Origin of the sequence: Kitasatospora nipponensis, from assembly GCF_039528135.1 — a bacterium.
In the GTDB taxonomy this organism is placed as follows: Bacteria; Actinomycetota; Actinomycetes; order Streptomycetales; family Streptomycetaceae; genus Kitasatospora; species Kitasatospora nipponensis.
In genome coordinates this window covers 1-49249 of record NZ_BAAALF010000047.1, presented here as the reverse complement: position 1 = coordinate 49249, position 49249 = coordinate 1, and the positions used below count along the sequence as shown (strand labels likewise).

Below are 49249 nucleotides of genomic sequence, written 5' to 3'. Positions count from 1 at the left end.
GACCGGAAGCGAGTCCCATGTACTCGTCGTTCCCGTGATGGCCGTTCATGTGTTCACGTGCTGTGTGTGAATGCAGTGGTGTGTAAGCGACACCGCGGCAGCTGCGGGGCGGACGTACGGGAATCTTCCGGGAAGCGTGGGCAGGGCCTCGATCCGGCGGCCGACGGGTGCAAGGCCGACCCGGACCCCTGAGGTGCTGTGCGCCTCATTTGCTGACTCGAGTGCGACACGCCCGAGCGCGGGGGCCGGAGGTAACCACCTGCGGACGCCACCGGAGAAGTCCACCCGGACGACTACGGCTGTATGAGCTGCAAAACGAGACAAAGGACTACTGAGTAGCCATGGCGGGACAGAAGATCCGCATCCGGCTCAAGGCCTACGACCACGAGGTGATTGACTCCTCGGCGAAGAAGATCGTCGAGACCGTCATTCGCACTGGTGCTCAGGTCGCGGGCCCGGTGCCGCTGCCCACTGAGAAGAACGTTTACTGCGTCATCCGCTCGCCGCACAAGTACAAGGACTCGCGCGAGCACTTCGAGATGCGCACCCACAAGCGTCTGATCGACATCCTCGACCCGACCCCGAAGACCGTTGACTCGCTGATGCGCCTCGACCTTCCGGCCGGCGTCGACATCGAGATCAAGCTCTGAGAGGCGCGACGAAGATGGCAAAGCAGATTAAGGGCATCCTGGGCGAGAAGCTCGGCATGACCCAGGTCTGGGACGAGAACAACCGGATCGTTCCGGTGACCGTCGTCAAGGCCGGGCCCAATGTCGTGACCCAGATCCACACCGCTGACGGCACCGGCTACGACGCCGTGCAGATCGGCTTCGGCGAGATCGACCCCCGCAAGGTGAACAAGCCCCTCGCGGGTCACTTCGCCAAGGCCGGTGTCACCCCGCGCCGCCACCTGGTCGAGCTGCGTACCTCGGACGCGTCCGAGTACACGCTGGGCCAGGAGATCACCGCCGAGCTGTTCGAGGCGGGTGTCAAGGTCGACGTGACCGGCACCTCCAAGGGCAAGGGCTTCGCCGGTGTCATGAAGCGTCACAACTTCAAGGGCCTCGGCGCCGGTCACGGCGTGCAGCGCAAGCACCGTTCGCCCGGCTCGATCGGTGGCTGCGCCACCCCGGGTCGCGTGTTCAAGGGCATGAAGATGGCCGGCCGGATGGGCCACGAGCGCGTGACCACCCAGAACCTGACCATCCACGCCGTTGACGCGGAGAAGGGGCTGCTCCTCATCAAGGGCGCAATCCCCGGTCCGAACGGCGGCCTCATCCTCGTCCGCACCGCGGCGAAGGGGCTGTGAGGATATGAGCACCATTGACATCCTGTCGCCCGCGGGCGACAAGACCGGCACCCTCGAGCTGCCGGCTGAGATCTTCGACGCCAAGGTCAGCGTTCCGCTGATGCACCAGGTCGTCGTCGCTCAGCTCGCCGGCGCTCGCCAGGGTACGCACTCGACCAAGCGTCGTGGCGAGGTCCGAGGCGGCGGCCGCAAGCCGTACCGCCAGAAGGGCACCGGCCGCGCCCGTCAGGGCTCGACCCGCGCCCCGCAGTTCGCCGGCGGTGGCGTCGTCCACGGCCCGAAGCCGCGTGACTACTCGCAGCGGACCCCCAAGAAGATGATCGCCGCCGCGCTCCGCGGTGCGCTCACCGACCGGGCCCGCCACAACCGCATCCACGTCATCACCGACGTGGTCGCGACCGAGGCGCCGTCGACCAAGGCCGCGAAGGGTCTGTTCGGCAAGATCACCGAGCGCAAGAACGTCCTCCTGGTCGTCGAGCGCGCGGACGAGCTGGGCCTGAAGTCCGCTCGCAACCTGCCGAACGTGCACATCCTGGACGCGGGTCAGCTGAACACCTACGACGTGCTCGTCTCCGACGATGTGGTCTTCACCCAGGCTGCCTTCGAGCGTTTCGTGGCGGGTCCCGCCGCGTCCGCCAAGGCTGTGGCTGCTGAGGGCGAGCTCGAAGGGAGCGCCGCCTGATGGCTGCAGAGATCACGAGCAAGACGTTCACGGACCCCCGTGACGTCCTGGTGAAGCCGGTCATCTCCGAGAAGAGCTACGCGCTCCTCGACGAGAACAAGTACACGTTCGTCGTGTCGCCGGGTGCCAACAAGACCCAGATCAAGCAGGCCGTCGAGGCGGTCTTCTCGGTCAAGGTCGAGTCCGTCAACACGCTCAACCGTCAGGGCAAGCGCAAGCGCTCCAAGACGGGCTTTGGCAAGCGCAAGGACACCAAGCGCGCCATCGTGACGCTGGCTGAGGGCAACCGCATCGACATCTTCGGTGGTCCGGTCTCCTAACGGAGATCGTGATCGTCGATAAGGACGAGGACGAGAGAGCCAAATGGGCATCCGCAAGTACAAGCCGACTACGCCGGGCCGTCGTGGCTCCAGCGTGGCCGACTTCGTAGAGATCACGCGGTCCACGCCGGAGAAGTCGCTGGTTCGCCCCCTGCACAGCAAGGGCGGCCGTAACAACGCCGGTCGTATCACCGCTCGCCACCAGGGTGGCGGACACAAGCGCGCCTACCGCGTGATCGACTTCCGTCGTCACGACAAGGACGGCGTGCCGGCCAAGGTCGCGCACATCGAGTACGACCCCAACCGCACCGCTCGCATCGCGCTGCTGCACTACGCGGACGGCGAGAAGCGCTACATCATCGCGCCGCGTGGCATCACGCAGGGTGACCGGATCGAGAACGGCCCCAAGGCCGACATCAAGCCGGGCAACAACCTGCCGCTGCAGAACATCCCGGTCGGTACCACCATCCACGCGGTGGAGCTGCGTCCCGGTGGCGGTGCCAAGATGGCCCGCTCCGCCGGCTCCGGCATCCAGCTGCTCGCCCGTGAGGGTCGCATGGCGCACCTGCGCATGCCCTCCGGTGAGATCCGCCTGGTGGACGTGCGCTGCCGCGCGACGGTCGGCGAGGTCGGCAACGCCGAGCAGTCGAACATCAACTGGGGCAAGGCCGGCCGTATGCGCTGGAAGGGCGTTCGCCCGACCGTGCGTGGTGTGGCCATGAACCCGATCGACCACCCGCACGGTGGTGGTGAGGGTAAGACCTCCGGTGGTCGCCACCCGGTCTCGCCGTGGGGCCAGAAGGAGGGTCGCACCCGTAAGGCCAAGAAGGCTTCGGACGCCCTCATCGTGCGCCGCCGCAAGACCAACAAGAAGCGCTAGGAGCAGGTCAGATGCCGCGCAGTCTCAAGAAGGGCCCCTTCATCGACGGCCACCTCATCAAGAAGGTGGACGTCCAGAACGAAGCGGGTACCCAGAACGTCATCAAGACCTGGTCCCGCCGCTCCGTGATCAGCCCGAGCATGCTCGGTCACACGATCGCGGTTCACGATGGTCGTAAGCACGTCCCGGTGTTCGTCACCGAGTCGATGGTCGGCCACAAGCTCGGCGAGTTCGCGCCGACGCGTACGTTCCGCGGTCACGTCAAGGACGACCGCAAGTCGAAGCGTCGCTAGTCGCCAAGCGGATAAGCAACGACTCATGACTTACACCAGCAAGGGGACAACCATGGAAGCCAGGGCCCAGGCGCGGTACATCCGCGTCACGCCCATGAAGGCCCGCCGCGTGGTGGACCTCATCCGTGGCCTGAACGCCACGGAGGCCCAGGCGGTCCTGCGTTTCGCTCCGCAGGCCGCGACCGTGCCGGTCGGCAAGGTGCTCAACAGCGCCATTGCCAACGCCGCGCACAACTACAACCACACCAACGTGGACGACCTCGTCATCAGCGAGGCGTACGTTGACGAGGGCCCGACCCTGAAGCGGTTCCGTCCGCGCGCCCAGGGCCGTGCCTACCGGATCCGCAAGCGGACCAGCCACATCACCGTGGTCGTCAGCAGCAAGGAAGGGACCCGGTAATGGGCCAGAAGGTTAACCCGCACGGGTTCCGCCTCGGCATCAGCACGGACTTCAAGTCCCGCTGGTACGCCGACAAGCTGTACAAGGACTACGTCAAGGAAGACGTTGCCATTCGTCGCATGATGACGAAGGGCATGGAGCGCGCCGGCATCTCGAAGGTTGAGATCGAGCGCACCCGCGACCGCGTCCGCGTCGACATCCACACCGCTCGCCCCGGCATCGTCATCGGTCGCCGTGGCACCGAGGCCGACCGCATCCGCGGCGACCTCGAGAAGCTGACCGGCAAGCAGGTCCAGCTGAACATCCTCGAGGTCAAGAACCCCGAGCTGGACGCCCAGCTCGTGGCTCAGGGCGTCGCGGAGCAGCTGTCCTCCCGCGTGTCGTTCCGCCGTGCCATGCGCAAGTCGATGCAGGGCACCATGAAGTCCGGCGCCAAGGGCATCAAGGTCCAGTGCTCCGGTCGTCTCGGCGGCGCCGAGATGAGCCGTTCGGAGTTCTACCGCGAGGGTCGTGTGCCGCTGCACACGCTGCGCGCGAACGTCGACTACGGCTTCTTCGAGGCCAAGACGACCTTCGGCCGCATCGGCGTGAAGGTCTGGATCTACAAGGGCGACGTCAAGAACATCGCCGAGGTCCGCGCTGAGAACGCCGCTGCCCGCTCGGGCAACCGTCCGGCCCGCAACGACGCCCGCCCCGCGCGTGGCGGCGAGCGCGGTGGCCGTGGCGGCGAGCGCGGTGGCGCAGCCCGTGGCGGTCGTCGTCCGGCGAGCACCGAGGGCGCTGCCCAGGTGACCGCTGAGGCGCCGGCGGCCGAGAGCACCGGAACGGAGGCCTGACCGACATGCTGATCCCCCGTCGGGTCAAGCACCGCAAGCAGCACCACCCGAAGCGCCGCGGCGCTGCCAAGGGTGGCACCGAACTCGCCTTCGGCGAGTACGGCATCCAGGCCGTCACCCCGGCCTACGTGACGAACCGGCAGATCGAGTCCGCTCGTATCGCCATCACCCGTCACATCAAGCGTGGCGGCAAGGTCTGGATCAACATCTACCCGGACCGTCCCCTCACCAAGAAGCCTGCCGAGACCCGCATGGGTTCCGGTAAGGGTTCGCCGGAGTGGTGGATCGCCAACGTTCACCCGGGGCGGATCATGTTTGAGCTGTCCTACCCCAACGAGAAGGTTGCTCGTGAGGCGCTCACCCGCGCTGCTCACAAGCTCCCGATGAAGTGCCGGATTGTCCGGCGCGAGGCAGGTGAGAGCTGATGTCGGCCGGCACCAAGGCTGCTGAGCTGCGCGAGCTGGACAACGAGGGTCTCGTTGCCAAGCTCCGCGAGGCCAAGGAGGAGCTGTTCAACCTCCGCTTCCAGGCGGCGACCGGACAGCTCGACAACCACGGACGGCTCCGGCTGGTCCGTAAGGACATCGCGCGGATCTACACCCTGATGCGCGAGCGCGAGCTGGGCATCGAGACGGTGGAGAACGCCTGATGACTGAGAACACCACCAACGAGACTGAGGCGCGCGGCTTCCGCAAGACCCGTGAGGGTCTCGTCGTCAGCGACAAGATGGACAAGACCGTCGTCGTCGCCGTCGAGGACCGCGTCAAGCACGCTCTGTACGGCAAGGTCATCCGCCGTACGAACAAGCTGAAGGCGCACGACGAGGCGAACGCCTGCGGCATCGGCGACCGGGTGCTCCTCGCGGAGACCCGTCCGCTGTCCGCGACGAAGCGCTGGCGCGTCGTCGAGATCCTCGAGAAGGCCAAGTAACGAAGTTGCTCGGGTACGGCCGTATGTGCATCGGGTCCCTCGCGGGCGCCGGTGTGAGCAGCGGCCGGCCCGTCAACTCTCGTTGACGATCAGGAGAAAGCTGTGATCCAGCAGGAGTCGCGACTGCGTGTCGCCGACAACACGGGCGCAAAGGAAATCCTTTGCATCCGCGTTCTCGGTGGTTCCGGTCGCCGCTACGCGGGTATCGGGGACGTCATTGTCGCGACCGTCAAGGACGCGATCCCCGGTGGTTCGGTGAAGAAGGGTGACGTCGTCAAGTGCGTCATCGTCCGCACCGTGAAGTCGCGCCGTCGCCCCGACGGTTCGTACATCCGGTTCGACGAGAACGCCGCGGTGGTTCTGAAGAACACCGACGGTGACCCCCGTGGAACCCGCATCTTCGGCCCGGTGGGCCGCGAGCTGCGTGACAAGAAGTTCATGAAGATCATCTCGCTTGCGCCGGAGGTGCTCTAACCCATGGCGAACAGCATGAAGATCAAGAAGGGTGACCTGGTTCAGGTCATCACCGGCAAGGACCGCGGCAAGCAGGGCAAGGTCATCCAGGCCATGCCCGCCGACAACAAGGTTCTCGTCGAGGGTGTGAACCGGGTCAAGAAGCACACCAAGCCCGGCCAGGGCACCGCCGGTGGCATCATCACCGTCGAGGCCCCGGTGCACGTCTCCAACGTGCAGCTGGTCGTCGAGAAGGACGGCAAGAAGGTCGTCACTCGCGTTGGTTACCGCTTCGATGACGAGGGCAACAAGATCCGCGTTGCCAAGCGAACCGGTGAGGACATCTGATGTCTGAGACGACCATCGAGAACGTCGAGAAGGTGGCCCCCCGCCTCAAGGAGCGTTACAACTCCGAGATCAAGGGCCAGCTCAAGGAAGAGTTCTCCTACGAGAACGTCATGCTGATCCCCGGCCTGGTCAAGGTCGTGGTCAACATGGGTGTGGGCGAGGCCGCCCGCGACTCCAAGCTGATCGACGGTGCCATCCGCGACCTCACCGCCATCACCGGCCAGAAGCCGGCGGTGACGAAGGCTCGCAAGTCCATCGCGCAGTTCAAGCTGCGTGAGGGCCAGCCGATCGGCACCCACGTCACCCTCCGTGGTGACCGCATGTGGGAGTTCCTGGACCGTCTGGTGTCGCTGGCTCTGCCGCGTATCCGTGACTTCCGTGGTCTCTCCCCCAAGCAGTTCGACGGCCGTGGCAACTACACCTTCGGTCTGACCGAGCAGGTCATGTTCCACGAGATCGACCAGGACAAGGTCGACCGTCAGCGCGGTATGGACATCACCGTCGTGACCACCGCTCAGACCGACGACGAGGGCCGGGCGCTCCTGCGCGCTCTGGGCTTCCCGTTCAAGGAGGCGTGAGCCAATGGCGAAGAAGTCCCTCATCGCGAAGTCCGAGCGCAAGCCGAAGTTCGCTGTCCGCGGTTACACCCGCTGCCAGCGCTGCGGCCGTCCGCACTCGGTGTACCGCAAGTTCGGCCTGTGCCGTGTGTGCCTCCGTGAGATGGCGCACCGCGGCGAGCTGCCGGGCGTGACCAAGAGCTCCTGGTAACCCAGGCTCCAGGCAAGCGGTAGCACAACACTGCGAAGCAGAGGTGCCCGACCCCACACCGCCCAGATTTGGGCGGCCGTACGGTGTCCCGTAAGGTAGTGGGGTCGGGCCCCCTGCCGCGGCATTCCCTATGAATGTCCGTGGCCCTCATCCGTGGGCTCGCACCCAGTCTTACTAACGCCGCAGGTCCCCTGCGTCTGTGCCCCTGCCGCACTCCTCGGAGTGCGTCGGGGGGACCTGGCGCGGAGAAACCACGGCGAGAGAGGCCTGAGGCCATCATGACCATGACCGACCCCATCGCAGACATGCTCACGCGTCTGCGTAACGCGAACTCGGCGTACCACGACACCGTGGCGATGCCGGCTAGCAAGATCAAGTCGCACGTCGCGCAGATCCTGCAGCAGGAGGGTTACATCTCCAGCTGGAAGGTCGAGGAGCCGCAGGAGAACGAGGTCGGCAAGAAGCTGACCATCGAGCTCAAGTTCGGCCCCAACCGCGAGCGCTCGATCGCTGGTATCAAGCGCATCAGCAAGCCGGGCCTGCGGGTCTACGCAAAGTCCACCAACCTGCCGAAGGTCCTCGGCGGCCTGGGCGTGGCGATCATCTCCACGTCTTCGGGTCTCCTCACGGACAAGCAGGCCGCCAAGAAGGGCGTAGGCGGAGAAGTTCTCGCCTACGTCTGGTAATTCGGGAAACGGAGGTACAGCAATGTCGCGTATTGGACGGCTGCCCATCCCGGTTCCCGCCGGCGTGGACGTCACCATCGATGGCCAGACGGTCGGTGTGAAGGGCCCCAAGGGTTCCCTGACGCACACCGTTGCCGCGCCGATCGAGATCAGCAAGGACGAGACCGGCACCCTGGTCGTCTCGCGCCCGAACGACGAGCGTCAGTCGAAGGCCCTGCACGGCCTTTCCCGCACGCTGGTGGCGAACATGATCACCGGCGTGACCGCGGGCTACCGCAAGTCGCTGGAGATCAGCGGTGTTGGTTACCGTGTCGCAGCGAAGGGCTCCTCCATGGAGTTCTCGCTCGGCTACAGCCACCCGATCCTGATCGAGGCCCCGGAGGGCATCACCTTCGTGGTCGAGTCGCCCACCAAGTTCCACGTGGACGGGATCGACAAGCAGCTGGTCGGCGAGGTTTCGGCCAAGATCCGCAAGCTGCGCAAGCCCGACCCGTACAAGGCCAAGGGCGTCAAGTACGCGGGCGAGGTCATCCGCCGCAAGGTCGGAAAGAGTGGTAAGTAAGCCATGACCGTCTCTGTCAAGATCGGCAAGGGCAACGGCTACAAGAACGCCGCCCGTAAGCGCCGCGCGATCCGCGTTCGCAAGCGCGTCGTCGGCACCGAGGTGCGTCCGCGCCTCGTTGTGACGCGCTCGAACCGCCACATGGTCGCCCAGGTCATCGACGATGCCAAGGGTCACACCCTGGCGTCGGCGTCCACCCTCGACGTGTCCATCAAGGGCGCCGAGGGCGACAAGACCGAGCTGGCCAAGAAGGTCGGGAGCCTGGTCGCCGAGCGCGCCAAGGCCGCCGGCATCGAGTCGGTCGTCTTCGACCGCGCGGGCAACCGGTACGCCGGCCGCATCGCCGCCCTGGCGGACGCGGCCCGCGAGGCCGGGCTCGACTTCTAAGCCGCTCGTCGACTCAGTCGACGGACGTAATCGAGAGAGGTAATTCCAATGGCTGGACCCCAGCGCCGCGGTAGCGGCGCCGGCGGCGGCACCGGCGGTGGCGAGCGGCGTGACCGTAAGCGTGACGACCGGGGCAACGCCCCCGCCGTCGAGAAGACCGCTTACGTCGAGCGCGTCGTAGCGATCAACCGTGTCGCCAAGGTTGTCAAGGGTGGTCGTCGTTTCAGCTTCACCGCGCTGGTCGTGGTGGGCGACGCCGACGGCACCGTGGGTGTCGGATACGGCAAGGCGAAGGAGGTTCCGGCCGCCATCGCCAAGGGTGTTGAGGAGGCCAAGAAGAACTTCTTCAAGGTCCCCCGTATCCAGGGCACCATCCCGCACCCGATCCAGGGCGAGAAGGCCGCCGGCGTCGTGCTCCTGAAGCCGGCGTCCCCCGGTACCGGCGTTATCGCCGGTGGCCCGGTGCGTGCCGTCCTCGAGTGCGCCGGCGTCCACGACATCCTGTCGAAGTCGCTCGGCTCGGACAACGCGATCAACATCGTGCACGCCACGGTGGCCGCTCTGAAGGGCCTCGTGCGCCCCGAGGAGATCGCCGCCCGTCGTGGCCTGCCGCTGGAGGACGTGGCTCCGGCCGCCCTGCTGCGCGCTCGCGCGGCCGGTACGGCTGCCGCGGCTGGGGCTGGTGTCTGATGGCTCGCCTGAAGATCACCCAGACCAAGTCCTACATCGGTAGCAAGCAGAACCACCGTGAGACGCTGCGTTCGCTTGGTCTCAAGCGCATGCACGACGTGGTCGTGAAGGAGGACCGTCCCGAGATCCGCGGGATGGCCCAGACCGTCCGCCACCTCGTCACGGTCGAGGAGGTTGACTGACATGGCGGACTCTCCGCTGAAGGTCCACAACCTGCGGCCCGCCCCGGGTGCCAAGACCGCCAAGACCCGTGTCGGTCGTGGTGAGGCATCCAAGGGTAAGACCGCCGGTCGTGGTACCAAGGGCACCAAGGCCCGCTACCAGGTTCCGCAGCGCTTCGAGGGTGGCCAGATGCCCCTCCACATGCGCCTGCCGAAGCTGAAGGGCTTCAAGAACCCCTTCAAGATCACCTTCCAGGTGGTCAACCTCGACAAGCTGGCCGAGCTCTACCCGCAGGGTGGCGAGGTCACGGTCGAGGGTCTCGTCGAGAAGGGCGCGGTTCGCAAGAACTCGCTCGTCAAGGTGCTCGGCACCGGCGAGATCACCGTCGCGCTGCAGGTCTCGGTGGACGCCGTCTCCGGCTCCGCCGCCGAGAAGATCATCGCTGCCGGCGGTACGGTCACCGAGCTCATCTGACTCCCCGAGTCGTAGAGTCCGGCTGACGATCCGTCAGAGGTGGAGCCCCGTCCCTCGTTCGAGGGGCGGGGCTCTCTCTTTTGTGTGCTCATCGCCACGGGTCGGCCCGGCATCCCCGGCCAAATGCGGGCATCCCGGCCGCCGCACGGCAACCGGGGGTTCTGTGCGCTTCATCGGAGTGGCCACACACTGTTAGAGTCCGTGGAGTTCCCTTGTAGGCTGCGACAGGCTGCCTAGTAGCTGTACCCCTTTCACTCTCCCATCAGGACCGACCCTCCCGCCGACGACGTGCGGGAGGCGCAGGAGGCACCGTGCTCAGTGCGTTCGCGCGGGCGTTCAAGACGCCCGACCTGCGCAAGAAGCTGCTGTTCACGCTGGGCATCATGGTGCTGTTCCGGATGGGTGCGCACGTTCCCGTCCCGGGCGTCAACTTCAAAGCCGTGAACGAGTGCGTGAAGCAGAGCAGTAACGGCCTCTTCGGCCTCGTCAACCTCTTCAGCGGCGGCGCGCTGCTGCAGCTGACGATCTTCGCGCTCGGCATCATGCCGTACATCACCGCCAGCATCATCCTGCAGCTGCTCACCGTCGTGATCCCGCGACTCGAGTCGCTGAAGAAGGAGGGGCAGGCCGGTACCGCGAAGATCACGCAGTACACCCGGTACCTGACCATCGCCCTGGCCGTGCTGCAGGGCACCGGGATCGTCGCCACGGCGTCGAACGGTGCGCTCTTCTCGACCTGCCCGGTGGGCAACCAGGTCGTGCCGGACACCTCGGTCTTCCGGATCGCGGTCATGGTCGTCACGATGACCGCCGGCACCACGATGATCATGTGGCTCGGCGAGCTCATCACCGACCGCGGCATCGGCAACGGCATGTCGATCCTGATCTTCACCTCGATCGCCTCGGGCTTCCCCGGCAACCTGTGGACCATCAAGAAGATGGGCAAGATCGGCGGCGGGTGGGTCGACTTCTTCGCCGTCCTCGCGGTCGGTGTCGTGGTCGTGGTCCTGGTCATCTTCGTGGAGCAGGCCCAGCGCCGGATCCCGGTGCAGTACGCCAAGCGCATGATCGGCCGGCGTGCCTTCGGCGGCACCTCGACCTACATCCCGCTGAAGGTCAACCAGGCCGGTGTCATCCCGGTCATCTTCGCCTCGTCGCTGCTGTACATCCCCGCGCTCGTGGCGCAGTTGACGAGCAGCAAGTCCGGCTGGGCGATCTGGGTCCAGAACAACTTCACCAAGGGTGACCACCCCATCTACATGGTCACGTACTTCGTGCTGATCGTCTTCTTCGCCTTCTTCTACGTCGCCATCTCCTTCAACCCCGAAGAAGTTGCCGACAATATGAAGAAGTATGGTGGGTTCATCCCGGGCATCCGGGCCGGCCGGCCGACGGCCGAATACCTGAACTACGTGCTGACCCGCATCACCTGGCCGGGTTCGCTCTACCTGGGCCTCATCGCGTTGATCCCGATGATCGGCCTGGTCGCCCTGAACGCGAGCACAACCATCCCGTTCGGTGGCACCAGCATCCTCATCATCGTCGGTGTCGGACTCGAAACTGTGAAGCAGATCGAGAGCCAGCTCCAGCAGCGTAATTACGAAGGGTTCCTCCGCTGATGCGTATCGTCCTCGTCGGACCTCCCGGGGCCGGGAAGGGTACTCAGGCGCACGTGCTCGCCAAGACCCTGTCCATCCCCCACATCTCCACCGGTGACCTCTTCCGGGCCAACATCAGCCAGGGCACCCCGTTGGGGCTCGAGGCCAAGGGCTACATGGACGCCGGCCGGCTCGTGCCGGACGAGGTCACCATCGGGATGGCCAAGGACCGCCTCGCCCAGCCGGACGCCGCACACGGCTTCCTGCTGGACGGTTTCCCGCGCAACCTCGTCCAGGCCAAGGCGCTGGACGAGATCCTCGTGGAGGCGGGCATCGTCCTGGACGGTGTACTGGACCTGGAGGTCCCCGAGGACGAGGTGGTCAAGCGGATCGCCGGTCGTCGGCTCTGCCGCAACGACGGCGCCCACGTCTTCCACGTGGTGTACAACCCCTCGACCACCGAGGGCGTCTGCGACGAGTGCGGCGGCGAGCTGTACCAGCGCTCGGACGACACCGAGGAAGCGGTCCGCACCCGGCTGGAGGTCTACCACACGGAGACCGAGCCGATCATCGACTACTACGTCCAGCAGAAGCTGGTCACCACCATCTCGGCGCTGGGCAAGGTCGACGAGGTGACGCAGCGCGCGGTCGAGGCGCTGGAGAACCGCAAGCAGCAGGGCTGATCGACCCCGTCCGTCCCACGGCCGCGGCACCCCGAACCGGGTGCCGCGGCCGTGCGGCGTCGTACGGTGGGTGGAGTGGAATCGCCGCCCGGCAAGGACCGGGCGGGAACATACGAAAGGCGTGGCCAGATGGTGGAGATCAAGACCCCCGAGCAGATCGCGAAGATGCGGGTCGCCGGGCTGGTCGTCGCCGAGGCGCTCAAGGCCTGCCGCGAGGCGGTCGCCCCCGGGGTGAGCACCCAGGAGATCAACGACGTCGCGGCCAAGGTCATCGCCGACCACGGCGCCACCTCGAACTTCCGCGCGCACCACGGCGGCCTCTGGTTCCCCGGGGTGATCTGCGCCTCGGTCAACAACGAGGTGGTGCACGGCATCCCCGGTGAGCGGGTGCTGGTCGAGGGTGACGTGATCTCCATCGACTGCGGCGCGATCGTGGACGGCTGGCACGGGGACGCGGCGATCACCGTGGCGGTGGGCGAGGTCCGCCCCGAGGTGGAGATGCTCAGCCGGGTCACCGAGGGCTCGATGTGGGCCGGCATCGCCCAGATGAAGAAGGGCAACCGGCTGGTCGACGTCTCCAAGGCGATCGAGGGCTTCATCCGCCGCCAGCCGCTGCCGCCCAAGGGCAAGTGGGGCATCACCGAGGGCTACGGCGGCCACGGCATCGGCACCGCGATGCACATGGAGCCGCACGTGCTGAACTACGTCGAGCGCGGCCGCGGCAAGGGCCCCAAGCTGGTGCCCGGCACGGTGCTGGCCATCGAGCCCATGGTCTCGCTCGGCACCCCGCACACCAGCGTGCTGGAGGACGACTGGACGGTCGTCACCAACGACGGCACCTGGGCCTCGCACTGGGAGCACTCGGTGGCCGTCACCGAGCAGGGCCCGCTGGTGCTCACCGCCTTCGACGGCGGGAAGGCGCAGCTCGCCGCCCTGGGCGTGACCGCGGCTCCCGACCCCCTGGGCTGACCCGGTATCGTCTCTGGTTCGAACGCCAGGCGATCCGGACATTTAGGGGAGAACAGTGCTCAAGGGCTTCCGCGACTTCATCATGCGCGGCAACGTCGTCGACATGGCGGTCGGTGTGGTCATCGGTGCGGCCTTCACCGGGGTCGTCACCGGGTTCGTCTCCGCCTTCCTCACCCCGCTGGTGGGTGTGGTGGTCGGCGCGGCCGGCGACTTCGCCGCCTACAAGTTCACGGTGGCGAGCGTCACCTTCCCGTACGGGCAGTTCCTGAACGTGCTCATCGCGTTCCTGATGACCGCCGCGGTGCTGTACTTCTTCGTGGTGCTCCCGGTCTCCAAGGCCACCGAGCGCTACCTGCCGAAGAAGCCGAAGGTCGCCAAGCGTCCCTGCCCGGAGTGCCTGACCGAGATCCCCGAGGCCGCCACCCGCTGCTCGGCCTGCACCGCGGTGGTGCGCCCGCCGGCCGCGGCGCACACCGTCGGCGCGCAGGCGGACCCCCGGTTTGTCCGTTAGCCCGGGGCTCACGTACGATAGACCGTCGGCTCACTCGTAGCGTGCTTCAGCACGCCCTCTTCCCTCACAGGTCGGGGTGAACCCAGGTTCGCACGAGCGTGCCGCATACGGTAGCCGGTCCCGGAAGGTGGATCTCGCAGTTCATGGCAAAGAAGCAAGGCGCCATTGAGATCGAGGGCACCGTGATCGAGTCTCTCCCGAACGCCATGTTCAAGGTTGAGCTGCAGAACGGTCACAAGGTCCTCGCGCACATCAGCGGCAAGATGCGGATGCACTACATCCGTATCCTCCCGGACGACCGCGTCGTCGTGGAGCTGAGCCCCTACGACCTGACGCGCGGTCGGATCGTCTACCGCTACAAGTAGGAGTTACCCCTCGTCCTGCGAGGGGTTCCCGTCAGATCTAGACCCGGAGAACCTGAACCATGAAGGTCAAGCCGAGCGTCAAGAAGATCTGCGACAAGTGCAAGGTGATCCGCCGCCACGGCCGGGTCATGGTGATCTGCGACAACCTGCGCCACAAGCAGCGCCAGGGCTGATCGTCCCCCCGCATTTCTCGTAGTACTTCGCGCGACGCGCACAACGTCATACGCGGGCTGCCCGATCCGTCCCCAGGGACGGACTGCCACCCCCGGTCAGAGGCCGGGGCTCCCTCGCCGAGAGGTGTCGGAGTAGGCCGCTCGTCAGACCTCTGAAGAACCACAGGAGCCATGAATGGCACGCCTCGCCGGCGTTGATCTCCCCCGCGAAAAGCGGATCGAGATCGCCCTCACGTACGTCTACGGCATCGGCCGTACCCGCGCCCAGCAGTCGCTGGCCGAGACGGGCGTGAACCCCGACATCCGCGTCCGCGACATCTCCGAGGACGACCTCGTGAAGCTCGCGCAGTGGATCGACGCCAACTACACGGTCGAGGGTGACCTCCGCCGTGAGGTCGCCGCCGACATCCGCCGCAAGGTCGAGATCGGCTGCTACGAGGGTCTGCGTCACCGCCGCGGCCTGCCCGTCCGCGGTCAGCGCACCCACACCAACGCGCGTACCCGCAAGGGCCCGCGTCGCGCGATTGCCGGCAAGAAGAAGCCGGGCAAGAAGTAGTCCGCCCGTTAACCGGACATCCCTCCGGCCCGCGGGTTAGCGGACCGACCACCTCAGTAGGAGAAACAGACTTATGCCCCCCAAGGGTCGTCAGGCTGCCGGCGCGAAGAAGATCCGCCGCAAGGAAAAGAAGAACGTCGCCCACGGGCACGCTCACATCAAGAGCACGTTCAACAACACGATCGTCTCGATCACCGACCCCGCGGGCAACGTGATCTCCTGGGCCTCTGCCGGCCACGTCGGCTTCAAGGGCTCGCGCAAGTCCACCCCGTTCGCCGCGCAGATGGCCGCCGAGGCCGCTGCCCGTCGCGCGCAGGAGCACGGCATGCGCAAGGTCGACGTCTTCGTGAAGGGCCCGGGCTCGGGTCGCGAGACCGCGATCCGCTCGCTGCAGGCCACCGGCCTGGAGGTCGGCTCGATCCAGGACGTCACCCCCACCCCGCACAACGGCTGCCGTCCGCCGAAGCGTCGCCGCGTCTGACGCGGCGCCTTCGGGCACCGGTGTTCCACACCACGTACGGGGTCCCGCGCAGTTCTTCGTGACTGCGCGACGGACCCCGTACGCTTGGTCCTGTTCGGCATCAAATAGTGGGTGCCGAAGACAACTGGAGGATCTGAACCATGCTGATCGCTCAGCGCCCCTCGCTGACCGAAGAGGTTGTCGACGAGTACCGCTCGCGGTTCGTCATCGAGCCGCTGGAGCCGGGCTTCGGCTACACCCTCGGCAACTCGCTTCGCCGCACGCTCCTCTCCTCGATCCCCGGTGCCGCCGTCACCAGCATCCGGGTCGACGGTGTCCTGCACGAGTTCACCACCGTGCCGGGCGTCAAGGAGGACGTGACCGACCTCATCCTCAACATCAAGCAGCTGGTCGTCTCCTCGGAGCACGACGAGCCGGTCGTGATGTACCTGCGCAAGCAGGGCCCGGGTGTGGTCACCGCCGCCGACATCGCGCCCCCGGCCGGTGTCGAGGTGCACAACCCCGAGCTGGTGCTCGCCACGCTCAACGGCAAGGGCAAGCTGGAGATGGAGCTGACCGTCGAGCGCGGTCGCGGCTACGTCTCGGCCGTCCAGAACAAGGCGTCCGGCCAGGAGATCGGCCGGATCCCGGTCGACTCGATCTACAGCCCCGTGCTGAAGGTCACCTACAAGGTCGAGGCGACCCGTGTCGAGCAGCGCACCGACTTCGACAAGCTGATCGTCGACGTCGAGACCAAGCCCGCCATGCGCCCGCGTGACGCCATGGCCTCGGCCGGTAAGACCCTGGTGGAGCTGTTCGGTCTCGCCCGCGAGCTGAACATCGACGCCGAGGGCATCGACATGGGCCCGTCCCCCACGGACGCCGCCCTGGCCGCCGACCTGGCGCTGCCGATCGAGGAGCTGGAGCTCACCGTTCGGTCGTACAACTGCCTCAAGCGCGAGGGCATCCACACCGTGGGTGAGCTCGTGGCCCGCTCCGAGGCCGACCTGCTCGACATCCGCAACTTCGGTGCGAAGTCGATCGACGAGGTCAAGGCGAAGCTGGCCGGCATGGGCCTGGCCCTCAAGGACAGCCCGCCCGGGTTCGACCCGACCGCCGCCGCCGACGCCTTCGGCGCCGACGACCTGGACGACGCGGGTTACGCGGAGACCGAGCAGTACTAAGAGTTTGGACGGGGGCGGCCCCCGCGGGTCGCCCCCGTTCGATGCGGTAGGACCACTAAGTCGTGCGGACAACTGTGTCCGCACGCCCGTTCCGGTACCTGATACGGCCGGATTCGGAGATTCAAGGAGCAATCATGCCCCGTCCCGCGAAGGGCGCCCGCCTCGGCGGCGGCCCGCACCACGAGCCGCTGCTGCTCGCCGGCCTGTGCCGCGAGCTGTTCCAGTACGGCCGCATCACCACGACCGAGGCCAAGGCCCGTCGGATGCGCCCGCTGGCGGAGAAGCTGATCACCAAGGCCAAGGCCGGTGACATCCACAACCGTCGCATCGTCCGCAAGACGATCACCGACGTCTCCGTGCTGCACACCCTCTTCACCGAGATCGCGCCGCGCTACGAGAACCGCCCCGGTGGTTACACCCGCATCACCAAGATCGGTCCCCGTCGTGGCGACAACGCCCCGATGGCCGTGATCGAGCTGGTCGAGGCGCTGACCGTCGCGCAGACCGCCGTCGGTGAGGCCGAGGCCGCCACCAAGCGCGCCACGAAGGAGGCCGCCGAGGCCCCCGTCGCCGACGCGACCCCGGCCGACGCGACCCCCGAGGTCGACAACGCCTGACACCGCGAGGTGTGAGTCCGGGCCCGCTCACCCGCTTCGGCGGGGGAGCGGGCCCGTCCCTTCTCTCTGGAGTGATCCTGTGGTCAACGACTGCGCCGAGCAGGCGCCGGTCAAGGACGGCCCGGCCGCCGGGCTGGTCCGGATCCGGCTCGATCTCGCGTACCACGGTGCCGAGTTCTCCGGCTGGGCCCGTCAGCGCGGGCGCCGCACGGTGCAGGAGGAGATCGAGAGCGCGCTGCAGGTGGTCACCCGCAGCCCCGAGCCGTTCGCGCTCACGGTGGCCGGGCGCACCGACGCGGGGGTGCACGCGCGCGGCCAGGTGGCGCACGTGGACCTGCCGCTGGAGCTGTGGGCCGAGCACGGTGAGAAGCTGCTGCGCCGGCTCGCCGGGCGGCTGCCGGGCGACGTGCGGATCTACCGGGTCGCCGAGGCGCCGGCCGGCTTCGACGCGCGCTTCGCGGCGATCTGGCGCCGGTACGCCTACCGGGTGGCCGACCACCAGGGCGGGGTGGACCCGCTGCTGCGCGGTCACGTGCTCTGGCACGACCGGCCGCTGGACCTGGAGAGGATGAACGCGGCGGCCCGGCTGCTGCTGGGCGAGCACGACTTCGCGGCGTACTGCAAGAAGCGCGAGGGCGCCACCACCATCCGCACCCTGCTGGAGCTGCGCTGGGACCGGGTGCCGATGGACCCCTACGCGTCCCAGGAGGGCTCGCTGGCGGTGGCCACCGTGCGGGCCGACGCCTTCTGCCACAACATGGTGCGCGCGCTGGTCGGCGCGATGCTGCTGGTGGGCGACGGGCACCGCCCGGTGGAGTTCCCGGGCGAGGTGCTGGCGGGCGGGGTGCGCAACAGCGCCGTCAACGTGATCCGCCCCTACGGCCTGACGCTGGAGGAGGTCGGCTACCCCGCCGACGACCAGCTGGCCGAGCGCGGGCGCCTGGCGCGCCGGATGCGCACGCTGCCGGGGATGCCGGCCGTGCCCACCGGTGACGTCGAAGGCTAATCCGTTTGGTCCGGGTGGTCGGGCGTAGCACAATTCCCGCCTATGGGACACGTCGAGATTTCGCACCTTGAGTACTACCTGCCGGACGGGCGGGTGTTGTTCGACGACGCGTCCTTCCGGGTCGGCGAGGGCGCCGCGGTCGCGCTGGTGGGCGCCAACGGCGCCGGCAAGACCACGCTGCTGCGCATGATCGCCGGCGACGTGCAGTCGCACGGCGGCACCGTGACCGTCAGCGGCGGCCTGGGCGTGATGCGTCAGTTCGTCGGCACCACCGGCCGCGAGGACCTGCGCGAGACGCCCGGGGCGCTGCCGCCGGACGCCTCGGTGCGCGACCTGCTGGTCTCCGTCGCCCCGCCGCGGATCGCGGTGGGCGCCAAGGCGGTGGACGCCGCCGAGCTGGCGATGATGGCGCAGGACGACGAGAAGACCCAGATGGCCTACGCCCAGGCGCTCTCCGACTGGGCCGACATCGGCGGCTACGAGTACGAGACCGACTGGGACGTCTGCACCATGGCGGCCCTGGGGATGCCCTTCGAGCGGGCCCAGTTCCGCGGCCTGAACACGCTCTCCGGCGGCGAGCAGAAGCGCCTGGTGCTGGAGTGCCTGCTGCGCGGTCCGGACGAGGTGCTGCTGCTCGACGAGCCGGACAACTACCTGGACGTGCCGGGCAAGCGCTGGCTGGAGGAGGCCATCAAGGCCAGCTCCAAGACGGTGCTCTACATCTCGCACGACCGCGAGCTGCTCTCCCGCACCGCGGACAAGATCATCAGTGTCGAGTCGGGCTTCGGCGGCGGCGGCAGCAGCGTCTGGGTGCACGGCGGCGGCTTCGACTCCTTCCACGAGGCCCGCAAGGAGCGCTTCGCGCGCTTCGAGGAGCTCGGCCGGCGCTGGGACGAGGAGCACGCCAAGCTCAAGAAGCTGGTGGTCAACCTGCGCCAGGCGGCCTCCGTCAGCCACGCGCTGGCCACCCGCTACGCGGCCGCGCAGACCCGGCTGAAGAAGTTCGAGGAGGCCGGCCGGCCGGAGGAGCCGCCGCGCGAGCAGAACATCACCATGCGGCTCAAGGGCGGGCGCACCGGCGTGCGGGCGCTGACCCTGGAGGGCCTGGAGCTCACCGGCCTGATGCAGCCCTTCGACCTGGAGGTCTTCTACGGCCAGCGGGTCGCGGTGCTGGGCTCCAACGGCTCGGGCAAGTCGCACTTCCTGCGGCTGCTGGCCGGCGACGACACGGTGCGCCACGGCGGCAGCTGGCGGCTGGGCGCGCGGGTGGTGCCCGGCCACTTCCGCCAGACGCACGCCCACCCCGAGCTCTTCGGCCGCACGGTGCGCTCGATCGTCGAGGAGGAGCACGCGCTCAGCCGCGGCGCCGCGATGGGCGCGCTGCGCCGCTACGAGCTGGACCGCCAGGAGGAGCAGCGCTTCGAGTCGCTCTCGGGCGGCCAGCAGGCCCGGCTGATGATCCTCAAGCTCGAGCTCTCCGGCGTCACCGCGCTGCTGCTGGACGAGCCGACCGACAACCTGGACCTGGAGAGCGCCGAGGCGCTGCAGGAGGGGCTGGAGGCCTTCGAGGGCACCGTGCTCTGTGTGACGCACGACCGCTGGTTCGCCCGGACCTTCGACCGTTTCCTGGTTTTCGGCTCCGACGGACGGGTCTACGAGGCCCCGGAACCGGTCTGGGACGAGGCGCGGGTGCAGCGCGACCGGTGACGGGTTTGGAGCTCGCCTCACCGAGCGGGTAAGGTGGGCCCTTGTTGTGCGTATTGGCTCGCTCCATCTCACGTGAGAGGTCGGTACGCCGGAGATACCAGGCCGATGACCAGCGGCTCCCCTTGAATTGCGTCCAAGTGGATCCAGGCTGATCTCTCGTCCAGGTGCTCCTGTCAGGACTCACTCACTGAAAAGCGAAGGCTACGACCGTGCGTACGTACAGCCCCAAGCCCGGCGACGTCCAGCGTCAGTGGCACGTCATCGACGCGCAAGACGTTGTGCTCGGCCGCCTGGCCTCCCAGGCCGCCAACCTCCTCCGGGGCAAGCACAAGGCGATCTACGCGCCGCACGTTGACACTGGTGACTTCGTCATCATCATCAACGCGGACAAGGTGCACCTGTCTGGGAACAAGAAGTCCCAGAAGCTGGCCTACCGCCACAGCGGTTTCCCGGGTGGTCTCCGCTCGGTCCGCTACGACGACCTCCTGGACAAGAACCCGGAGAAGGCCGTCGAGAAGGCCATCAAGGGCATGATCCCCAAGAACAGCCTGGGCCGTCAGATGCTCTCGAAGCTGAAGGTCTACTCGGGCGACCAGCACCCGCACGCTGCCCAGCAGCCGGTGCCGTTCGAGATCACCCAGGTCGCGCAGTAATTCCGGCCACCAAGCCCTTAACTAAGAAAAGCTGAGGAACATCGTGGCCGAGAACGCTGCCATCGAGACCACCCTGGACATCGAGGTCGACGAGGAGTACACCGAGTACACCTCCGAGGACGAGACGTCCTACTCCACCGAGTCGCTCGCCGGCCGCTTCGGCGAGGCCATCCCCGGCGCCGGCCTCGGCCGTCGCAAGGAGGCGATCGCCCGCGTGCGCATCGTCCCCGGCACCGGCAAGTGGAAGATCAACGGCCGCACCCTGGAGAACTACTTCCCCAACAAGGTGCACCAGCAGACCGTGAACGAGCCCTTCAAGCTCCTCGAGCTGGACGGCCGTTACGACGTCATCGCCCGCATCGCGGGTGGCGGCGTCTCCGGTCAGGCCTACGCGCTGCGCCTCGGCGTGGCCCGCGCCCTGAACGAGGCCGACGTGGACAACAACCGCGGCGCCCTCAAGAAGGCCGGCTTCCTGACCCGTGACTCGCGCGCCGTCGAGCGCAAGAAGGCCGGTCTCAAGAAGGCCCGTAAGGCCCCGCAGTACAGCAAGCGCTAGTCACACCCGGGGTGCGTACCGCCCTTGGTGCGCACCCCGCAGGTGGGACCCACGCCCCGGAGCACTTCATGTGCCCCGGGGCGTTGTGCTCCCTGGACCGGTCAGGCGGCCAGGGAACCCCTCTCCGCCGGCCGGCCGTCCCCCGCCCGGCCGGCGGCCGGCGACGAAGGACGGGACTGTGGCACGACTCTTCGGTACGGACGGCGTACGCGGCGTGGCCAACGAAGGGCTGACGGCCGAACTGGCCCTCGGCCTGTCGATGGCCGCCGCCCATGTGCTGGGCGACCCCGACGGCTTCGGCGGGCGCCGGCCGGTGGCGGTGGTGGGCCGTGACCCGCGCGCCTCGGGCGAGTTCCTGGAGGCCGCGGTGATCGCCGGACTGGCCGGTTCGGGGGTGGACGTGCTGCGGGTCGGCGTGCTGCCGACCCCGGCCGTGGCGTACCTCACCGGCGTGCTGGGCGCGGACTTCGGCGTGATGCTCTCGGCGAGCCACAACGCGATGCCGGACAACGGCATCAAGTTCCTGGCCCGCGGCGGTCACAAGCTCGACGACGCGATCGAGGACGCGATCGAGTCGGACTACCAGCACTACCTGACCGGTGCCGAGCCGGTGCGCCCGCGGCCCACCGGCGCCGGGGTCGGCCGGGTGCACGAGTACACCGAGGGCTTCGACAAGTACGTGGCCCACCTGGTGGCCGTGCTGCCGAACCGGCTGGACGGCATCAAGGTCGTCATCGACGGCGCGCACGGCGCCGCCGCCCGGGTCGCGCCCGAGGCGTTCGCCCGGGCCGGCGCCGAGGTGGTCTACACGCTGGGCGCCGAGCCCACCGGCCTCAACATCAACGACGGCGTCGGCTCCACCCACCTGGACCCGCTGCGCACGGCCATGCGCGAGCACCGGGCGGACCTGGGGGTGGCGCTGGACGGTGACGCGGACCGCTGCCTGGCCGCCGACGCCGAGGGCAACGAGGTGGACGGCGACCAGATCATGGCGATCCTGGCCGTGGCGATGCGCGAGGCCGGCACCCTGCGCGGCAACACCGCGGTCGGCACCGTGATGGCCAACCTGGGCTTCAAGCAGGCGATGCGGCGCGAGGGCATCGAGCTGGTCGAGACGGCGGTGGGGGACCGCTACGTGCTGGAGGCGATGAAGGAGCACGGCTACGCGCTGGGCGGTGAGCAGTCCGGCCACGTGATCCTGCTGGACCACGCGACCACCGGCGACGGCACCCTGACCGGCCTGATGCTCGGTGCCCGCCTGGCGGCCACCAAGCAGCCGTTGGCCGAACTCGCCGCGGTGATGACCCGGTTGCCGCAACTGCTGATCAACGTCAAGGGCGTGGACCGCAGCCGGGTCGGCGACTGCGCCGAGCTGACCGCGGCGGTCGCCGAGGCCGAGGCCGAACTGGGCAGCAGCGGCCGGGTGTTGCTGCGCCCCTCGGGCACCGAGCCGCTGGTGCGGGTGATGGTGGAAGCCGCCGACCAGGAGCAGGCGCGGACCATCGCCGAGCGGTTGGCCGGCGTGGTCCGCACCCAACTGGCCTGCTGAGCGGGCCTACTGACGGATCGTCAGAGCTTACGCAGGAGGGCGCGTCGGACCTTGTGGTCGGCGCCCTTCTGCAGCACCAGGGTGGCCCGGCCGCGGGTCGGCAGCACGTTCTCCAGCAGGTTGGGCTTGTTGATGGTGCGCCAGACCTGCCGGCCGTACTCCATCGCCTCCTCCTGGGGGACCTCGGTGAAGCGGCGGAAGTACGAGCTGGGGTCCTGGAAGGCGGTGTCGCGCAGCTTCTTGAAGCGCGAGAGGTACCAGTTCTCGATGTCGTCGGTGCGCGCGTCCACGTAGATCGAGAAGTCGAAGTAGTCGGCCACCGCCAGCCGGGTCCGGCCGTCGGTGCCGGGCAGCGCGGGCTGCAGCACGTTCAGGCCCTCCACGATCAGGATGTCCGGGCGCTGCACGGTCAGCCGCTGGTCGGGCACGATGTCGTAGACCAGGTGCGAGTAGACCGGGGCGGTGACCTGCTCCTTGCCGGCCTTCACGTCCGCCACGAAGCGCATCAGCGCCCGGCGGTCGTAGGACTCGGGGAACCCCTTGCGGGCCATCAGGCCGCGCCGGCGCAGCTCCTCGTTGGGCAGCAGGAAGCCGTCGGTGGTGACCAGCTCGACCCGGGGGTGTTCGGGCCAGCGGGCCAGCAGCGCCTGCAGCAGGCGGGCGGTGGTGGACTTGCCGACCGCCACCGAGCCGGCCACGCCGATCACGAACGGGGTGCGGGTGCGCTCCGTGTCGGGGGTGTCCAGGAAGGTGCCCACCGCGCCGCGCAGCTCGTGCGTGGCGTGGATGTAGAGGTTGAGCAGCCGCGACAGCGGCAGGTAGACGTCCCGGACCTCGTCCAGGTCCAGGGCGGTCCCCAGACCGCGCAGCTGCTCCACCTCCTCGGCGGTCAGCGGCAGCGGGGTGCGCTCGCGCAGGGCGCTCCACTCGGCCCGGCTGAGGTCGACGTACGGTGACGGCGACGGGCTGGGGGCTGAGGAGGCGCCCCGGGTACAGAGTTCGGTCAGCACATCGTCCATTGTGGGCCGTACCCGGCCGCGCCGGTGCTGTGGTTTCGGTCACGCGCTGTTGTCCGCGACGTGGGCTGCGTGAGGCCCGCCGTTACGGTCGGCGGGCCGCCCTTATGCTGACACATATGTGCGGAATTGTTGGTTATGTGGGCTCACAGCCCGCGCTCGACGTAGTGATCGCAGGGCTGCAGCGCCTGGAGTACCGAGGGTACGACTCGGCGGGTGTGGCCATCCAGACGGCGGACTCCTCAGGGCAGTGGAGTCTGGCCACCGACAAGCGGGCCGGGAAGCTCGCGAACCTCCAGAAGTCCCTCGCCGAGGCCCCGCTGCCCGGCGGCACCAGCGGGATCGGCCACACCCGCTGGGCCACCCACGGCGGTCCCACCGACGCCAACGCCCACCCCCACCTGGACGACCACCGGCAGGTCGCGGTGGTCCACAACGGCATCATCGAGAACTTCGCCCAGCTGCGCGAGGAGCTCGCCGGGCGCGGCCACACGCTGCGCTCGGAGACCGACACCGAGGTGGTCGCGCACCTGCTCGCCGAGGCGTTCGACGGCGACCTGGCCGAGGCGATGCGCGCGGTCTGCCGGCAGCTGGACGGCGCCTTCACCCTGGTGGCCGTGCACGCGCAGGCGCCGGGCGTGGTGGTCGGCGCGCGGCGCAACTCGCCGCTGGTGGTCGGGCGCGGCGAGGGCGAGAACTTCCTCGCCTCGGACGTGGCCGCCTTCATCGCGCACACCCGCGAGGCGATCGAGCTGGGCCAGGACCAGGTGGTCGAGCTGCGGGCCGACGCGGTCACCGTCACCGACTTCCACGGCGCGCCGGCCGAGGTGCGCGAGTACCACGTGGACTGGGACGCCTCGGCCGCCGAGAAGGGCGGCTACGACTACTTCATGCTCAAGGAGATCGCCGAGCAGCCCAAGGCGGTCGCCGACACCCTGCTGGGCCGGATCGGCACCGACGGCCGGCTGACCCTGGACGAGCTGCGGATCCCCGACTCGGTGCTGCGCGAGGCCGACAAGGTGGTCATCGTCGCCTGCGGGACGGCCTTCCACGCCGGGATGATCGCCAAGTACGCCATCGAGCACTGGACCCGGATCCCGTGCGAGGTCGAGGTGGCCTCGGAGTTCCGCTACCGGGACCCGATCCTGGACGGCCGCACGCTGGTGATCGCCATCTCCCAGTCCGGCGAGACCATGGACACCCTGATGGCGCTGCGGCACGCCCGCGAGCAGGGGGCCAAGGTGCTGGCGATCTGCAACACCAACGGCTCCACCATCCCGCGCGAGTCGGACGCGGTGCTCTACACCCACGCCGGGCCGGAGGTGGCGGTCGCCTCGACCAAGGCCTTCCTGACCCAGCTGGTCGCCTGCTACCTGGTGGCCCTCTACCTGGGCCAGGTGCGCGGCACCAAGTGGGGCGACGAGATCTCCGCGGTGATCCGCGAGCTGGGCGACGCGCCGCGCCAGGTCGAGCAGGTGCTGCAGACCATGGAGCCGGTGCGCGAGCTGGCCCGTTCGCTGGCCGACGCCCGCTCCGTGCTCTTCCTGGGCCGGCACGTGGGCTTCCCGGTGGCGATGGAGGGCGCGCTCAAGCTCAAGGAGCTGGCGTACATGCACGCCGAGGGCTTCGCGGCGGGCGAGCTCAAGCACGGCCCGATCGCGCTGATCGAGCCGGGGCTGCCGGTGGTGGTGGTCGTGCCCTCGCCGCGCGGGCGCTCGATCCTGCACGACAAGATCGTCTCCAACATCCAGGAGATCCGGGCCCGCGGGGCGCGCACCATCGTGATCGCCGAGGAGGGCGACGAGGCGGTCGCGCCGTACGCCGACCACCTGATCCGGATCCCGGTCACCCCGGTGCTGCTGCAGCCGCTGGTCTCCGTGGTGCCGCTGCAGGTCTTCGCCTGCGAGCTGGCCACCGCCAAGGGCCACGAGGTGGACCAGCCGCGCAACCTGGCGAAGTCCGTCACCGTCGAGTAGGCCCGCCCGGGTTCGCTCCTCCACCGGTCCCCCCGTGCGGTGCGCGGGGGGACCGGTATCGTCGGCGGGGTGATCATCGGTGTGGGTATCGACATCGCCGCCATCGACCGTTTCGCCGCCTCGCTGGAACGGACGCCGTCCATGCTCGAGCGGCTCTTCACCCCGGCCGAGCGGCTGCTCCCCTCGGGCAAGCCGCGCGGTGCCGCCTCGCTGGCGGCGCGGTTCGCGGCCAAGGAGGCGCTGGCCAAGGCGCTCGGCGCGCCGGTGGGCCTGGAGTGGCAGGACGCCGAGGTCCGTACCGAGCCGTCGGGCCGGCCGACCTTGCACGTCCGGGGCACGGTGGCGGCCCGGGCCGCCGAACTGGGCGTGCGCAGCTGGCACCTGTCGCTGAGCCACGACGCGGGCGTGGCCACCGCCGTGGTGATCGCCGAGGGATAGCCGGCCGGCGGGGGTAGGTTGCTGGCATGCGCCACGCACACACCGTCGAACAGGTCCGGGCCGCCGAGGCCGCACTGGCCCCCGCGCCGCTGATGGAGCGGGCCGTGGCGGGCCTGGCCGCCGCCTGCGCCAGGCTGCTGACCCGGCGTCGGGGCCGGGTCTACGGCAGCGCCCTGCTGGTGCTGGCGGGCAGCGGCGACAGCGGCGGCGGCGCGCTCTTCGCCGGCGCCCGGCTGGCCGGCCGCGGGGCCGCCGTCTCGGCGGTGCTGCTCGATCCCGGCCGCGCGCACCCGGCCGCTCTCGCGGCCCTGCGGGCGGCCGGCGGCCGGGTGACCACGGATCAGGAAGTCGGCCTGGCCGACTTCTCGCGCGCTGACTTGATCCTGGACGGGATCGTCGGCATCGGCGGCCGCGGCGGCCTGGGCCCGGCCGCGGCGGTCTACGCCACGGCGCCGCGCGCGGGCCTGCTGGTCGCCGTCGACCTGCCCAGCGGGGTGGACGCGGACACCGGCGAGGTGCCCGGGGCGGCGCTGCGCGCGGACGTCACGGTCACCTTCGGCACCTACAAGCCGGGCCTGGTGGTCGACCCCGGCGCCGGTCACGTGGGCGCGCTGCACCTGGTGCCGATCGGGCTGCGCCCGCCGCAGGCGCCCGTGGAGGCCCTGCAGCACGCCGACCTGGCCGCGCTGCTGCCCCGGCCGGCCACCGAGAGCGACAAGTACCGGCGCGGCGTGGTCGGCCTGCTGGCGGGCTCCGAGCGCTACCCGGGCGCGGCGCTGCTGGCGGTGGCCGGCGCGCTGCGCGGCGGCGCGGGCGCGGTGCGCTACCAGGGCCGGCCGGCCGAGGAGGTGGTGCGGTGCCACCCGGAGGTGCTGCTGACCGCCGGGCGGGTGCAGGCCTGGGTGGTGGGCCCCGGCTCGGGGGACGACACGCCCGAGGCCCTGGACGACGCGCTGGCCAGTGAGGTCCCGGTGCTCGTGGACGCGGACGGCCTGAGCGAGCTCGCCCGGCGCGGACCGGGCGCGCTGGCCGGGCGGGCCGCCCCGACCCTGCTGACCCCGCACGCGGGGGAGGCGGCCCGGCTGCTGGGCGGGACGGTGACGGCCGATCAGGTGGCCGCCGCCCGGTTGCGCCACGCCCGCGAGCTGGCCGCGCGGTTCGGGGCCACCGTGCTGCTGAAGGGTTCCAGCACGGTCGTCGCCCGTCCGGACGGCGCGGTGCGGGTGAACCCGACCGGCACCTCCTGGCTCGCCACGGCGGGCAGCGGGGACGTCCTGGCGGGCCTGGCCGGCGCGCTGCTGGCGGCGGGCCTCACCCCGTGGGACGCCGCCCCGGCCGCCGCCTACCTGCACGGGCTGGCCGGCCGGCTGGCCGCCGGCGAGCCGGGCGCGCCGGTCACCGCCTCGGACGTCGCCGCCGCGCTGCCCGCGGCCTGGCGCGACGTGGCCGAGGGGGGACGGCCGGGTGGCGCCGCAGGTCTGGGAGACTGAACGGGATGACAACTGCGAAGACGCCCGGGACCACCATGCTCGCCGAAGGACTGCGCGCCGAGGCGACCATCGATCTGGCGGCGCTGCGCGGTAACCTCGCCGCCCTGCGCGAGCGGGCGCCGCGCGCCGCCCTGATGGCCGTCGTGAAGGCCGACGCCTACGGCCACGGCGCGCTGCCGTGCGCGCTGGAGGCCCTTGCGGCCGGGGTGCGCTGGCTCGGCACGGCCACGCCCGAGGAGGCGCTGGCCCTGCGCGCGGCCGGCATCGCCCCCGAGCAGGCCCGCATCCTGTGCTGGCTGTGGACGCCCGGCGGCCCGTTCGCCCGGGCGCTGCGCGCCGAGGTCGACATCTCGGTCAGCGGCCAGTGGGCACTGGACGAACTGCTCGACGCGGTGCGCGCCACCGGGATCCCGGCCCGGGTGCACCTGAAGGCCGACACCGGTCTGGGCCGGGGCGGCTGCCAGCCGCGCGACTGGCCCGACCTGGTGGACGCCGCGCTGCGCGCCCAGGCGGCGGGCCTGCTGGAGGTGGTCGGCCTCTGGTCGCACTTCGCGGCCGCCGACGAGCCGGGCCACCCCTCCATCGTGGCCCAGCAGGACGCCTTCGCCGCCGCGCTGGCCTACGCCGAGCAGGCCGGGGTGCGCCCCGAGGTCCGGCACCTGGCCAACTCGCCGGCCACCCTGCTGCTGCCCGACGCGCACTACGACCTGGTCCGCACCGGGCTCGCGATGTACGGCCTGTCGCCGGTGCCCGAGGTGGGCGGCCCGGCCGACTTCGGCCTGCGCCCGGTGATGGCGCTCGGCGCGCGGCTCGCCCTGGTCAAGGGCGTGCCCGGCGGGCACGGCGTCAGCTACGGGCACCACTACCACACCCCCGGCGAGACCACGCTGGGCCTGGTCCCGCTCGGCTACGCCGACGGCCTGCCGCGGCACGCCAGCGGCGCCGGGCCGGTGCAGATCGGCAGCAAGTGGTACACCGCCGCCGGGCGGATCGCGATGGACCAGTTCGTGGTGGACCTCGGCGGTGACACGCCCGAGGCCGGCGACGAGGTGCTGGTCTTCGGCAACGGCGAGCAGGGCGAGCCGACCGCCGAGGACTGGGCCCGCGCCAGCGGCACCATCGCCTACGAGATCGTCACCCGGATCGGCGGTCGGGTCCCGCGGCGTTACGTCGGTGGGCTGAACGGATGACCGGGCCCGACCCGGTGCGCTCCCTGGCCAAGGCCGTCGAAGGGGCCGGTGCGGGGGTGAGCCGGGCGGGGCTGATCGGCCTGTCGCTGGGCGTGGTGGCCGCCGGCGCGGCCGCGGGCGTGGCGATCGAACGGCTGACGGTGGGTCGGGCCCCCCGCCGCCGGGCCCGCGAGGAGCTGGCCGCCGCGGCCCCGTTCGGCTCGCTGCGCGGCCGCTCGCGCACGGTGGCCGCCGACGACGGGACCGCGCTGTACGTCGAGGTGGACGGTCCGCAGCCGTCCAGCGCCCCGGCCGGCCCCGGGCAGCACGGCTGGTTCGCCCGCCGCCCCGGTCCCGCGCCCGCCCCGGGCGGCGCGCCGCCCGCGCCGGTGGACCGCAGCCGGCTGCGCCCGCTGCTGACCGACCGCGCCGCGCTGCGCCCGCTCGGCTTCAACCCGGTCGGCTCCGGCGGCGAGCCGCTCACCGTGGTCTTCTGCCACGGCTACTGCCTCAACCAGGACAGCTTCCACTTCCCGCGCGCGGCGCTGCGCGGCGCGCTGCGGCTGGTCTTCTGGGACCAGCGCAGCCACGGCCGCTCCGAGCGCTCGCGCTCCTACCTGGCCGGCCGCCCGGCGAGCATCGACCAACTGGGCGGCGACCTCGCGGCGGTGCTGGCGGCCGTGGCGCCGAGCGGGCCGATCGTGCTGGTCGGCCACTCGATGGGCGGCATGACGGTGATGGCGCTGGCCGAGCAGCACCCGGAGCTCTTCCGCGAGCGGGTGGCCGGGGTCGCGCTGATCGGGACCACGGCGGGCGACTGGGACTCCGTCACCTTCGGCCTGCCGCCGGTCGGCATGAAGCTCTGGCGCCGGGTGGGACCGGGGGTGGTGAAGCTGCTGGGCAGTCAGGTCGGGCTGGTGGAGGCCACCCGGCGACTGGGCGCCGACTTCGCCTCGGTCTTCTACCGCCGGTTCTCCTTCGGGGGCAAGGACGTCGACCCGGCGGTCGCCCGGTTCGCCGAGCAACTGCTCGACAGCACCCCCATCGACGTGGTCGCCGAGTTCTACCCGGCCTTCGCCGCGCACGAGAAGACCGCCGCGCTGGCCGCGCTGAGCGACCTGCCGGTGCTGGTGCTGGCCGGTACCGAGGACCTGCTCACCCCGGCCGCGCACAGTGAGGCGATCGCGCGCGCCCTGCCGGACGCCGAGCTGGTGCTGGTCCCCGACGCCGGGCACCTGGTGCTGCTGGAGCGACCCGACGAGGTGAACCGCCGGCTGGCCGCGCTGCTCTGCCGCGCCGCCGAGCGCTCCGGCGCCGGGCCGCTGCCGCAGGCCGTGCGCGACCTGGCGGCCGGGCCGGCCTGAGCGGGCGCGAGCGGGCGCGAGCCCGGGATCCGAACGGGGATCCCGGGCTCGCGCGGCGTCGCACTGCGACGTCAGGCCTGGCTGCCCTTGCGGCGGCGCAGCACCACGAGCGTGCCGACACCGGCGGCGAGCACGGTCGCGCCGGCGATCGCCAGCGGCACGGCGTCGCTGCCGCCACCGGTGGAGGCCAGCGAGGCGCCGGCCGTGCCGGTGCCCGTCACCTTGCTGCCGGCGGTGCCGGCGGCCTTGACCTTGCTGATCACGGCGGCCGGCGGCACGCTGACCGGGGCCTGCGGGGCCGACGGCAGGGTGATCGGCTTGCCCGGCACGGCGCTCGGGGTCGAGGCGGTGGTGGCGGCGGCCCCGATCGTCACCGGGTGGCCACCGGACTGGTCACCCAGGGCGACCGGGTTGTTGTCGCCGTCGAGCAGCACGGACAGCGCGTAGCCGACGATCCAGCCCTCGTCGCTGGGGGCGTCCTTGGCCAGGGTGACGCGCACCCGGAAGTCGGCCTCCTGGCCCGCGGGGAGGTAGAACCAGCTGGCCCAGTCGGGGTTCTGGCCGGCGACGTTGAGCACGTACTGGAAGCCGACCCGACCGGCCTCCATGCCCGGCACGTTGTGGGTGCCGTACCAGTTGCCCTTCGCGTCCTGGATCTCGATCTTCAGCTGGCTGTCGAGCAGGTAGTCGTCGCGCCCGCCGAGGGTGATCAGCGGCTGGACGATCGCGTTGTGCGAACCGGGGTTGCGGTAGGCGGCCGTGAACTCGTAGGGCGCGCCGCCCGGGATAGCCGGGCCGCTGGTCAGGTCGCGGATGGTGAGGGTGGGCTGCTGGTCGTCGGGGGCCAGCGGCAGCTTGTCCGAGGAGGACGGCTTGGCGGTGGGGCTCACCGAGACGGTGGGCAGCGCGCTGGCCGAGGTGCTGGGCTGTGCGCTGGCCGAGCCGCTGGGGTGGGCGCCGGCCGAGCCGCTGGGGGAGGCGGCGGACGAGGGGGAGCCACTGGGCGAGGCGGAGGCGCTGGTGCTGGGCGCGGGCGCCGAGGGCGAGGCGCTCTGCGAGGCGGAGGCGCCGGCCGACGGGCTCTGGCTGCCGCTCGCCGGGGCGGAGGCGGAGGCCGAGGCGGACGGCGACGCCGTGTCAGCGAAGGCGCCCGGCGCGGCGAGCGCGCTCAGGACGGTGGCGGTGCCCAGCGCCGTGGCGGCTGCGGCAAGGCGGAGCTTCATGTGTACCCCCGAGTTGAGCAGAACAATCCTGATGGACCGTCATGTGAGATGAACGCAAGATCTCCACGGACCCTAGCGGACGCCGACGCGCCCGCGGGGGCGGGGTGGTTCGTCGGCGACGCACAGATCGGGCATTGCCCGTCGCATGCGGACGAAACGCGGCGCCCCCTGCAGGGGTGGGGTCCGATATGGCACCGTTGGCGCAGAGTCCGAACCCCGGCGAGCAGAGGAACCATGGGCGCGCACACCACACTCTCCGTCCCCACGCCCGAGCGGATGGGCGCCCTGGGAGGCCGGCTGGCCACCCTGCTGCGCCCGGGCGACCTGGTGCTGCTCTCCGGGGAGCTGGGGGCGGGCAAGACCACCCTCACCCGGGGGCTGGGCGCCGGGCTCGGGGTGCGGGGCGCGGTCACCTCGCCGACCTTCGTGATCGCCCGGGTGCACCCCTCGCTGGTCGGCGGGCCGGCGCTGGTGCACGTGGACGCCTACCGGCTGGGGGGCGGCCTGGACGAGATGGAGGACCTCGACCTGGACGTCTCGCTGCCGGAGTCGGTGGTGGTGGTCGAGTGGGGCGAGGGCAAGGTCGAGGATCTCTCCGAGAGCCGGCTGGAGGTCCGCATCGAGCGGGCGCTGGGCGGCGCGGACCAGGACGACAGCGACCCGCGCCAGGTGACCCTCACGGGCCTCGGCAGCCGCTGGGACGGCGTCGACCTGGCGGCCCTGGCCGAGGCGGTCGGGCCCGGGGCGGTGGCCACCGACGCCTGAGCACGGGAAATCCGCCCGGCTCTTTTCCGACGCGCTGTCGGCAACATGTTGCGGCCGCGCCGACCGGCGTGATGGGATGGCCTTCGGAGTTAGGTATGCCTAACTAGGGAGGCGCCATGTCCAGCAGCACCCCCGATCCCACCCGCGTGCCGATGAGCCGGTTGCTGGCGGCCTCCGCCGCGGCGGCGGCCCTGTGCACCCCGCCCTGCGCCCCGGGGCGACGCGGTGAGGCCGGCCGCGAGGAGCGCGGCGGCGATCAGGCGACCACGGTCACCCGGGTGCCGGTGGGCGCGAAGTCCCAGAGCGTCTGACCGTCGGTCCGGCTCTCCCGGATGCCGCCGGTCTTCGCCTTCGGGTCCACCGCCGCCGGCGCGGCGCCGTCCACCGCGGCGCTGAAGCCGAAGACCACCCCGCCCTGCTGGGCGAAGCGCACCACGTGCTCGATCTGGCGCCCGTCCGCGCCGTTGGCGCTCGCCGCGCGGCTGTAGACGGTGTAGTTGCCCGGGGTCGGGCTGACCGTGCCCACCTCCACCGGGAAGGCGGCCTGCACCTGCGGGTCCTTCCTGGGGTCGACCAGCCAGACCTGCCGGGCGCCGACCGAGTAGACCACCCGGCGCACGGTGCCCTCCGCGGCCGAGGAGGGCAGTGCGACGGGCGAGGGCGAGGGCGAGGCGGCGGCCGGGGTGCTCGGGGAGGCGCCGGCGGGCGCGGCCGGCTTCGTGCGGCCGGCCACCGCCCTGGTCTCGGCCCCGTTGGCCGCGGCGGCGAGCAGCCCCACCACCGCCAGCGCCCCCAGGGTCAGCCCGGTGACCACGACTCCCGGTCCCATCTTCGCCACCGTGCACTCCGCTCGTCCGTGGGCACCTCGCGCACCAGGTCGCAGGGTGGCTCCCGCAGGGCTGTCGGGCCCATCGTGCCAGGTTCCGGGCCCGCCCCGGGGACATCGCGAACGTGTGTTCCGTACCGGGACAAATGGCCGGGTCCGGCGACCCTCTAACCTGGACCCGTGCTGCTGCTCGCGTTCGACACCGCTACCCCCGCCGTCACCGCCGCCGTCCACGACGGCACGGCCGTCCTGGCGCAGACCTACCAGGTCGATGCCAGGCGCCACGGCGAACTCCTGCTGCCCGCGATCGGCCGGGTGCTGGCCGAGGCCGGCGTGGACAAGCGGGAGCTGACCGCGCTGGCGGTCGGCGTGGGCCCGGGCCCGTACACCGGCCTGCGGGTGGGCCTGGTCACCGCCGCCGCGCTGGGCCACGCCCTGGAGCTGCCGGTGCACGGCGTCTGCACGCTGGACGCGATCGCCCACCAGGCCCGCGCCGAGGGCCTGAGCGGCCCGTTCACCGCCGCCACCGACGCGCGCCGCAAGGAGGTCTACTGGGCCGACTACGACGCGGCCGGCCGGCGCACCGCGGGCCCGGCGGTGGACCGGCCCGGCGAACTGGCGCCGCGGGCGGTCTCGGTCGGCGCGGGCGCGCTGCTCTATCCGCAGGCCTTCCCGGGCGCGCAGGGCCCCGAGCACCTCTCGGCGGGCGCGCTGGCCGACTTCGCGGTCACCGAACTGGCCGCCGGCCGCGAGCTGTTGCCGAACGTGCCGCTCTACCTGCGGCGCCCGGACGCGCAGGTGCCGGCCGGCTACAAGGCGGTGCTCCCGGCGTGACCTCCGCCGCCCTGCGCACCACCACCCTGCGCCCGATGCGCTGGTGGGACATCGAACCGGTGATGGAGCTGGAGCTGCGGCTCTTCCCCGAGGACGCCTGGTCCCGCGGGATGTACTGGTCCGAACTGGCCGAGGCCCACCCCGGCGGCACCCGGCACTACACGGTGGCCACCACCGCCGAGGGCGCCGTGGTCGGCTACGCCGGCCTGATGACCATCGGTACCGAGGGGGACGTGCAGACCATCGCGGTCGACGACCGCTACCAGGGCCGAGGGCTGGGCTCGGTGCTGCTCGCCGACCTGGTCGCGGAGTCCGTGCGGCGCGGCTGCGCCGAGCTGCTGCTGGAGGTGCGGATCGACAACGTCCGCGCGCAGCGGCTCTACGAGCACTTCGGCTTCGTGCCGGTGGGCATCCGGCGCGGGTACTACCAGCCGGCCGATGTCGACGCCCTGGTGATGCGCCTGGATCACCCGACCGAGAACGAGACCGAGGAACACCATGGCTGACGAACCGCTCGTCCTGGGCATCGAGACCTCCTGCGACGAGACCGGCGTCGGCATCGTGCGCGGCACCACGCTGCTCGCCGACGCGGTGGCCTCCAGCGTCAACGACCACGCCCGCTTCGGCGGCGTGGTCCCGGAGATCGCCAGCCGGGCCCACCTGGAGGCGATGGTCCCCACCATCCAGCGCGCGCTGGACACCGCCGGCATCAAGGGCAGCGACCTGGACGGCATCGCGGTGACGGCCGGCCCCGGACTGGCCGGCGCGCTGCTGGTCGGCGTCTCGGCGGCCAAGGCGTACGCCTGGGCGCTGGACAAGCCGCTCTACGGGGTCAACCACCTCGCCTCGCACATCTGCGTGGACCAGCTCGAGCACGGCCGGCTGCCCGAGCCGACGATGGCCCTGCTGGTCTCCGGCGGCCACTCCTCGCTGCTGATGACCACCGACATCACCAGCGACGTCCGTCCGCTGGGCGCCACCATCGACGACGCGGCCGGCGAGGCCTTCGACAAGGTGGCCCGGGTGCTCGGCCTGGGCTTCCCCGGCGGCCCGGTGGTGGACCGGATGTCCCGCGAGGGCGACCGCAAGGCCATCCGCTTCCCGCGCGGGCTGAGCGGCCCCAAGGACCCCGCGTACGACTTCTCCTTCTCCGGGTTGAAGACCGCCGTGGCGCGCTGGGTGGAGGCCAAGCGGCGGGCCGGCGAGGAGGTCCCGGTGGCGGACGTGGCGGCCTCCTTCCAAGAGGCGGTCACCGACGTGCTGACCCGCAAGGCGATCCAGGCCTGCCGGGACAACGGCGTGGACCACCTGATGATCGGCGGCGGGGTGGCGGCCAACTCGCGACTGCGGGCGATGGCCGAGCAGCGCTGCGAGCGGGCCGGCATCCGGCTGCGGGTGCCGCGGCCGGGCCTGTGCACGGACAACGGCGCGATGGTGGCGGCGCTCGGCTCCGAGATGGTCTGGCGCGACCGGGCCCCCTCGGCCCTGGACCTCTCGGCGGACTCCTCGCTGCCGGTCACCGAGGTCTCGGTGCCCGGGCAGGTGCTCGCGCACGGCGACGTGCACGGCGAGGCCTACCGGGCGCTGGACGCCGACCATGGCCACTGAGGGCGCCGCGGCGGCCATGTGGGAGGCCCGGGCGGCGGCCGGCCTGGGCGCCGAACTGCTCGCCTGGGTGCGGGAGTCGGCGTTGGCGGCGGTGGCCGCGGCGGAGCGCGTCGAGCTGTTCAGCGCGCCGGGGGACCGGGTGCTGGTGATCTCCTGGTGGCCCGCGGGGGCCGAACCGGCCGCCCTGCCCGAACCGCCCGCCGCACTGCTGGCCCGCCCGGCGCACCGTTGGGCGTTCCGATGTGAGGATGTCGACCCGGCACGGTAACGTGCCGAAGCGACACGTCTGAGTGAATCCGGGCACTCGACTGAGAAACAGCTGGGAGCGCGGCGCGGTGAAGAGGCATCACAGGGGTCGGACCACGGCCGCCTGCGCGGGATCGCTCGCCCTGCTCACCCTGCTCGGCGGCTGCGGCAGCAGCGGGGGCGCCACGGCGGCCCCCGCGGGCGCACCCGCCGCCCCGGCCGCGCCGTCCGCCGCCCCTTCGGCCTCCGCCGGGGCCTCGGCCGCAGCCCCGCCCGCCGGCGCGGCCGGCCAGGTGCCGGCCGCGGCCTGGGCCAAGTGGAAGGTGCCGCCGCTCGCCCCCGCGCCGCCGGCCCCGGCCGACAAGCCGGTCAAGCTCACCAAGTCCGGTACCGTGCCGGTGATCAGCAGCATCCCCACGCAGCAGAAGGTGGTCTTCGTGACCATCGACGACGGTGAGGAGAAGGACCCGAAGTTCATCGAGATGATGAGCGACCTGAAGATCCCGATCACCATGTTCCTGATGGACGACGCCATCAAGAACAACTACGACTACTTCAAGCCGCTGCAGGCGGCCGGCAACTCGATCCAGAACCACACGCTGCACCACCCGGCGATGAGCACCAAGTCGGCCGCGGTGCAGAAGACCGAGGTCTGCGGCGACCAGCAGGTGCTGACCCAGAAGTACGGCACCGCGCCGTTCCTCTTCCGGCCGCCCTACGGCGACGGCGCCAACACCCCGACCCTCAACTCGGCGGTCCAGCAGTGCGGTCCGCGGGCGGTCGTGCTGTGGCACGAGAGCATGCAGATCCACGACATGCAGTACCAGAACGCCGACAAGAAGCTGCGGCCCGGCGACATCATCCTGGCCCACTTCCGCGGTCCCAAGGACCTCAAGGGCGAGACGATGACCGAGATGTTCGGCGAACTGCTCAGCCGCATCCAGGAACAGGGCTTCTCGGTGGCCCGCCTCGACGACTACATCCAGCCGCCGAGCTGACCGGGCGGCCGCCGAGAAGCCCTCACGCCCCGGCCGGACGCCCCAGCAGCATCATCGGGGTGGTGCCGATCCGGGTCAGGACGACGGTGGCGCTGTGGGCCCCCTCGGGGCGCAGCTTGCGGCGCAGTTCCTCGGGCTCGACCGCGAATCCGCGCTTCTTGATCACCACGGTGCCCACCGAGCGCTCGCGCAGCAGCGCCTTGAGCTTCTTGACGTTGAACGGCAGCACGTCGGTGAGCTCGTAGGCGCTCGCGTACGGGGTGGGGGTGAGCCGGTCCGACGTCAGGTAGGCGATGTGCGGGTCCAGCAGGGTGGCCCCGCCGAGCAGTTGAGCCACCTCGGCGACCAGGTGGGCGCGGATCACCGCGCCGTCCGGCTCGTACAGGTAGCGCCCCACCGGGGCGGCGGGCGGGTCGGGCAGCCGGCCGCCGGTGAGGGTGTGGCCACCGGGCAACAGGGTGGCCCGGTGCGGCTGTTCGGCTCCCGTGCCGAACCAGAGCACCGCCTCCTTGACGTCGCCGCCGTCCGAGACCCACTCCGCCTCGGCGTCCTCGGGGACCGCCTCGTGCGGGATGCCGGGCGCCACCTTGAGCGCGCCGAAGCGGGTGGAGCGGCCGGCGCCGATCGCCCACGAGAGCGGCGGCGAGTAGGACTCGGGGTCGAAGATCCGCCCGCGCGAGCCGCGCCGGGCCGGGTCGGTGAAGACCGCGTCGAAGCCCTCGGTCGCGGTCTGGGTGACGTCGGCGCAGCGCACCTCGATCAGCTCGGCCAGCCCCAGCGCGGCGGCGTTGGCGGCGGCCACCGCGCAGGTCAGCGGGTCCCGGTCGACGGCGAGCACGGCGATGCCCGCGCGGGCCAGCGCGATGGCGTCGCCGCCGATGCCCCCGCACAGGTCGGCCAGCCGGCGCACGCCCAGCTGCGCGAAGCGCCGGGCCCGCCAGTCGGCCACGCTGCGGCGGGTGGCCTGCTCGACGCCGTCGGGGGTGAAGTACATCCGCCCGGCGTCCTCGCCGAACTTCGCCGCGGCGCGCTGGCGCAGCCGCTCCTGCCCGATCGCCGCGGAGACCAGCTCGGCGCGGTGCGCGCGCCGCAGCCGGGTGGCCACCGCCAGCTCCGCTCCGGGGGCCAAGCCCCGCACCTCGGCCAGCAGCTGCCGGCCCTCCTCGCTCAGCAGGGCCTCAAAGGTCTCGATCTCCACCGGGCCATTGTCGCTGCTCGACACGCCCGCCCCGCGCGCCGTGCCGCCGGGGGCAGGGCGGGCGTACCCGGGGGTGCAGGCCCGCGGACCGGGGCCCGCGGCAGGCCGCCGCACCGAATCCACCGGGCGCGCCGTTGGCACTCTGGTTGACTGAGTGCTAACCGCGGCCTATGGTCGTTCCTGGCACTCCCCCCAGGGGGAGTGCTAACAGCGACAACACCGGTCTGACCCCCGCGACGGCAGGCCACCGATGTCGCCCACCTACCTGTTAGACAACCCCGTAATCTCCGAAGGGGAGCTCGGACGTGACCACCAGCAGCAAGGTTGCCATCAAGCCGCTTGAGGACCGCATTGTGGTCCAGCCGCTCGACGCCGAGACCACCACGGCCTCCGGCCTGGTTATCCCGGACACCGCCAAGGAGAAGCCCCAGGAGGGCGTCGTCCTGGCCGTCGGCCCGGGCCGCTTCGAGGATGGCCAGCGCCTGCCGCTCGACGTCGCCGTCGGCGACATCGTGCTGTACTCCAAGTACGGCGGCACCGAGGTGAAGTACGCGGGCGAGGAGTACCTCGTCCTCTCGGCTCGCGACGTTCTCGCCATCATCGAGAAGTAAGCAGTCCGACGGGCCTCATCGCCCGTCACCTCGCCCCGCCCCGGATCCGTGTCATCACTGACAGGGGCCCGGGGCGCGGTTGTTGGCTCACGTAACGCTGATATCCCAAGGAAACGGAACCATGCCGAAGATCCTGCAGTTCGACGAGGACGCCCGCCGCTCGCTCGAGCGCGGCGTGAACAAGCTGGCCGACACGGTCAAGGTGACGATCGGTCCCAAGGGCCGCAACGTCGTCATCGACAAGAAGTTCGGCGCCCCGACCATCACCAACGACGGTGTCACCATCGCCCGTGAGGTCGAGCTGGACGACCCGTACGAGAACCTCGGCGCGCAGCTCGTCAAGGAGGTCGCCACCAAGACGAACGACGTCGCGGGTGACGGCACCACCACCGCCACCGTGCTGGCCCAGGCCCTGGTCAACGAGGGTCTGCGCAACGTCGCCGCGGGCGCCGGCCCGGCCGCCCTGAAGAAGGGCATCGACAAGGCCGTCGCCGCCGTCACCGAGCACCTGCTCTCCATCGCCCGCGAGATCGAGGGCAAGGACGACGTCGCCGCCGTCGCGTCCCTCTCCGCGCAGGACCCGCAGGTCGGCGAGCTCATCGCCGAGGCGATCGACAAGGTCGGCAAGGACGGTGTCATCACCGTCGAGGAGTCCAACACCTTCGGCGTGGAGCTGGACTTCACCGAGGGCATGCAGTTCGACAAGGGCTACCTGTCGCCGTACTTCGTCACCGACGCGGAGCGTCAGGAAGCGGTCCTCGAGGACCCGTACATCCTGATCAACCAGGGCAAGATCTCCTCGATCCAGGAGCTGCTCCCGCTGCTCGAGAAGATCCTGCAGGGCGGTGCCTCCAAGCCGCTGCTGATCATCGCCGAGGACGTGGACGGCGAGGCGCTGTCCACCCTGGTGGTCAACAAGATCCGTGGCACCTTCAACGCGGTGGCCGTCAAGGCCCCGGGCTTCGGTGACCGCCGCAAGGCCATCCTGGGCGACCTGGCCACCCTGACCGGTGCCACCGTCATCTCCGAGGAGGTCGGCCTCAAGCTCGACCAGGCCGGTCTGGACGTGCTGGGCACCGCCCGCCGCGTGACCATCACCAAGGACGAGACCACCGTCGTCGACGGCGCGGGTGACAGCGAGGCCGTCGCCGGCCGCGTCGCCCAGATCAAGGCCGAGATCGCCAACACCGACTCGGACTGGGACCGCGAGAAGCTGCAGGAGCGCCTGGCCAAGCTGGCCGGCGGCGTCTGCGTGATCAAGGTCGGCGCCGCCACCGAGGTGGAGCTCAAGGAGCGCAAGCACCGTCTCGAGGACGCCATCTCGGCGACCCGTGCCGCGGTCGAGGAGGGCATCGTCGCCGGTGGTGGCGCCTCCCTCGTGCACGCGCAGAAGGTGCTCGACGGCGGCCTGGGCCTCAGCGGCGACGAGGCGACCGGTGTCGCGGTCGTCCGCAAGGCGCTCGCCGAGCCGCTGCGCTGGATCGCCCAGAACGCCGGCCTCGAGGGCTACGTCATCACCCACAAGGTCGCCGAGCTGGAGGCGGGCCACGGCTACAACGCCGCCACCGGCGAGTACGGCGACCTGGTGAAGGCCGGCGTCATCGACCCGGTCAAGGTCACCCGCTCCGCCCTGGAGAACGCGGCCTCCATCGCCTCGCTGCTGCTCACCACCGAGACCCTCGTGGTGGAGAAGCCGGCCGAGGACGAGGGTGGCGCCGGTCACTCGCACGGCGGCCACGGCCACGCGCACTGACGCCACGCCGCAGCACAGCCCGAAGGCCCGGTCGGCCCCGCTCGCGCGGGGAAGGCCGGGCCTTCGGGCTGTGCGCCGCCGGCTTTCCGGCCCGCTCCCCGCAGGGCGTAGCGTGAGGCCATGATCGAGGCTCGCCATCTGAGGGTCCTGCGCGCCGTGGCGCAGACCGGTTCGTACTCCGCCGCGGCCCGCGAGCTGGGGTGCACCCAGCCGGCGGTCAGCCAGCAGATGAAGGCGCTGGAGAAGGCGGTCGAACTGCCGTTGGTGGTCCGCTCCGGGCGGGGGATGCAGCTGAGCGAGGCCGGCGAGGTGCTGCTCAAGCACGCCTCGGGGATCCTGGCCGGCCTCAGCGCCGCCGAGCAGGAGGTGGCCGCGATCGCCGGGCTGCGCTCCGGACGGGTGCGGCTGGTCTCGTTCCCCACCGCGAGTTCCACCCTGGTGCCGCCCGCTGTCGCCCGGCTGCGGGGCGCCCATCCGGGGGTCCGCGTGTCGCTGGTGGAGGCCGAGCCGCCGCAGGCGCTGGCGATGCTGCGCGGCGGCGAGTGCGAGATCGCGCTGGCCTTCCGCTATCCGCACGCGCGGGGCGGCAGCGCGGTGCCGGCGCACGGCTCCACGCGGGCTGCACGGGCCGAGGCGGTGCTGGCGGCGGCCGAGACCGCGGCGGCCGGCGACTGGGACGACCTGGTGGCGCGCCCGCTGCTGGACGATCCGCTGGTGGCGGTGCTGCCGGCGGGCCACCCGCTGGCCGGGCGCGGTGAGCGGGAGCCGGTCGACCTCGCCGAGCTGGCGGGGGAGCAGTGGATCGCGGGGTGCCCGCAGTGCCGGGGGCACCTGGTGGAGCTCTGCGCGGTGGCGGGCTTCGAGCCGCGGATCGACTTCGCGACCGACGACTACCCGGCGGTGGTGGGCCTGGTGGCCGCCGGGCTGGGGGTCGCGGTCCTGCCGGGGCTGGCCCTGGCGGCGCTGCGGCGCGACGCGGTGGCGGCGGTGGAGCTGCGCGCGGGCGCGGCCGGCCCGGCCCGGCGCGAGGTGGTGGAGTTCACCCTGCCCGACCTCGCCGAGGTCCCGGCCGTCGCGCTGATGCTGGACCGGCTCGCGCAGGCGGCCGCCGAGCGCTGAGTCCCGGGCGCCGGGCCCCGAGTGCCGGGTCTGGTGCCGGGTCTGGTGCCGGGTCGTCGGGCGGTCGCGTGCCCGGCCGTCGTCGGCCAGCGGCTGCCGCGGTCAGCGGACGCCGGGCCGCACCCCGGCCTCCCGCCTGGGAGTGGGGTGCTGAAACGTTTCTTCAGTCGGGCGGGGCAGGCGGCTCACGGGCGGACCAGCGGCACCTCGACCAGCCGGTTGCGGGCGCGGCCCTGCAACTCCTCGCGCTCGTCCTCGGTGAGCCCGCCCCAGACGCCGTAGGGCTCACGGACCGCGAGTGCGTGCGCGGCGCACTCGGTCCGTACCGGGCAGCGCATGCAGACCTCCTTGGCGCTCTGCTCGCGCGAGCTGCGCGCGGCCCCGCGTTCGCCCTCGGGGTGGAAGAAGAGCGAACTGTCCACGCCGCGGCAGGCGGCTGAGAGCTGCCAGTCCCACAGGTCCGCGTTCGGGCCGGGGAGTCGGGAGAAATCGGCCATGGCTCGTTCCCTTCGGTGAGGCTTCGGCGTCGGTGTCGGTACGGGCCGGCGGCGGCCGTCCGGCGGCCGTTCGGCGAGGCTCCGAGGCGCCGGGATGGACACCTGGAAATATGACTTACGGCGACCTACGGGACAAGTCACCCACAGAGTCACACAACAGTCAATGATCGTACGAAAGCTATAAAAACGGACGAAACGGGGCATGAAAGCTGCCGACCGGGCTGTGGCAACCGGGTGGTCCGGTGTGTCGCAGGGCCGTACTCCGGCGTGCGCGTCGCGTGCCCGTCACGCCTCGGCTGCACAAAAGAGCGGTCATTGCCCCGCGATGCGGCCGATCGGTAATGGGTCGGCCACGTACAGTGGTGGAGATGGCCCTGAAGGCCGTAACTCATTCGAGTGACGGTCGTTGGAAGTGCGGAGGCGGTTGGCGGGCGCAGGGCGCCGGGCGCGATCACCGGGTGACCGGCGATCCGCACGGGGTCCGTCGCCGAAGAGGCCGTGTCGGAGAGATTCGTACCAGCCAGGAGGCTCAACGTGACGCGGATCAGCTGCGGAGGACGGTCATGACTTCCGTTCTCGTTTGCGACGATTCACCGCTCGCCCGGGAAGCGCTGCGCCGCGCGGTGGCGACCGTGCCGGGCGTCGACCGGGTGACCACGGCGACGAACGGTGAGGAGGTCCTCCGCCGCTGGGTGGCCGACCGCTCCGATCTCGTCCTGATGGATGTCCGGATGCCCGGGCTCGGCGGTGTCGAGACGGTCCGGCGGCTGCTGTCCGCCGACCCCGGCGCCCGCATCATCATGCTCACCGTCGCCGAGGACCTCGACGGCGTGGCGCTGGCGGTGGCCGCCGGTGCCCGCGGCTACCTGCACAAGGACGCCTCGCGCGCCGAACTGCGGGCCACCGTCACCCAGGCCCTGGCCGACCCCACCTGGCGGCTGGCGCCGCGCCGGCTGCGCAGCCCGGACATGGGGGCGGCGCCCACCCTGACGGCCCGTGAGATCCAGGTGCTGGAGGGCATGAGCCACGGCCGGAGCAACGCGGAGATCGGCCGCGAGCTCTTCCTCTCCGAGGACACCGTCAAGACCCACGCCCGCCGGCTCTTCAAGAAGCTCGGCGCCTCGGACCGCGCCCACGCGGTGGCGCTCGGTTTCCGCTGGGGCCTGGTCCGCTGAGCACGGACGGCCGCCCGGGGCGCCCCTTCCTCCGCCGGTCGGAGGGAGGGGCGCGCCGGGATATAGGCCGTTGTGGTCCGCAGGCTGCACCATGGAGGGGTGGAACACCTCGGGGAGCAGCGGACAGGCACTGCGGCGGACCTGGCGGCCGCGGTCGACGCGACCGGTGCCGACCGAGTCGACCGGGTCGACGGCGGCGGGAACAGGGGTGGGTCGGTGGCGGCGACGGATAACGTTCCGGTGCACAACTCCGGACGCGGTGCGACGTTTCGGGCCGCGACCAGGCACCATGGACCGATGCGTGACGACGAGGCCGCCGACCCGGGCGCGGCAGACCCGGAGGGTGCCGTGAGCGACGGCGCCGAGCGTGAGCCGTCAGCGGCCGCGCCGGCGGCCCGACGGCGCCGGGCGGGATCGTCCATCGGCGCCTCGCCGCTGGTCGCCGAGCTGGTGGCCGGCGCGGTGCGCGGGGAGGGCCCGGCCACCGACGCCCTGCTGGCCTACGTGCACCCGCTGGTCCTGCGGTACTGCCGGGGCCGGCTGGTCCGGCTGCCGGGCGGTGCCCGCCACCACGTGGACGACGTGGCGCAGGAGGTCTGCGTCGCGGTGCTCTGCGCGCTGCCGCGCTACCGCGACGAGGGGCGCCCGTTCGAGGCGTTCGTCTACAGCATCGCCGCGCACAAGATCGCCGACCTGCAGCGGGCCGCGATGCGCGGGCCCGGCTCGACCGTGATCCCGCCGGACGACCTGCCCGAGGTGCCCGACGAGGCGCTCGGTCCCGAGGAGCGCGCGCTGCTGAGCAGCGACGCCGCGTGGATGCGCGAGCTGCTCTCCAACCTGCCGGCCCGTCAGCGCGAGCTGGTGCTGCTGCGGATCGCGGCCGGCCTCTCGGCCGAGGAGACCGGCGAGATGCTCGGCATGTCGCCCGGCGCGGTCCGGGTCGCCCAGCACCGGGCGCTCAGCCGGTTGCGGGCCCTCGCGGAGGAACTGGCCTGAGCCCGTCCGCCGGCGGCGGCCCGTGGCGGTCGGCGGCTCGCGGCGGCGCTGTGGAATGGCTCACGACGGGTTGCTGTTGTCAAGGGGGCGCGACGCCGGCATCCGGCGCACCAGTACCATGGGGTATCGGCGCCTGGACAGGTCGCCAAAGATCCGCACGTCCGAGCGGCTTTCCCTTGGATCTTCCTCCAAGTGCGGTGCTTCTGGAGTCCTGGCCTCTGCCGGTGAGCGCGCGGGTGCGAGGAGGCCGTCACCACGGCCCAGCCCACCCCGAGTTGCGACCAACGCGCCCCCGACCCCTCTGCAGGGCGCGCACAGATCGACACGGCCGGCCACGGGAAGGTAGCCCCAATGTCTTACAACGCCGCAGGCGTACCCGAGAAGTTCGCGATGCTCGGACTCACGTACGACGACGTCCTGCTGCTGCCCGGGGCGTCCTCGGTGCTGCCGAACCAGGTCGACACCGCCTCGCGCGTCTCGCGCAACGTGCGGGTGAACATCCCGCTGCTCTCCGCCGCCATGGACAAGGTCACCGAGTCCCGGATGGCGATCGCGATGGCCCGTCAGGGCGGCGTCGGCGTGCTGCACCGCAACCTCTCGATCGAGGACCAGGCCAACCAGGTCGACCTGGTCAAGCGCTCCGAGTCCGGCTTCGTCACCGACCCGATCACGGTCGGCCCGGAGACCACGCTCGGCGAGGCCGACGCGCTCTGTGCCAAGTTCCGGATCAGCGGCGTGCCGATCGCGGACGCGGACGGCCGGCTGCTGGGCATCGTCACCAACCGTGACATGGCCTTCGAGTCGAACCGCGCCATCAAGGTCCGCGAGATCATGACGCCGATGCCGCTGATCACCGGCAAGGTCGGCATCTCCGGCGAGGACGCGATCGGCCTGCTGCGCCGCCACAAGATCGAGAAGCTCCCGCTGGTGGACGACGAGGGCCGGATCAAGGGCCTGATCACCGTCAAGGACTTCGTCAAGGCGGAGAAGTACCCCAACGCCGCCAAGGACGCCGAGGGCCGGCTGCTGGTGGGCGCCGCCGTCGGCGCCAGCGCCGAGGCCTTCGACCGCGCGCAGGCGCTGGTCGCAGCGGGCGTGGACTTCCTGGTGGTGGACACCTCGCACGGCCACAGCCACAACGCGCTGGAGTGGATCGCCAAGATCAAGTCCGCGGTGGGCGTCGACGTGGTCGGCGGCAACGTGGCCACCCGGGACGGCGCCCAGGCGCTGCTCGACGCGGGCGTGGACGGCGTGAAGGTCGGGGTCGGCCCGGGCTCGATCTGCACCACCCGCGTGGTGGCCGGCATCGGCGTCCCGCAGGTCACCGCGATCTACGAGGCGGCCGTGGCCTGCCAGGCGGCCGGCGTGCCGGTGATCGGCGACGGCGGTCTGCAGTACTCCGGCGACATCGGCAAGGCGCTGGCGGCCGGCGCCGACACCGTGATGCTCGGCTCGCTGCTGGCCGGCTGCGAGGAGTCGCCCGGCGAGCTGCTCTTCATCAACGGCAAGCAGTTCAAGTCCTACCGCGGCATGGGCTCGCTGGGCGCCATGCAGTCGCGCGGCCAGGGGCGCTCGTACTCCAAGGACCGCTACTTCCAGGCCGAGGTCTCCTCGGACGACAAGCTGGTCCCCGAGGGCATCGAGGGCCAGGTGCCCTACCGCGGCCCGCTGTCGGCGGTGCTGCACCAGCTGGTCGGCGGTCTGCGCCAGACCATGGGCTACGTGGGCGCCGCCACCGTGGCCGAGATGGAGAGCAAGGGCCGGTTCGTCCGGATCACCTCGGCGGGCCTCAAGGAGAGCCACCCGCACGACATCCAGATGACGGTGGAAGCCCCCAACTACACCAGCAGGTAGGAACCCTTCCCACCGCTGCGGCCCGCCGCCCGTTCCGGGTGGCGGGCCTTTGTGCGCCGCGGGCCGGGCGTCCGGGATACTGGGGGCGATCGTGAGCAGCAAGCAGCAGAGAGGCTCGAAGTGACTGAGATCGAGATCGGGCGAGGCAAGCGCGGCCGTCGGGCGTACTCCTTCGACGACATCGCCGTCGTCCCCAGCCGCCGGACCCGGGACCCGAAGGAGGTCTCGATCGCCTGGCAGATCGACGCCTACCGTTTCGAGCTGCCGTTCCTGGCGGCCCCGATGGACAGCGTGGTCTCGCCCGCGCAGGCCATCGAGATCGGCCGTCTCGGCGGGCTCGGGGTGCTCAACCTGGAGGGTCTGTGGACCCGCTACGAGGACCCGCAGCCGCTGCTGGACGAGATCGCCGCCATCACCGACGAGGCCGCCGCGACCCGGCGGCTGCAGGAGATCTACGCCGCCCCGATCCAGGCCGAGCTGATCGGCCGGCGGATCAAGGAGGTGCGCGAGTCCGGTGTGGTGACCGCCGCGGCGCTCTCGCCGCAGCGCACCGCCGAGTTCTCCAAGGCGGTCGTGGACGCGGGCGTGGACGTCTTCGTGATCCGCGGGACCACGGTCTCCGCCGAGCACGTCTCGGGCGCGGCCGAGCCGCTCAACCTCAAGCAGTTCATCTACGAGCTGGACGTCCCGGTGATCGTCGGCGGCTGTGCCACCTACACCGCGGCCCTGCACCTGATGCGCACCGGCGCGGCCGGCGTGCTGGTCGGCTTCGGCGGCGGCGCCGCGCACACCACGCGCAACGTGCTGGGCATCCAGGTCCCGATGGCCACCGCGGTGGCGGACGTGGCGGCCGCGCGCCGTGACTACATGGACGAGTCCGGCGGCCGCTACGTGCACGTGATCGCGGACGGCGGCGTCGGCTACAGCGGCGACATCGCCAAGGCGGTGGCCTGCGGCGCGGACGCGGTGATGATCGGTGCCGCGCTGGCCCGGGCCACCGACGCGCCGGGCAAGGGCTTCCACTGGGGCATGGAGGCGGTGCACGAGGAGCTGCCGCGCGGCAAGCGCGTCGACCTGGGCACCGTCGGCAGCACCGAGGAGATCCTGGCCGGCCCCTCGCACACCCCGGACGGCACGATGAACCTGTTCGGCGCGCTGCGCCGGGCGATGGCGACCACCGGCTACTCGGAGCTCAAGGAGTTCCAGCGGGTCGAGGTCACCGTCAGCCACCGCTGACGCCGGCCGCACGACCGGCCGCACGACACGACAGCAGGGCCCCCGCGGTGCCGACGGCACCGCGGGGGCCCTGCGCGTCGCGTCGTCGCGGTGTCAGCTCGCGGCGCCGAAGCGCCGGGTGAGCACGAAGCCCTCGAACGCGGCCAGGCCGTAGAAGAGGATGTCCTTGGCGTCCATCAGCTCGTGCCAGCCGGACATGGTGTCGCTGAAGTCCGAGCCGAAGACCTCGCCGAAGCCGAGGCCGTACTGCTGATGGACCACCAGGTAGATGTAGAAGAGCTGGCCTATGAAGACCCCGAGCACCGAGAAGAGCAGCCCGAAGAGCGGCAGCACCGGGTGGCGCCCGCCGACCTTGCCCAGGCCGAAGGCCACCGCGAGCGCGAGCGCGAGCGCGAAGTAGCTCCACTGCGAGTCGGTGGTCTTCATGATGAAGCCGTACAGCAGGCCGCCGGCGAGCATGGCACCGAAGCCGACCGCGATCGCGGCGCCGGGGTTGCCGCGCCGCACGGGGGGCGGGGCCATCGGGGCGTAGCCGTACGGTGCGCCCTGGCCGTAGGCCTGGGGGCCGGCGGACGGCGGCGCGGTGGGCGGTGCCTGCGGCGGCGCCTGAAGCGGCGTCTGGGCCGGGGTCGGCGGCGGGACGGGCGGGCCGAACTGGCCCGGCTCGGGCGTGGTCATGACGTTTCCCCAGGTAGGGACGGGAAGGGACGGAGGCGAACGTTAGCAGTGGGCCGACGGCCCGCGACAGCGAATTCAGGTCACGACTCGGGAATTCCAGGGGTCGAGTGAACAGCCCTCACGGGCACAGGGGATGATGGAGGCTTGACCGTCACAGCGCCCTTCGCGCCATCGACCGACGGTCCGTCACCCGACCGGCAGCAGCACATGTGGGGGAACGCCCGAATGACCCAGCCGCAGGGCAGCTCCGGACGCCTCCTGGCCGGCCGCTACCGCCTCGACTCGATTCTCGGCAGCGGCGGCATGGGAACCGTCTGGCGGGCCGAGGACGAGATGCTCGGCCGGATCGTCGCGGTGAAGGAACTGCGCATGCACGGCGGTGTGGACGACGACGAGAAGCACCGGCTGATCGTCCGCACGCTGCGCGAGGCCAAGGCCACCGCCCGGATCCGGCACGCCGCCGCCGTCACCGTCTACGACGTGGTCGAGGAGGACGACCGGCCCTGGATCGTGATGGAGCTGGTCGACGGCCGCTCGCTGGCCGAAGTGGTCAAGGAGGACGGTCCGGTGACGCCCGCCCGGGCCGCCGAGATCGCGCTGGAGCTGCTCGGGGTGCTGGGCGCCGCGCACAGCCACGGGATCCTGCACCGCGACGTCAAGCCGTCCAACGTGCTGATCGGCGAGGACGGCCGGGTGGTGCTCACCGACTTCGGCATCGCCAGCGTGGAGGGCGACTCCTCGGTCACCTCGACCGGGATGCTGGTGGGCGCGCCCTCGTACATATCGCCGGAGCGCGCCCGCGGGCAGAAGCCCGGGCCGCCGGCCGACCTGTGGTCGCTGGGCGGCACGCTCTACGCGATGCTCGAGGGCACCCCGCCCTACGACCGGGGCTCGGCGCTGGCCACGCTCACCGCGGTGATGACCGAGGAGCTGCCGCCCCCCGCCAACGCCGGACCGCTGCGTCCGGTGATCGAGGGACTGCTGGAGAAGGACCCGGCCCGCCGGCTGGACGCCTCGGCGACCCGCTCGATGCTCAAGCGGATCGTCGCGGAGTCCACCGCCCGGGCGGAGTCGACCACCGAGTCGGCCGTGCCGGCGGCGGCCGACACGGCGGTGCTGGAGCCGGTGCGCCGCGCGGAGCCGAAGGCCGCCGAGGGCCGGGGTGGCAAGCCGGCCCGCGAGCGCTCGGCCAGGCGCGGCGCGGTGCCCGGGCTCAACACGGTGCGGGTGGGCAGTTCGCTGGCCGCCCCGCCGCCGGCCGCGCCCGCCGAGGCGGCCACGACCGCGGGCAGCGGCAAGGACGCGGCCCGGGCCGCGGGAGCCGGTGGGGCCGCCGAGGCGGCCGCGCAGGAGAGCGGGACCTGGAGCCGGAGCGCCACCCTGGGGGCGTCCGCGCGCCGGTGGCGGGGCCG

The 49249-nt window shown here is 71.2% G+C and carries 63 protein-coding genes; 57 read left to right on the top strand and 6 right to left on the bottom strand.

From position 1 onward, the window contains the following. The first annotated feature begins 341 nt into the window (after window positions 1–341). The 36 genes from rpsJ to glmM all read left to right on the top strand — a co-directional run bounded on the left by rpsJ (window position 342) and on the right by glmM (window position 22767). On the top strand, window positions 342–650 hold the full coding sequence (rpsJ, locus tag ABD323_RS16045) for a 30S ribosomal protein S10 (RefSeq protein ID WP_012785157.1): 309 nt from the start codon (window positions 342–344) through the stop codon (window positions 648–650). A 14-nt stretch (window positions 651–664) separates the two neighbouring features. Continuing rightward, window positions 665–1309, top strand: a complete 645-nt coding sequence (rplC, locus tag ABD323_RS16040; RefSeq protein WP_035800835.1) for a 50S ribosomal protein L3 — start codon at window positions 665–667, stop codon at window positions 1307–1309. Window positions 1310–1313: 4 nt separating this feature from the next. Continuing rightward, window positions 1314–1991 (top strand): 50S ribosomal protein L4, encoded by a 678-nt coding sequence (gene rplD / locus ABD323_RS16035; protein ID WP_344442255.1) that lies wholly within the window; start codon window positions 1314–1316, stop codon window positions 1989–1991. Next, entirely contained in the window at window positions 1991–2311 is a 321-nt protein-coding gene (gene rplW / locus ABD323_RS16030; protein ID WP_073924305.1) for a 50S ribosomal protein L23, read from the top strand. The genes rplD and rplW overlap by 1 nt, the downstream gene beginning before the upstream one ends. Before the next feature lie 43 nt (window positions 2312–2354). After that, window positions 2355–3191, top strand: a complete 837-nt coding sequence (rplB, locus tag ABD323_RS16025) for a 50S ribosomal protein L2 (RefSeq protein WP_344442254.1) — start codon at window positions 2355–2357, stop codon at window positions 3189–3191. 11 nt (window positions 3192–3202) lie between these two features. Continuing rightward, window positions 3203–3484: a 30S ribosomal protein S19 gene (gene rpsS, locus ABD323_RS16020; protein ID WP_030232469.1), complete on the top strand. Its 282-nt coding sequence runs from the start codon at window positions 3203–3205 to the stop codon at window positions 3482–3484. Between the two features lie 52 nt (window positions 3485–3536). Next, window positions 3537–3884, top strand: coding sequence for a 50S ribosomal protein L22 (rplV, locus tag ABD323_RS16015; protein WP_344442259.1), 348 nt, complete (start codon window positions 3537–3539; stop codon window positions 3882–3884). Then, window positions 3884–4720, top strand: coding sequence for a 30S ribosomal protein S3 (gene rpsC / locus ABD323_RS16010; RefSeq protein WP_344442253.1), 837 nt, complete (start codon window positions 3884–3886; stop codon window positions 4718–4720). The genes rplV and rpsC overlap by 1 nt, the downstream gene beginning before the upstream one ends. Before the next feature lie 5 nt (window positions 4721–4725). Further along, window positions 4726–5145 carry a 50S ribosomal protein L16 gene (gene rplP, locus ABD323_RS16005; RefSeq protein WP_344442252.1) on the top strand — a complete coding sequence of 140 codons (420 nt, stop codon included), beginning with the start codon at window positions 4726–4728 and terminating at the stop codon, window positions 5143–5145. After that, window positions 5145–5369, top strand: coding sequence for a 50S ribosomal protein L29 (gene rpmC / locus ABD323_RS16000; protein WP_035848170.1), 225 nt, complete (start codon window positions 5145–5147; stop codon window positions 5367–5369). Before rplP ends, rpmC begins: the two co-directional genes overlap by 1 nt. Further along, the gene (rpsQ, locus tag ABD323_RS15995; RefSeq protein ID WP_035800852.1) at window positions 5369–5650 is read left to right on the top strand and encodes a 30S ribosomal protein S17; all 282 of its coding nucleotides are present in this window, start codon (window positions 5369–5371) and stop codon (window positions 5648–5650) included. The genes rpmC and rpsQ overlap by 1 nt, the downstream gene beginning before the upstream one ends. A 102-nt stretch (window positions 5651–5752) precedes the next feature. Continuing rightward, the gene (rplN, locus tag ABD323_RS15990; protein WP_035800854.1) at window positions 5753–6124 is read left to right on the top strand and encodes a 50S ribosomal protein L14; all 372 of its coding nucleotides are present in this window, start codon (window positions 5753–5755) and stop codon (window positions 6122–6124) included. 15 nt (window positions 6125–6139) lie between these two features. After that, window positions 6140–6451 carry a 50S ribosomal protein L24 gene (gene rplX / locus ABD323_RS15985; protein ID WP_035802802.1) on the top strand — a complete coding sequence of 104 codons (312 nt, stop codon included), beginning with the start codon at window positions 6140–6142 and terminating at the stop codon, window positions 6449–6451. Continuing rightward, window positions 6451–7029 (top strand): 50S ribosomal protein L5, encoded by a 579-nt coding sequence (gene rplE, locus ABD323_RS15980; protein WP_035800855.1) that lies wholly within the window; start codon window positions 6451–6453, stop codon window positions 7027–7029. The genes rplX and rplE overlap by 1 nt, the downstream gene beginning before the upstream one ends. 4 nt (window positions 7030–7033) lie before the next feature. Continuing rightward, window positions 7034–7219: a type Z 30S ribosomal protein S14 gene (locus tag ABD323_RS15975; RefSeq protein WP_104816571.1), complete on the top strand. Its 186-nt coding sequence runs from the start codon at window positions 7034–7036 to the stop codon at window positions 7217–7219. Window positions 7220–7497: 278 nt separating this feature from the next. Continuing rightward, window positions 7498–7905 carry a 30S ribosomal protein S8 gene (gene rpsH, locus ABD323_RS15970; protein WP_280666722.1) on the top strand — a complete coding sequence of 136 codons (408 nt, stop codon included), beginning with the start codon at window positions 7498–7500 and terminating at the stop codon, window positions 7903–7905. Window positions 7906–7927: 22 nt separating this feature from the next. After that, on the top strand, window positions 7928–8467 hold the full coding sequence (gene rplF, locus ABD323_RS15965) for a 50S ribosomal protein L6 (RefSeq protein WP_344442249.1): 540 nt from the start codon (window positions 7928–7930) through the stop codon (window positions 8465–8467). Between the two features lie 3 nt (window positions 8468–8470). Next, window positions 8471–8854 (top strand): 50S ribosomal protein L18, encoded by a 384-nt coding sequence (gene rplR, locus ABD323_RS15960; protein WP_344442248.1) that lies wholly within the window; start codon window positions 8471–8473, stop codon window positions 8852–8854. Window positions 8855–8902: 48 nt separating this feature from the next. Beyond that, window positions 8903–9544 (top strand): 30S ribosomal protein S5, encoded by a 642-nt coding sequence (gene rpsE / locus ABD323_RS15955; protein ID WP_344442245.1) that lies wholly within the window; start codon window positions 8903–8905, stop codon window positions 9542–9544. After that, window positions 9544–9726, top strand: a complete 183-nt coding sequence (gene rpmD / locus ABD323_RS15950; protein ID WP_030300409.1) for a 50S ribosomal protein L30 — start codon at window positions 9544–9546, stop codon at window positions 9724–9726. The genes rpsE and rpmD overlap by 1 nt, the downstream gene beginning before the upstream one ends. A gap of 1 nt (window position 9727) precedes the next feature. Beyond that, window positions 9728–10180: a 50S ribosomal protein L15 gene (gene rplO / locus ABD323_RS15945; RefSeq protein WP_344442244.1), complete on the top strand. Its 453-nt coding sequence runs from the start codon at window positions 9728–9730 to the stop codon at window positions 10178–10180. A gap of 311 nt (window positions 10181–10491) precedes the next feature. Beyond that, entirely contained in the window at window positions 10492–11799 is a 1308-nt protein-coding gene (secY, locus tag ABD323_RS15940; RefSeq protein ID WP_344442243.1) for a preprotein translocase subunit SecY, read from the top strand. Further along, window positions 11799–12461, top strand: coding sequence for an adenylate kinase (locus ABD323_RS15935; protein WP_344442242.1), 663 nt, complete (start codon window positions 11799–11801; stop codon window positions 12459–12461). Before secY ends, ABD323_RS15935 begins: the two co-directional genes overlap by 1 nt. Before the next feature lie 129 nt (window positions 12462–12590). Further along, a complete protein-coding gene (gene map / locus ABD323_RS15930; RefSeq protein ID WP_344442241.1) occupies window positions 12591–13430 on the top strand; it encodes a type I methionyl aminopeptidase in 840 nt (279 codons plus the stop codon). Window positions 13431–13485: 55 nt separating this feature from the next. Then, window positions 13486–13941, top strand: coding sequence for a large conductance mechanosensitive channel protein MscL (gene mscL / locus ABD323_RS15925; RefSeq protein WP_344442240.1), 456 nt, complete (start codon window positions 13486–13488; stop codon window positions 13939–13941). 143 nt (window positions 13942–14084) lie between these two features. After that, a complete protein-coding gene (gene infA / locus ABD323_RS15920; RefSeq protein ID WP_003956442.1) occupies window positions 14085–14306 on the top strand; it encodes a translation initiation factor IF-1 in 222 nt (73 codons plus the stop codon). 59 nt (window positions 14307–14365) lie between these two features. Further along, complete coding sequence (gene rpmJ, locus ABD323_RS15915) at window positions 14366–14479, top strand: 50S ribosomal protein L36 (protein ID WP_003956441.1); 114 nt, start codon at window positions 14366–14368, stop codon at window positions 14477–14479. A gap of 175 nt (window positions 14480–14654) precedes the next feature. Continuing rightward, complete coding sequence (gene rpsM, locus ABD323_RS15910) at window positions 14655–15035, top strand: 30S ribosomal protein S13 (RefSeq protein ID WP_145790757.1); 381 nt, start codon at window positions 14655–14657, stop codon at window positions 15033–15035. 73 nt (window positions 15036–15108) lie between these two features. Then, a complete protein-coding gene (gene rpsK / locus ABD323_RS15905; protein ID WP_030232513.1) occupies window positions 15109–15516 on the top strand; it encodes a 30S ribosomal protein S11 in 408 nt (135 codons plus the stop codon). A gap of 140 nt (window positions 15517–15656) precedes the next feature. Then, on the top strand, window positions 15657–16679 hold the full coding sequence (locus ABD323_RS15900; RefSeq protein ID WP_035800873.1) for a DNA-directed RNA polymerase subunit alpha: 1023 nt from the start codon (window positions 15657–15659) through the stop codon (window positions 16677–16679). A gap of 134 nt (window positions 16680–16813) precedes the next feature. Further along, window positions 16814–17296: a 50S ribosomal protein L17 gene (rplQ, locus tag ABD323_RS15895; RefSeq protein WP_344442238.1), complete on the top strand. Its 483-nt coding sequence runs from the start codon at window positions 16814–16816 to the stop codon at window positions 17294–17296. A 79-nt stretch (window positions 17297–17375) separates the two neighbouring features. After that, entirely contained in the window at window positions 17376–18302 is a 927-nt protein-coding gene (gene truA, locus ABD323_RS15890) for a tRNA pseudouridine(38-40) synthase TruA (protein ID WP_344442237.1), read from the top strand. A gap of 42 nt (window positions 18303–18344) precedes the next feature. Further along, a complete protein-coding gene (locus ABD323_RS15885) occupies window positions 18345–20009 on the top strand; it encodes an ABC-F family ATP-binding cassette domain-containing protein (RefSeq protein ID WP_344442236.1) in 1665 nt (554 codons plus the stop codon). 209 nt (window positions 20010–20218) lie between these two features. Beyond that, on the top strand, window positions 20219–20662 hold the full coding sequence (rplM, locus tag ABD323_RS15880) for a 50S ribosomal protein L13 (protein WP_344442235.1): 444 nt from the start codon (window positions 20219–20221) through the stop codon (window positions 20660–20662). Between the two features lie 61 nt (window positions 20663–20723). Further along, window positions 20724–21218: a 30S ribosomal protein S9 gene (rpsI, locus tag ABD323_RS15875; RefSeq protein WP_425556017.1), complete on the top strand. Its 495-nt coding sequence runs from the start codon at window positions 20724–20726 to the stop codon at window positions 21216–21218. Between the two features lie 178 nt (window positions 21219–21396). After that, window positions 21397–22767: a phosphoglucosamine mutase gene (glmM, locus tag ABD323_RS15870; protein ID WP_344442234.1), complete on the top strand. Its 1371-nt coding sequence runs from the start codon at window positions 21397–21399 to the stop codon at window positions 22765–22767. A 20-nt stretch (window positions 22768–22787) separates the two neighbouring features. Here glmM and coaA read toward each other — a convergent pair whose 3' ends face one another. Beyond that, window positions 22788–23786 carry a type I pantothenate kinase gene (gene coaA / locus ABD323_RS15865; RefSeq protein WP_344442233.1) on the bottom strand — a complete coding sequence of 333 codons (999 nt, stop codon included), beginning with the start codon at window positions 23784–23786 and terminating at the stop codon, window positions 22788–22790. A gap of 116 nt (window positions 23787–23902) precedes the next feature. Between coaA and glmS the strand changes: the two genes are divergently transcribed. From glmS to ABD323_RS15840, 5 genes are all read left to right on the top strand, one after another. After that, window positions 23903–25759, top strand: coding sequence for a glutamine--fructose-6-phosphate transaminase (isomerizing) (gene glmS / locus ABD323_RS15860; RefSeq protein ID WP_344442232.1), 1857 nt, complete (start codon window positions 23903–23905; stop codon window positions 25757–25759). A 69-nt stretch (window positions 25760–25828) separates the two neighbouring features. Beyond that, window positions 25829–26197, top strand: a complete 369-nt coding sequence (locus ABD323_RS15855) for a holo-ACP synthase (protein WP_344442231.1) — start codon at window positions 25829–25831, stop codon at window positions 26195–26197. 26 nt (window positions 26198–26223) lie between these two features. Beyond that, window positions 26224–27687 (top strand): NAD(P)H-hydrate dehydratase, encoded by a 1464-nt coding sequence (locus ABD323_RS15850; protein WP_344442230.1) that lies wholly within the window; start codon window positions 26224–26226, stop codon window positions 27685–27687. Window positions 27688–27692: 5 nt separating this feature from the next. Continuing rightward, a complete protein-coding gene (alr, locus tag ABD323_RS15845; protein ID WP_344442229.1) occupies window positions 27693–28877 on the top strand; it encodes an alanine racemase in 1185 nt (394 codons plus the stop codon). Continuing rightward, entirely contained in the window at window positions 28874–30220 is a 1347-nt protein-coding gene (locus ABD323_RS15840; protein ID WP_344442227.1) for an alpha/beta fold hydrolase, read from the top strand. The genes alr and ABD323_RS15840 overlap by 4 nt, the downstream gene beginning before the upstream one ends. A gap of 71 nt (window positions 30221–30291) precedes the next feature. Here ABD323_RS15840 and ABD323_RS15835 read toward each other — a convergent pair whose 3' ends face one another. Further along, window positions 30292–31110, bottom strand: a complete 819-nt coding sequence (locus ABD323_RS15835) for an LPXTG cell wall anchor domain-containing protein (RefSeq protein WP_344442226.1) — start codon at window positions 31108–31110, stop codon at window positions 30292–30294. Between ABD323_RS15835 and ABD323_RS15830 the strand changes: the two genes are divergently transcribed. From ABD323_RS15830 to ABD323_RS15820, 3 genes are all read left to right on the top strand, one after another. After that, the gene (locus ABD323_RS15830; protein WP_344442225.1) at window positions 31094–31495 is read left to right on the top strand and encodes a hypothetical protein; all 402 of its coding nucleotides are present in this window, start codon (window positions 31094–31096) and stop codon (window positions 31493–31495) included. The two genes, ABD323_RS15835 and ABD323_RS15830, sit on opposite strands and share 17 nt — an antisense overlap. Window positions 31496–31677: 182 nt before the next feature. Then, on the top strand, window positions 31678–32208 hold the full coding sequence (gene tsaE, locus ABD323_RS15825; RefSeq protein ID WP_344442224.1) for a tRNA (adenosine(37)-N6)-threonylcarbamoyltransferase complex ATPase subunit type 1 TsaE: 531 nt from the start codon (window positions 31678–31680) through the stop codon (window positions 32206–32208). 116 nt (window positions 32209–32324) lie between these two features. Then, complete coding sequence (locus tag ABD323_RS15820) at window positions 32325–32519, top strand: hypothetical protein (RefSeq protein ID WP_344442222.1); 195 nt, start codon at window positions 32325–32327, stop codon at window positions 32517–32519. Here the strand turns inward: ABD323_RS15820 and ABD323_RS15815 are convergent. After that, window positions 32465–33037: a hypothetical protein gene (locus ABD323_RS15815; RefSeq protein ID WP_344442221.1), complete on the bottom strand. Its 573-nt coding sequence runs from the start codon at window positions 33035–33037 to the stop codon at window positions 32465–32467. The genes ABD323_RS15820 and ABD323_RS15815 overlap by 55 nt on opposite strands. A gap of 177 nt (window positions 33038–33214) precedes the next feature. Here ABD323_RS15815 and tsaB point away from each other — a divergent pair, with 177 nt between their 5' ends. The 5 genes from tsaB (at window position 33215) to ABD323_RS15790 (ending at window position 36720) form a co-directional block, all read left to right on the top strand. After that, a complete protein-coding gene (tsaB, locus tag ABD323_RS15810; protein ID WP_344442219.1) occupies window positions 33215–33868 on the top strand; it encodes a tRNA (adenosine(37)-N6)-threonylcarbamoyltransferase complex dimerization subunit type 1 TsaB in 654 nt (217 codons plus the stop codon). Between the two features lie 35 nt (window positions 33869–33903). Then, on the top strand, window positions 33904–34374 hold the full coding sequence (rimI, locus tag ABD323_RS15805; protein WP_344442257.1) for a ribosomal protein S18-alanine N-acetyltransferase: 471 nt from the start codon (window positions 33904–33906) through the stop codon (window positions 34372–34374). After that, window positions 34367–35476 (top strand): tRNA (adenosine(37)-N6)-threonylcarbamoyltransferase complex transferase subunit TsaD, encoded by a 1110-nt coding sequence (gene tsaD, locus ABD323_RS15800; protein ID WP_344442218.1) that lies wholly within the window; start codon window positions 34367–34369, stop codon window positions 35474–35476. The genes rimI and tsaD overlap by 8 nt, the downstream gene beginning before the upstream one ends. After that, a complete protein-coding gene (locus ABD323_RS15795; protein WP_344442217.1) occupies window positions 35466–35744 on the top strand; it encodes a hypothetical protein in 279 nt (92 codons plus the stop codon). Before tsaD ends, ABD323_RS15795 begins: the two co-directional genes overlap by 11 nt. A gap of 67 nt (window positions 35745–35811) precedes the next feature. Next, window positions 35812–36720, top strand: a complete 909-nt coding sequence (locus ABD323_RS15790) for a polysaccharide deacetylase family protein (RefSeq protein ID WP_344442216.1) — start codon at window positions 35812–35814, stop codon at window positions 36718–36720. Window positions 36721–36742: 22 nt separating this feature from the next. Here ABD323_RS15790 and ABD323_RS15785 read toward each other — a convergent pair whose 3' ends face one another. Further along, window positions 36743–37918 carry a THUMP-like domain-containing protein gene (locus ABD323_RS15785; RefSeq protein ID WP_344442215.1) on the bottom strand — a complete coding sequence of 392 codons (1176 nt, stop codon included), beginning with the start codon at window positions 37916–37918 and terminating at the stop codon, window positions 36743–36745. 305 nt (window positions 37919–38223) lie between these two features. On the opposite strand from ABD323_RS15785, the gene groES reads away from it, so the two are divergent. The 3 genes from groES to ABD323_RS15770 all read left to right on the top strand — a co-directional run bounded on the left by groES (window position 38224) and on the right by ABD323_RS15770 (window position 41401). Next, window positions 38224–38529, top strand: a complete 306-nt coding sequence (gene groES, locus ABD323_RS15780; RefSeq protein WP_344442214.1) for a co-chaperone GroES — start codon at window positions 38224–38226, stop codon at window positions 38527–38529. 121 nt (window positions 38530–38650) lie between these two features. Beyond that, entirely contained in the window at window positions 38651–40282 is a 1632-nt protein-coding gene (gene groL, locus ABD323_RS15775; RefSeq protein WP_344442212.1) for a chaperonin GroEL, read from the top strand. Window positions 40283–40402: 120 nt separating this feature from the next. After that, window positions 40403–41401, top strand: a complete 999-nt coding sequence (locus ABD323_RS15770) for a LysR family transcriptional regulator (RefSeq protein WP_344442211.1) — start codon at window positions 40403–40405, stop codon at window positions 41399–41401. A 185-nt stretch (window positions 41402–41586) separates the two neighbouring features. Here ABD323_RS15770 and ABD323_RS15765 read toward each other — a convergent pair whose 3' ends face one another. Then, window positions 41587–41898 (bottom strand): WhiB family transcriptional regulator, encoded by a 312-nt coding sequence (locus ABD323_RS15765; RefSeq protein ID WP_344442210.1) that lies wholly within the window; start codon window positions 41896–41898, stop codon window positions 41587–41589. 563 nt (window positions 41899–42461) lie between these two features. Between ABD323_RS15765 and ABD323_RS15760 the strand changes: the two genes are divergently transcribed. The 4 genes from ABD323_RS15760 (at window position 42462) to ABD323_RS15745 (ending at window position 47159) form a co-directional block, all read left to right on the top strand. After that, window positions 42462–43073 (top strand): response regulator transcription factor, encoded by a 612-nt coding sequence (locus ABD323_RS15760; protein ID WP_014136228.1) that lies wholly within the window; start codon window positions 42462–42464, stop codon window positions 43071–43073. Between the two features lie 297 nt (window positions 43074–43370). Further along, window positions 43371–44069 (top strand): RNA polymerase sigma factor ShbA, encoded by a 699-nt coding sequence (shbA, locus tag ABD323_RS15755; protein ID WP_344442209.1) that lies wholly within the window; start codon window positions 43371–43373, stop codon window positions 44067–44069. A gap of 351 nt (window positions 44070–44420) precedes the next feature. Beyond that, entirely contained in the window at window positions 44421–45923 is a 1503-nt protein-coding gene (gene guaB / locus ABD323_RS15750; RefSeq protein ID WP_344442208.1) for an IMP dehydrogenase, read from the top strand. A gap of 120 nt (window positions 45924–46043) precedes the next feature. Continuing rightward, window positions 46044–47159 (top strand): GuaB3 family IMP dehydrogenase-related protein, encoded by a 1116-nt coding sequence (locus tag ABD323_RS15745; protein WP_344442207.1) that lies wholly within the window; start codon window positions 46044–46046, stop codon window positions 47157–47159. A gap of 93 nt (window positions 47160–47252) precedes the next feature. On the opposite strand, the gene ABD323_RS15740 is transcribed toward ABD323_RS15745, so the two are convergent. Beyond that, a complete protein-coding gene (locus tag ABD323_RS15740; protein WP_344442206.1) occupies window positions 47253–47837 on the bottom strand; it encodes a hypothetical protein in 585 nt (194 codons plus the stop codon). 225 nt (window positions 47838–48062) lie between these two features. On the opposite strand from ABD323_RS15740, the gene ABD323_RS15735 reads away from it, so the two are divergent. Then, window positions 48063–49249: serine/threonine-protein kinase (locus ABD323_RS15735; RefSeq protein WP_344442205.1), on the top strand; the 1187-nt coding region annotated here is incomplete at its 3' end.

Bases quoted from the DNA above. Each gene is read 5' to 3' on its own strand.
- rpsJ (WP_012785157.1), top strand. From the start codon at position 342: ATGGCGGGACAGAAGATCCGCATCCGGCTCAAGGCCTACGACCACGAG.
- rplC (WP_035800835.1), top strand. From the start codon at position 665: ATGGCAAAGCAGATTAAGGGCATCCTGGGCGAGAAGCTCGGCATGACC.
- rplD (WP_344442255.1), top strand. From the start codon at position 1,314: ATGAGCACCATTGACATCCTGTCGCCCGCGGGCGACAAGACCGGCACC.
- rplW (WP_073924305.1), top strand. From the start codon at position 1,991: ATGGCTGCAGAGATCACGAGCAAGACGTTCACGGACCCCCGTGACGTC.
- rplB (WP_344442254.1), top strand. From the start codon at position 2,355: ATGGGCATCCGCAAGTACAAGCCGACTACGCCGGGCCGTCGTGGCTCC.
- rpsS (WP_030232469.1), top strand. From the start codon at position 3,203: ATGCCGCGCAGTCTCAAGAAGGGCCCCTTCATCGACGGCCACCTCATC.
- rplV (WP_344442259.1), top strand. From the start codon at position 3,537: ATGGAAGCCAGGGCCCAGGCGCGGTACATCCGCGTCACGCCCATGAAG.
- rpsC (WP_344442253.1), top strand. From the start codon at position 3,884: ATGGGCCAGAAGGTTAACCCGCACGGGTTCCGCCTCGGCATCAGCACG.
- rplP (WP_344442252.1), top strand. From the start codon at position 4,726: ATGCTGATCCCCCGTCGGGTCAAGCACCGCAAGCAGCACCACCCGAAG.
- rpmC (WP_035848170.1), top strand. From the start codon at position 5,145: ATGTCGGCCGGCACCAAGGCTGCTGAGCTGCGCGAGCTGGACAACGAG.
- rpsQ (WP_035800852.1), top strand. From the start codon at position 5,369: ATGACTGAGAACACCACCAACGAGACTGAGGCGCGCGGCTTCCGCAAG.
- rplX (WP_035802802.1), top strand. From the start codon at position 6,140: ATGAAGATCAAGAAGGGTGACCTGGTTCAGGTCATCACCGGCAAGGAC.
- rplE (WP_035800855.1), top strand. From the start codon at position 6,451: ATGTCTGAGACGACCATCGAGAACGTCGAGAAGGTGGCCCCCCGCCTC.
- ABD323_RS15975 (WP_104816571.1), top strand. From the start codon at position 7,034: ATGGCGAAGAAGTCCCTCATCGCGAAGTCCGAGCGCAAGCCGAAGTTC.
- rpsH (WP_280666722.1), top strand. From the start codon at position 7,498: ATGACCATGACCGACCCCATCGCAGACATGCTCACGCGTCTGCGTAAC.
- rplF (WP_344442249.1), top strand. From the start codon at position 7,928: ATGTCGCGTATTGGACGGCTGCCCATCCCGGTTCCCGCCGGCGTGGAC.
- rplR (WP_344442248.1), top strand. From the start codon at position 8,471: ATGACCGTCTCTGTCAAGATCGGCAAGGGCAACGGCTACAAGAACGCC.
- rpsE (WP_344442245.1), top strand. From the start codon at position 8,903: ATGGCTGGACCCCAGCGCCGCGGTAGCGGCGCCGGCGGCGGCACCGGC.
- rpmD (WP_030300409.1), top strand. From the start codon at position 9,544: ATGGCTCGCCTGAAGATCACCCAGACCAAGTCCTACATCGGTAGCAAG.
- rplO (WP_344442244.1), top strand. From the start codon at position 9,728: ATGGCGGACTCTCCGCTGAAGGTCCACAACCTGCGGCCCGCCCCGGGT.
- ABD323_RS15935 (WP_344442242.1), top strand. From the start codon at position 11,799: ATGCGTATCGTCCTCGTCGGACCTCCCGGGGCCGGGAAGGGTACTCAG.
- map (WP_344442241.1), top strand. From the start codon at position 12,591: ATGGTGGAGATCAAGACCCCCGAGCAGATCGCGAAGATGCGGGTCGCC.
- infA (WP_003956442.1), top strand. From the start codon at position 14,085: ATGGCAAAGAAGCAAGGCGCCATTGAGATCGAGGGCACCGTGATCGAG.
- rpmJ (WP_003956441.1), top strand. From the start codon at position 14,366: ATGAAGGTCAAGCCGAGCGTCAAGAAGATCTGCGACAAGTGCAAGGTG.
- rpsM (WP_145790757.1), top strand. From the start codon at position 14,655: ATGGCACGCCTCGCCGGCGTTGATCTCCCCCGCGAAAAGCGGATCGAG.
- rpsK (WP_030232513.1), top strand. From the start codon at position 15,109: ATGCCCCCCAAGGGTCGTCAGGCTGCCGGCGCGAAGAAGATCCGCCGC.
- ABD323_RS15900 (WP_035800873.1), top strand. From the start codon at position 15,657: ATGCTGATCGCTCAGCGCCCCTCGCTGACCGAAGAGGTTGTCGACGAG.
- rplQ (WP_344442238.1), top strand. From the start codon at position 16,814: ATGCCCCGTCCCGCGAAGGGCGCCCGCCTCGGCGGCGGCCCGCACCAC.
- ABD323_RS15885 (WP_344442236.1), top strand. From the start codon at position 18,345: ATGGGACACGTCGAGATTTCGCACCTTGAGTACTACCTGCCGGACGGG.
- coaA (WP_344442233.1), bottom strand. From the start codon at position 23,786: ATGGACGATGTGCTGACCGAACTCTGTACCCGGGGCGCCTCCTCAGCC.
- glmS (WP_344442232.1), top strand. From the start codon at position 23,903: ATGTGCGGAATTGTTGGTTATGTGGGCTCACAGCCCGCGCTCGACGTA.
- ABD323_RS15850 (WP_344442230.1), top strand. From the start codon at position 26,224: ATGCGCCACGCACACACCGTCGAACAGGTCCGGGCCGCCGAGGCCGCA.
- alr (WP_344442229.1), top strand. From the start codon at position 27,693: ATGACAACTGCGAAGACGCCCGGGACCACCATGCTCGCCGAAGGACTG.
- ABD323_RS15840 (WP_344442227.1), top strand. From the start codon at position 28,874: ATGACCGGGCCCGACCCGGTGCGCTCCCTGGCCAAGGCCGTCGAAGGG.
- tsaE (WP_344442224.1), top strand. From the start codon at position 31,678: ATGGGCGCGCACACCACACTCTCCGTCCCCACGCCCGAGCGGATGGGC.
- ABD323_RS15820 (WP_344442222.1), top strand. From the start codon at position 32,325: ATGTCCAGCAGCACCCCCGATCCCACCCGCGTGCCGATGAGCCGGTTG.
- ABD323_RS15815 (WP_344442221.1), bottom strand. From the start codon at position 33,037: ATGGGACCGGGAGTCGTGGTCACCGGGCTGACCCTGGGGGCGCTGGCG.
- rimI (WP_344442257.1), top strand. From the start codon at position 33,904: ATGCGCTGGTGGGACATCGAACCGGTGATGGAGCTGGAGCTGCGGCTC.
- tsaD (WP_344442218.1), top strand. From the start codon at position 34,367: ATGGCTGACGAACCGCTCGTCCTGGGCATCGAGACCTCCTGCGACGAG.
- ABD323_RS15795 (WP_344442217.1), top strand. From the start codon at position 35,466: ATGGCCACTGAGGGCGCCGCGGCGGCCATGTGGGAGGCCCGGGCGGCG.
- groL (WP_344442212.1), top strand. From the start codon at position 38,651: ATGCCGAAGATCCTGCAGTTCGACGAGGACGCCCGCCGCTCGCTCGAG.
- ABD323_RS15770 (WP_344442211.1), top strand. From the start codon at position 40,403: ATGATCGAGGCTCGCCATCTGAGGGTCCTGCGCGCCGTGGCGCAGACC.
- ABD323_RS15765 (WP_344442210.1), bottom strand. From the start codon at position 41,898: ATGGCCGATTTCTCCCGACTCCCCGGCCCGAACGCGGACCTGTGGGAC.
- ABD323_RS15760 (WP_014136228.1), top strand. From the start codon at position 42,462: ATGACTTCCGTTCTCGTTTGCGACGATTCACCGCTCGCCCGGGAAGCG.
- shbA (WP_344442209.1), top strand. From the start codon at position 43,371: ATGCGTGACGACGAGGCCGCCGACCCGGGCGCGGCAGACCCGGAGGGT.
- guaB (WP_344442208.1), top strand. From the start codon at position 44,421: ATGTCTTACAACGCCGCAGGCGTACCCGAGAAGTTCGCGATGCTCGGA.
- ABD323_RS15740 (WP_344442206.1), bottom strand. From the start codon at position 47,837: ATGACCACGCCCGAGCCGGGCCAGTTCGGCCCGCCCGTCCCGCCGCCG.